The sequence below is a fragment of the Pseudonocardia sp. NPDC049635 genome (assembly GCF_040659795.1).
Lineage (GTDB): Bacteria > Actinomycetota > Actinomycetes > Mycobacteriales > Pseudonocardiaceae > Pseudonocardia.
The window spans coordinates 57672-112861 of the sequence record NZ_JBFAON010000009.1; the positions used below are offsets into that span (position 1 = coordinate 57672).

Genomic DNA, 55190 nt, shown 5'->3' on the forward strand with positions numbered 1-55190 from the left:
CCGAAGTTCGGGCACGGCGCGTCGGTGACGCTCGCGCCGTCCGACTTCCGGCGTGCTCCGCTGAGTCTGGTCGGCTGCTACCACGTCAGCCAGCAGAACACCTTCACCGGGCGGCTCACCCCGGCCATGCTGGAGACGGTGCTGGCCGACGCCGCCCGCAGCGCCGGGCTGGCCCCGTCGCGCCCCCGCGGCTGAACTCCGCATGGTCGAGACATGTCCGCGTCGCGACGACGACGGCCGTGCGCCCACCGGGCTGCCGCCCGGCGCCCCGGATGGAAGAGTGCCGGCTGTGATCGGTGCTGAGCCAACCCGTTCCACGGCGGAGAACTACCGGCGGTTCGCCGAGATCCAGGCGCGGGGCCGCTCGCCGCGCTACGAGGAGTTCGCCGCCGGGATCGCCGGGGACCCCGAGGTCCTCGCACTGATCGACTCGTTGCCGCCGGGCAAGCGGCAGCCCAATCTGGTCCTCGGAGCGGTCCGCTTCGTCACCGGTGACGCGGACGGCTACCCGGAACTGCGCCCTACCCTGCTCGACGGCTGGGCACGGATCCGGTCCGTCGTGCTGGCCCGGTCGACCCAGACCAACGAGATCGGCCGGTGCGCGGCGCTGCTCCCGGTGCTGGCCGGGTTGCCGCAACCGCTTGCGCTCCTCGAGGTGGGTGCCAGCGCCGGGTTGTGCCTGCGGATGGACCGGTACCGCTACGACTACGGCGTCGGTGAGCCCCTCGGTCCGTCCGACGCCGCGGTGACCCTGCGCTGCGAACTCCGCGGTGACACCGCCCCGCCGTCGCGGCTGCCGGGGATCGCCTGGCGGGCCGGGCTCGACCTGGCGCCGGTCGACATCTCGGACCCGGACGACGTGCGGTGGTTGGAGACCCTGGTCTGGCCGGGCCAGCCGGAGCGCCTGGCACGGTTGCGGACGGCGCTGGCCGACGCCGCGGCCGAACCGCCCCGCGTCATCGCCGGTGACCTGCGGACCGGCCTCGCCGAACACCTCGCGGACGCGCCGCCGGACGCGACACGCGTGGTCCTGCACAGTGCGGTGCTGGCGTACCTGCCGCCGGAGGACCGGGAGGATTTCGTCCGGCAGGTCGCCGAGGCCGGGGCGATCCGGATCGGCTTCGAGGGCGAACAGGTCCTGGCGGGGATCGCGCCGACCACGGGCACGCCGTCGTCGGCGTTCCTGATCTCCCGCGACGACCGGGTGGTGGCGCGGGCAGATCCGCACGGGGCCTGGCTCGAGTCGCTCTGAGGTCGGTGGGCCGTGCGTGCCGCGGAATGCAGGCGACCGCACCGGGGTTGGCTGGTTCCACCACACCCCGTGCACCGGAGGCGAGTCCGACGTGACCGAAACCGACCTGCAGCGCAACAAGGACAACGTCCGGGCGTTCTACGACCTCATGTTCAACCGGAGCCGGCCCGCCGAGGCGATCGAGCGCTACGCCGGGGCGACCTACATCCAGCACAACGTGCACGTCGCGGACGGGAAGCAGGCGTTCATCGACTACTTCGAGCGGATGGCGGCGGAGTACCCCGGCAAGTCGGTCCGGTTCGTCCGCACGATCGCGGAGGGGGATCTGGTGGTGCTGCACTGCCACCAGAGCTGGCCGGGCGGTGACGACTGCGCCGGCATCGACATCTTCCGCGTGGACGACGACGGCAAGGTCGTCGAGCACTGGGACGTGCTGCAGATCGTCTCGGCCACCTCGGCGAACGCCAACGGGATGTTCTGATCACCCGGTGACGATCGTGGGTTCGTGGCGGACCGGGACGTTGACCGGGTTCGCGATGAAACACATCCGGAGCGGAGGCGGCGACCCCGGCACGTCAGCCGCGCGCGGCGGAATGGATGACCCGGGCGGCGGCGACGGCGTCCAGCCGGTCCGTCCGCAGGGTCAGGGTGAAGTGTCTCGCCGCGGCGAGCAGACCCTTGCTCGACCGTTCCCACCGGCGCGTCCAGTCGCGGACGGGCGGTCCGGGCAGCCCGCGGCCGGCCCTGGTCCGGGCCTCGTCGGCCGGGCACCACAGCAGGACGGGCAGCCAGTGGGGGGACTCGCGCTCGAACGCGGACCGCGCGTCGGCACCCTCGACGCACACGACCGGGAGGCGGCCCTGCTCGCGGAGCGCGGCCGGCCGCGCCCGGTCGTGCAGGACTCGGCCGGGCCCACGGTGAACCCGTGCACGATCTGCGCCCAGGCGCGCAGCTCGTCGAGGTGCGCGGGGGTGGCCCGCTCGGCGTCCACCGTCGGGTCGGTCGCGGTGCTCAGCGCCGGGAGCCGGGCGTAACAGCGGCGCAGGCCGGTCAGGGCGAACGCGACGGTGCGCTTGCCGCTGCCCGGTGGCCCGGCGAGCAGGATCCCGGAGCACGGCGGTGACGCGTCCACACCCACCCCCCGGTCGTTGCGAGATGCACGCTACCGGGGCGGGTCGAGCGGGTGCCGCGCGGCGAGGACGGCGTCGAAGAGTCGCCCGGCGGTGGCGGGCTCGATCGGTTCGCGGCTGAGGGCGCGCAGGACGATCGTTCCGGCGAGGGCCTCACCGAGCTCCAGGAGGGGGACGTCGGGCGAGACCTGGTCGGCGTCGGCGGCGGAGCGGAGTCTGCGGACGAAGGAGGCCTCGGCGGCGAGCGCGTCGCGCAGCCGCCGGCCGACGTCGGGGTGTTCGGCCGCCGCGGCGATCAGGGAGCGCAACAGGTCCTGGCCGCGCTGCTGTTCGAGCACCCGGAAGATCCGCTCGACCCAGGTCATGAAGTCGGCCCGCAGGTCACCGGTGTCGGGCGGGGTGAACGTCTCGGGCAGGACGAGGCCTTCGAGCAGGCACTCGGCGATGATGGCGCCCTTCGAGGGCCACCACCGGTAGACGGTCTGCTTGCCGACCTGGGCTCTCGCCGCGATGCCCTCGATGGTCAGCTGGTCGTATCCACGCTCCTCGAACAGGGCCGCCGTCGCGGTCAGGACGGCGAGCCGCGCTGCGTCGCTGCGCACGGGCCCACTCCGGTGTTCGGCCATCTCCCGATGATAATCTCGGCCGTCGAGACGAGACGAACCGTATCGTCAATATGCACGATCCGGTTACGAAGGGTGGGGGCATGGCGGGGCTGCTGTACCGGTTGGGGAGGTTCGCGGCGAGGCGGGCACGGGCGGTGATCGCCGCCTGGATCGCCGTGCTCGCCGTGGCCGGCGGGGCGTTCCTGGCCGGTTTCACGCCGCTCGCGTCGAACTTCGACATCCCGGGCACGGCCTCGGGTGAGGTGATCGCCGAGCTGGAGCAGGCGCTGCCCGACATCAGCGGCGCGTCGGGACTGGTGGTGTTCTCGACCACCGACGGGAGCCCGCTGAGCGACACGCAGCGCGAGGCGATCAGCGCGCTGGCCCGGGACGCCGAGGGCCTGCCCGACGTGGCGTCGGTGGTGGACCCGTTCGTCACCGAACAACAGCTCGCCGACCGGCGCCAGGAGCTGGAGGCCGGCCGCCAGCAGCTGGCCGACGGGCAGGAGCAGCTCGAACGGGGCCGGGAGCAGATCGAGTCCGGCCTGGTCCAGCTCGACGCAGCCCAGGCGCAGCTCGACGCCGCACGGGCGCAGCTGGAAGCGGCCGGTCTGCCGGCCGCTGCACTCGAGGTGCAGCTGGGGCAGCTGGACGCCCAGCAGGCGCAGCTCGACGCCCAGCGTGAACAGATCCCCCGGGAACGGGCGCGGCTGGACGAGGCGCAGGTCGAGCTCGACGAGAACCGGCGGGTCCTGGAGGTCGGGACGGAGCTGTTCGAGCTGTCCGAGGGCATCAGCACGGTCTCCGCGGACGGTTCGACCGCCCTGATGAACATCGCGTTCACCGAGCCCCGGCTGGAGCTGACCGAGGAGTCGAAGCAGGCGGTCGTCGAGCACTTCGGGTCCCAGCCGGTCGACGGGGTCGAGGTCTCGTTCTCGACCGACATCGCCCAGGGCGTGCCGAGCCTGTTCGGCGTCGGCGAGGCGGTCGGCCTCGCGGTCGCGGCGGTCGTGCTGGTGGTGGTGCTCGGATCGCTGCTGGCGGCGACGTTCCCGCTGGTCACCGCGATCCTCGGGGTCGGGATCGGCGTCGCGGGTGCGCTCGCGTTCTCCGGCGTCGTCGAGATGAACTCGGTGACCCCGGTGCTGGGCGTGATGCTCGGTCTCGCGGTGGGGATCGACTACTCGCTGTTCATCATCAACCGGCACCGCAGGCAGCTCGTCGAGGGAATGGACGTCGGGGAGTCGATCGGCCTGGCGAACGGCACCGCCGGCAACGCCGTCGTCTTCGCCGGGGCCACCGTGGTGGTCGCCCTGCTGGCGCTGAACGTGGTCGGGGTCCCGTTCCTGGGCGTGATGGGCACGGTCGCCGCCGTCTGTGTCGTCGTCGCGGTGCTCCTGGCGGTCACGATGACCCCTGCTCTGCTCGGGCTGGCGGGCACCCGCCTGCTCGGCCGTGCGGCCCGGGAGCGCGCCGGGAGCACCCCGCAGGCCACCGGTGCGGCGGTCGCGCCGATGCCCACCTGGCGCGCCCTGGTCACCGCTGTGGTGAGCATCGCCGCCCTGCTGGTGATCGCGGTCCCGGCGACCTCGATGCGGGTCGGCCTGCCCGACGGGTCGACCGAGCCGGAGGGCTCGGCCTCCCACACCGCCTTCACCACGATCGAGGAGAAGTTCGGCCCCGGCGTCAACGGCATGCTCCTGGTGTCGGCGGAGCTGCCCGCCGGGCTCGACGACGACGGGGTGCTCGACGCGCAGCTCGCGGTGGCCCGGGTGATCGCCGAGCAGGACGACGTGGTGGCCGTGGCCCCGATCGCGGTGTCCGACGACCACCGGGTCACCGCGTTCCAGGTCGTTCCCGCCGAGGGCCCCAACGCCGAGTCCACCGCGCAGCTCGTGACGGCGCTGCGCGCGCTCCCGGCCGTCGACGGGGACATCACGCTCGGCGTGGCGGGTCAGGCCGCGGTCAACATGGACATCTCGCAGAACCTGCTGGACGTGCTCCCGGTCTACCTGACCGTGGTGATCGGCCTGTCGCTGATCATCATGATCGGTGTCTTCCGTTCGTTCCTGGTGCCCCTCGTCGCGACCGCAGGGTTCGTGCTGTCGCTGTTCGCGACCTACGGGGCGCTGGTGGCGGTCTTCCAGTGGGGGTGGCTCGCCGGTCTGTTCGGCATCCACGCCACCGGGCCCCTCCTGAGCTTCCTGCCGGTGATCCTGGTCGGCGTGCTCTTCGGTCTCGCGATGGACTATCAACTGTTCCTCGCCTCGGGCATGCGCGAGGCCTACGTGCACGGCGCGTCCCCGCGCGTGGCCGTGGTCCAGGGCTTCCGTGCCGGCCGCGCCGTGGTCACCGCGGCGGGGCTGATCATGGTCTCGGTGTTCGCCGGGTTCGTCTTCGCGGACTCGATGATGATCCGCTCGATCGGTTTCGGACTGGCGTTCGGCGTCCTCGTCGACGCCTTCGTCGTCCGGATGCTGCTCATGCCGGCGCTCATGCACCTGCTCGGCCGGGCCGCGTGGTGGATCCCGCGCTGGCTCGACCGGATCCTTCCCGACGTCGACGTCGAAGGTGCGGCCCTGGAGCGCCGCCAACCGGCAGCCGAGGCCGCCACGGTCCGCTCCGGGTCGGAGACCGATGTCGTCGGGGCGGAGGGCCGGTCCTGAGCGCGCTCGTGGACCCGGTCAGTGGGCCGCGGTGCGGGATTCGTCGATCCGGGGGAGAGCGAAGGCCTCGGCGAGCAGTTCGTGGGAGCGGCGGCGGACCTCGGGCTCGGCGATCAGGTTCTGGACCATGATCTCGTCGGCCCGGCTCTCGGCGGCCATCTGCTCCAGGGTGGCGCGGACGTCGTCGGGGCTGCCGGCCACGAACCGCGGCCAGCGGCCGCCGACGATCACCGTGGGTTCGTCCCGCTCGGCCGGGGTGAGCTCGCGGGCGGCCTCGGCAGGCGTCGGGACCATCACGGTGGCCGCTGCGCGTCCGGCCCGGGCGAGCCGGGCGTAGAAGCCCTTCGGTGAGCCGGCCAGGTGGTGGCCCTCGGCGGTCGTCTCACCGACCGTCACGTTGACCCCGAGGATCGCCCGCGGGGTCTCGAGGCCGAAGCCCTGCGGGCGGAAGGCCCGGCGGTACCGCAGCAGCGCCGGGGCCGCGGCGGGCGGGTTGATGAACCCGGCGAAGGTGTAGCCGATCCCCAGGCCCGCCGCCAGGTTCGCCCCGTCCGGGCTGGACCCCAGCAGCCACGTGTGCGGAGTACTGGGCACGCTGGGGACCAACCGGTGCCCGTGGAACGGGTGGTCCTCGGGGAACGTCTCGTGCAGCCAGGCCAGGGTCTCCAGGACCTGCTGCTGGTGGTCGGCCCGGTGCGGGTTCTGCCGGTTCTGCTGCAGGGCGAGGTCGATGACCGGGCCGGCGGTCGCGCGACCCATGCCGAGATCGATCCGCCCGGGCGCCATCGCCTCGAGCTGGGCGAACATCTCGGCGACCTTGAACGGGCTGTAGTGGTTCATCAGGACCCCGCCGGAACCGAGCCGGATGCGCGAGGTCACGGTCGTGGCCGCGGCGATCAGCAGTTCGGGGTGGTGGGAGGCGCCCGAGGTCGCCAGGTGGTGCTCGGCGAACCAGATGCGGTGGAACCCGTGCCGTTCGGCGTGGCGGGCCGTCCGGAGGGACTCGGCAAGCGCAACGGCCTCCGAACCGTCCGGCCCGACGGTGCCGAGGTCCACGACGGACAGTCTCACGGGCGGACCTCCTGCGTCGGGCGGGGACGGGCCGCACTGTACCCGCATAGTTGGTTTGGCCAAACTTGTTGGTTATGGCGACCGGCGACTACGGTCCGGGTATGGGACAGGGCGCGGAGCTCGACGAGCTGGAGCGTTCGCTGGCGCTCGTCCTGCGGGGCCTCACCGACCGCGCCACCGTCAGTGATCTCGCCGAACGCAGCGGGCACGACCTGCCGCCGGCGTCCTGGGCGTTGCTGGAACACCTCGCCGCCCGCGGGGCGCTGCGGGTCTCCGACATCGCGGCCTGCCACGGTGTGGACGTGTCGTCGGTGACGCCTCGACTCAAGCGGTTGGAGACGGCGGGTCTGGTGCAGCGGGAACGCGCCGCCTCCGACGGTCGCGCGTTCCTGATCACCATCACCGCGGAGGGGACGCGCGCCCTGGAGAGCGTGCACGCCGCACGGCGCGAGATCCTCCGCGACGCGTTGTCCGGGGTGGAGCCGGGGCGCCTCGCCCACACGGCCGCCGTCCTGCGCCGCGTCGCGGATCACCTCGCCCGGGAGCCGGCCGGGACCCGGCACGGCCCCTGAACCCGCGGGCACAGCGCGCTGCCCGGTCCGGGTCGGCTCAGCTCCCGAGCAGGTCGGGGACCCAGGCGGCGGCGCGCGGGGCGGAGCCGCGTCGGGCCCCCCGACGCCACCCCGGAGGGCCACGCGATTCTGCGGGTGTGCACATCACCCCCGACGGGCCCGCCGGCCACGCGGAACCCCCCCCGCCGTCAACGACTACGACAGCTTCGCCGAGGCCTACACGGCCGAGACCGAGCACAACCTGGTGAACGGCCACTACGAGCGCCCCGCGATCCTCGACCTGGCCGGTGACGTCCGCGGCAGGCGGATCCTCGACGCCGGATGCGGATCAGGGCCGTTGTCCAGGGCACTGCGCGACCGGGGCGCGACCGTGACCGGCGTCGACTCCAGCTCTGCGATGCTCGACCTGGCGCGCCGCCGTCTCGGCGACGACGCCGACCTGCGGCTCGCGGACCTGCGCGACCCGCTGCCGTTCCGCGCCGCGTCCTTCGACGACGTGATCGCGTCGCTGGTCCTGCACTACCTCGAGGACTGGTCGGCGCCGTTGGCCGAGATGAGGCGTGTCCTGGCCCCGGGCGGGAGGCTGATCGCAGCCGTCGAGCATCCGTTCCAGAGCCGGCTGCAGGCTCCACCCGGCACCGACTACCTCGCGGTGCGCCCCTGGTCGTTCCAGTGGACCGTCGGCGGGCACGCGGTCACGATGCGGTTCTGGCACCGGCCGTTGCACGCCATTACCGACGCCTTCACCGCGGCCGGCTTCCGGATCGCCGGCATCGGTGAACCGCCCCTGGCCCCCGGCGCCCGGGAGGCGTTCCCGGAGCAGGCCGCGCACATGTCGTCGAACGCCTTCCCGTGGTTCCTGTTCTTCGTGCTGGAGGCCGGGTCGTCGCCGGGACCTCCGGGCCGGTGACACCGACGATCAGGTTCGTGGGTGGAGGCGAGCGGCCACGGCACGGCCGACGAGGCCGACGAGCAGCACGACGGCACCGGTGATCACGCTGGCGGGCGGAAGGGTGACGGCCAGCACGAGACACCCTGCCAGGCCCAGGAACGCGACAGCGGAGCGCCGCCGGTCATCGGGCCGATGGAGGGTGAGGGCGGCGCTGTTGGTGATGGCGTAGTACACGAGCACGGCGAAGCTGGAGAACCCGATCACCGTGCGCAGATCGAACGTCGACACCAGTACCAGCACCACGGCGCCGATCACGAGCTCGGCGCGGTGCGGGACCCGGTAGCGGGGGTGGACGGCGGCGAGGTGGTGCGGGAGCTCACGGTCCCGGGCCATCGCCAGGGTCGTGCGGCCGATCCCGGCCAGCAACGACAGCAGCACCCCGGCGGTGGCGACGACACCGCCGGTCCGCACCACCGCGGCCAGGACGCCGCCGTCGGCGTCGGCGGCGGTCGCCAACGGGGCCGCGGAGCCGGCGAGGGCCGCGGGGCCGACCGCGGCCAGTGCCGTGGCCCCCACGACGGCGTAGACGGCCACGACGATCCCCAGCGCGAGCGGGATCGCCCGGGGGATGGTCCGGGCGGGGTCGCGGACCTCTTCACCGAGCGTCGCGATGCGGGCGTAGCCGGCGAAGGCGAAGAACAGCAACCCGGCGGCCTGGAGGATCCCGAGCGGCCCGTGGGGGAACCAGTCGACCAGCTGCGCGGTCGACGTCCCGGCCCTGGTGAGGGCCCCGGCGACGACGGCGGCGAGTGCGACCAGGGTGAGGACCACCAGCACGCGGGTGAGGCGGGCCGTCTTGGACACCCCGAGGTAGTTCACGGCGGTGAACACCACCACCGCGGCCGCGGCCACCGGACGTGCCTGGTCCGGCCACGCGTAGGCGCCCAGGGTGAGCGCCATCGCGGCGCAGGAGGCGGTCTTGCCGATCACGAATCCCCAACCGGCGACGAACCCCCAGGTGGGGCCGAGCCGACGCCGGCCGTAGACGTAGGTACCGCCGGACTCCGGATGCAGTGCGGCGAGCCGCGCCGAGGAGGTGGCGTTGGCATAGGCCACCACGGCTGCGACGACGAGGGCGATCAGCAGCCCCGACCCGGCGGCCGCCGCCGCGGGCCCGAACGCGGCGAACACCCCGGCACCCAGCATCGAGCCGAGCCCGATCATCACCGCATCACCGAGCCCGAGCCGCCGGGACAGTCCGCCGCCCGGGGACGCGCGGGACAGGCCCTCGGGGCGGGGCGTGCCGGGGTCGGGACCGGGCGTCATCGCGTCTCCGTTGCTGGGTCGGGGATCGGGACGTGTCGGCTCGGTGATTCGGGCGGGTTCCGGCCGGCCCGCGGCCACCGGGCCGAGGCGGGCAGTTCCCGGGACACGGGCCGGACCCGTGGGTCCGGCCCTATGCTGATGTCCTGCGCCATCACAGGGTGCCCCCGGTGGGATTCGAACCCACACCGGTAGCCCTTTTAAGGGGCTTGCCTCTGCCGTTGGGCCACGGGGGCGCGATGCCAGCGTAGCCAGGGGGAGGTTCGCGATGGCGGGGACCGAGAAGGTGGACCTGCGCGGCGCCGCCGCGACCCTGCTGATGACCCTCTACATGCGGCGCCACGACGCACGCAGCCGCAGGCCGATCCTCGGGGACCCGTACGCCGAGGAGGTCTACGACCGTATCGAGCACGACGTCCACGGGCTCTGGCAGCTCGCGGGTGACGCCACCATCATCGCCTGCCGGGCCGCGGTGCTGGACGGGTGGACCCGCGCGTTCCTCGGGGGAGTCGCACGGCCAGGTGCTGCACCTGGGCTGTGGCCTGGACAGCCGCCCGCTGCGGCTGGCGCCGCCGCCGTCGTGCCGCTGGCTCGACGTCGACCAGCCGGAGGTCATGGACGTCCGGCGCAGGCTCTACGACTTCCCGGCACACGTCCGGCAGGTCCCCGGCTCGGTGACGGCGGAGAGCTGGTGGCGGGAGGTGGACCCGGACCGCGCGACGCTCGTCGTCGCCGAGGGGCTGTTCATGTACATCCGGCCGGCCGCCGTGCACGCCCTCGTCGACCGGATCGTCTCCGGGACCCGGCGTGCCGAGCTGGCGTTCGACGCGGTCTCGGCGTGGTCGGCGACCGCCTCCCGCTGGGCCCCGACGTTCCGGGCCCTCGGGACGTCGTTCCACTGGGCGTGGCACCCGGCCGACTTCGCGCGCCGGCACCGCACGCTGCGCGAGCTCGACGACATCGCGGTGATCGACGAGATGACCGTCCGGGATCCCAGGGTCTGGCTGCGTCCGTTCCTGTCCGCCGCCGGGCACCTCCCCGTGGTGCAGGACGCGCTCCGCGTCCACCGGTTCACCACCCGCTGAACGGTCGCACCGACGACACCGCGCCGACCGGCCGGCCCACCGACGGCGGCCGTTGCCTCCGCCCCCGGTCCCGGCCGCGGTGACCGGTCAGGGGCCCACCCGGCAGCGGTCGTCCAGCGCCTTCGTCAGCCGCGCCACCCGGCTGCGGCCCGCTCCGATCGGCGGGTACCTGCGGACGATCCCGGCGATCTGCGGCGAGGCCCGGCGGAACGACTCCGCGAGGTGCGCCGCAGCCACCTCCGCGTCCTCACCCGCAGCCACCTCCGCGTCCTCACCCGCCGCCAGCTCGGCCACCCGGGCGGCGCAGGCCGCCGCCCGCAGGACGTGCCCGACCTGGGACGTCCTGGCGACCTCGGAACCCCAGCCCCACACCTGGGCCGGGGGGTGCAGGTACGCGGCGGCCGCCGCGTCGCCGGCGGCCCGGGCCGCGAGCGCCGCGGGCTCCGTCGCCGCGGCGGCGCCGGCCCGGTGTGCCGCGAGCGAGGTGACCCGTTGCCGACGGGACCGCGGTGCGCCGTCGACGAACGCGCGCGCCGCCTCGACCGCCGCCCGGGGCCGGTCGTCACCGGGGTGCGCCGCCTCGAACACGCCGAGGAGCTCGTCGGCGCTGTGCAGCACGAACCGGGTCACGGCCCGCAGCTCGTCGGTCGTGACGCCCGGGGCGTCATCGTCGTGCGCCATGGCCCCGATCCTCGCAGCGGCCTGCGGCCCGGCGCCCGCCCGCTGGCGGGATCCTCGCGACACAGATCACCGCAGGTCGGCGGTATACCGCTCGCCGTGCGCCGGTCCGGTGTGCTCTGCTCACCGGAGTCCGTCGGCCGAAGGGGCACCGTGTCGTGATCGAGCTGTCCGCTGTTCTCGGTGTCGTCGTGGTCGCGCTCGGGATGGTGCTCACCCCCGGGCCGAACATGGTCTACCTGACCTCCCGGGCGATCTCCCAGGGGCGCCGCGCCGGGTTGGTCTCGCTGGCCGGTACCGCGGTCGGGTTCCTCTGCTACCTGGTGGCCGCGGCGGCCGGTCTGTCGGTGCTGTTCGTCGCGGTCCCCGCGGCGTACACCACGGTGAAGATCGCCGGTGCGGTCTATCTGGCCTGGCTGGCCTGGACGATGCTCCGTCCGGGCGGCCGCTCCCCGTTCGAGGCCCGCACCCTCGAACCCGAGTCGGATGCTCGGCTGTTCGGGATGGGACTGCTCACCAACCTGCTGAACCCGAAGATCGCGCTGATGTACGCGGCGCTGCTCCCGCAGTTCGTGAACCCGGCCGACGGGGCCGCCTGGAGCCAGCTGCTGCAGCTCGGCGGCACCCAGATCGTCGTCGCCGTCACGGTGAACGCGCTGATCGTGCTGACCGCCGCGTCGGTGTCGGGGTTCCTGGCGTCGCGGCCCCGCGCCATGACGGTCCAGCGCTGGATCGCCGGGACGGTCCTGGGCGGGTTCGCGGTGCGGACCGCGATCAGCCCGTCGCCGTCCGCTCCCTGACCGCGCCGCCGTCGAGCAGCAGCTCGGCCAGGTGCACCGCGGTGCGTCCGCGCAGGTCGGAGATCTGGGTGCGGCAGGAGAACCCGTCGGCCAGCACGACGGCGCCGGGATCGGCGTCGAGGGCGGGCAGCAGGTTCTGCTCGGCGACGGCCACCGAGACCTCGTAGTGCCCGGCCTCGACGCCGAAGTTCCCGGCCAGGCCGCAGCACCCGGCGAGGGCCCGGACCGACGCGCCGGCCCGCGAGAGCAGCTCCCGGTCCGCGGCCCAGCCCATGACGGCGTGGTGGTGGCAGTGCGGCTGGGCCACCACGGTCACCCCGGACAGGTCCGGCGGGGTCCATCCGTCCTGACGGGTGAGGAACTCGGCGAGGGTGAACGTGTTCGCGGCGACGGCGCGGGACTCGTCGGTACCGAGCAGCTCCACGGCGTCGCTGCGCAGCACCGCCGTGCAGGACGGCTCCAGCCCGACGATCGGGATCCCGGCCGCGGTGGCCGCGGCCAGCTCGGCCGTGGTGCGCCGCAGGATCCGGCGGGCCGCGTCGAGCTGACCGGTGGAGATCCAGGTCAGCCCGCAGCAGAGCTGCCGCCGCGGGACCCGCGGTTCGACACCGGCGCGGCGCAGCAGCGCCACGGCAGCCCGCGCGGCGGCGGGGGAGAAGCCGTCGGTGAAGCTGTCGGTGAACAGCAGCACCGGGGTGCCGCCGGTCGCCGCGGAGCGTCCGCTGCGCCGCCACCAGCGGCGGAACGGGGTCGTCGCGAACGGGGGCACCGACCGCCGGGTGTCGACCCCGGCCACCCGGAGCATCAGCGGCCCGATCCCGGGCAGCGTCGCGGCCCGGTTCGCCAGCCGCGGTGCGAGCCCGGCCAGGCGGGCCCAGCGGGGCAGCCATCCCAGCGAGTAGTGCGAGCGCGGCCGGATCCGTCCGGCGTAGGCGTTGTGCAGGACCTCGGCCTTGTAGGCCGGCATGTCGATCCCGGTCGGGCAGTCCGAGGTGCAGCCCTTGCAGGACAGGCACAGGTCCAGCGCCTCGTGCACCTCCGGGGCCCGCCAGTCCGGGCGCTCGCCGCGGATCAGCTCCTGCAGCACCCGGGCGCGGCCGCGGGTGGAGTCCTTCTCCTCGCGGGTCGCCAGGTACGACGGGCACATCAGGCCGCCGTGCCCGGAGTTGTCGGCGCGGCACTTCCCGACCCCGGTGCAGCGGTGCACCGCGTTCGTGAGGCTGCCGCCGTCGTGCTCGAAGCGGAACCCGCGGGAGGGCAGCAGCGGCAGGTCGGCGGTCACCCGCACCGCACCGTCGACCGGGTCCGGGTCGACGAGCACGCCCGGGTTGAGCAGGCCGTCCGGGTCGAAGACCGCCTTCAGCCCGCCGAACAGGCGCAGCGCCTCCGGGGAGTACATGGTCGGGAGCAGCGCGCTGCGGGCGCGGCCGTCGCCGTGCTCACCGGAGAGCGTCCCGCCGAACTTCGCGACCAGCGTCGCGGCGGCGGTCAGGAACTCACGGAACGCCGTCGTGCCGTCGTGCCGGTCGAACGGGAAGTCCAGCCGGACGTGGATGCAGCCCTCGCCGAAGTGCCCGAACGGCGCCGAGGTCAGCCCGTGGCTGTCCAGCAGCTCGTCGAACTCGGCCAGGTAGGCGCCCAGCGACGCGGGCGGGACGGCGGCGTCCTCCCAGCCCGCCCAGGCGCGGCGGCCGGACGGGGCGACGCCGGCGAGACCCGCACCGTCCTCCCGGATCCGCCACAGCGGCGCGGCGACGGCCGGGTCGTCGATGATCCGGGTGCGGGCGGAGATGCCGGACGAGGCCAGCGCCGACGCCCGGTCCATCGTCTCGTCCCGGTCGTCACCGGCGAGCTCGACGAACAGCCACGCCCGGCCCTCCGGCAGCTCCGGCACCCGGTCCGCGCCGCGCCGGGTGCGGACCACGTCCACCAGCCGGGAGTCGAGCCCTTCGCAGGCTGTGGGCCGGAAGGCGACCACCTGCGGCGCGGCCTCACCGGCGGCGACGATGTCGTCGAAACCCAGCGCCACCATGACCCGGTGCAGCGGGTCGCGCACCAGCCGGACGGTGGCCCCGGTGAGCACGCCGAGGGTGCCCTCGGAGCCGACCAGTGCCTGTCCGAGGTCGAACCGCTCGGGGAGCAGGTGCTGCACGGCGTAGCCGGACACCTGCCTGCCGAACCGGTCGAACTCGGTGCGCCCGACGGCGAGGAAGCCCGCCATCAGGTCCTGCAGCCGGGTGACCAGCTCGGCGCCACCGGTGACGGTGGGCCGGCCGGCGGCGTCGTAGGCGGTCCCGATCCGCTCGCCGGACGCGGTGAGGAGCTCCAGCCCGGCGACGTTGTCCGAGGTCCGGCCGTAGCCGAGGCTGCGGGCCCCGCAGGCGTTGTTGCCGATCATCCCGCCGATCGTGCAGCGGGTGTGTGTCGACGGGTCCGGCCCGAACCGCAGACCGTGGGCGGCGGCCCCGGCCTGCAGCGTGGCGTGCACGGTGCCCGGCTCGACGAGGGCGGTGCGGGTGTCCGGGTCGATCGAGAGCACCCGGTTCATGTGCCGGCTGAAGTCGAGGACGACGCCGGGGCCGATCGCGTTCCCGGCGACCGAGGTGCCCGCACCCCGGGAGGTCAGCGGAACGCCGAGCTCCCGGCAGACGGCGAGTGCGGCGAGCACGTCGTCGGCCGAGCGCGGGCGCACCACCGCCTGCGGCGGGATCCGGTAGAGCGACGCGTCCGTGGCGTAGCGGGCCCGGGTGCCGGGGTCGTCGTGGAACTCGACACCGGTCCGGCGCAGTGCGTCCGCCAGTGCGGGGTGGGCCCCGGTGGTGGCCCGTCGGCGGGGCGCGACGTCGAGCATGGGTCTCTCCCTGGAGATGACGAACAGGTCGCATGTTACATGCTACTTGTAGTAACCAGCATCGTCGGGGCCCGCAGCCCCGAGCGCACAACGGGCCGCACGCCGCTGTGAGACGTGGGCAACACTCCGCAACCTCACCGTTACCATTCAAATACGCATCTGAAATGCGTGTTCAGGACTCTGTCCGTCGACCGCGGACCGGCCGACCGCGGTCACCCCACCCGCGGCCGGCCCGCGCCGGCCCCCATTCCCGGAGCTGCAGATGGTCTGGGCCTCATGCCGATCGCCTGGTACGGGACCGACGAGCAGAAGCAGCGCTTCCTCGGGGCCGCCACGTCCGACCCGACGGGCGAGTACCTGGGTGGCTGGACCGCGAGCGAACCGCCCGGCAACCCGGCGGGCACCGCGAACTTCGACATCCCGTTGCCCCGGCCCGCCGGTGTCGGGCTGACCGCCGTGCGCGACGGCGACGACTTCGTGGTCAACGGACGCAAGTACTGGCCGTCGTCGGCCGGGTGGGACGAGCGCGGCGTCAACGCCGGGACGCTGATCGTCCGCACCGACCCCGGGGCTGGTGGCACCTCCGGCCTGTCGGCACTGGTCCTGGAGCGGGACACCCCCGGTGTGACCTACCGGCACCTCGACAAGATCGGGCACCGGCTCGCGTCCAACGCCGAGATCGTCTTCGACAACGCCCGGATCCCGGCGGCGAACCTACTGCCGGGCGCGCAGGGCAACGGGGACCTCGTCATCAACCGCAACTTCGCCTGGTCGGGTCCGGTCGCGGCGATCGCCGCGGTCGGCATGGCCCGTGCCGCCTACGAGATGGCCCTGGAGTTCGCGAAGGGCCACACCGCCGGTGCCCTCAAGCCGATCATCAACTTCCAGAACGTGGGTTACGTGCTCGGTGACGTGGCGTCCCAGATCGAGATGGCGCGCTACTTCTCCTGGCGCGCGGCGGACTACCTGGACAAGCACGACCAGCACGCCGAGCTGGTCGGTGCGATGAACAAGATCCAGGTGACCGAGCTGATGTTCCAGTGCGTCTACAAGTGCATGCAGATCGTCGGGGTGAACAGCCTGGAGCTGCAGAACGGCTTCGGCAAGATCCTCCGCGAGGCGGCCGTCCTGCCGATCTACGACGGCGGCAACATGGGCATGCAGCGCCGTCGGGTGCACGGCATCCTCGCCGACCCCGACTTCAACCCGCGGGCGATCATGGACGACGATTACGTCGAGTTCGGCAAGCACCATGAATCGATCGGCACGCTCGTCGGCTGAGCACCGTCGGTGACGGCTGCCGGCCCGGCGTCCACCGGCCGGCAGCCGTCGCGTCGAGCGAGGACGGCCCGCCTGCCGGGCGGGTACCGTCCGAGCAGACAGCCGATCGAGACGGGCCCGCATGAAGCACACCACGCACGCCGACTTCGCCATCCGCGTCCTGCTCTACCTGCGGGTCGCCCCCGGGCGGCGCGGCTCGGTCGGCGAGATCGCCACGGCGCACCGTGTCTCGCGCAACCACCTCGACAAGGTCGTGCACCGGTTGGCCGGTGGTGGGCTGGTGGAGACGACCCGCGGCCGTGGTGGCGGTGTCACGCTGGTGCGCGACCCGGCGACGATCACGGTCGGCGAGATCATGCGGCTGATGGAGAACGACTTCGCCGTCGTCGAGTGCCTCGGTCCCGCGCGGTTCTGCCGCGTCGCGGGCGTCTGCGGCGCCCGGTCCGTGTTCTCCGACGCGCTCGATGCCTACTTCGCGGTGCTCGACCGGAGCACTCTGGAGGACATCGCGGCGAACGACCAGGGTCTGCGCGGCGCCCTGGGGCTGTCCCGGCTCGCAGCCGGGGAGTGACCGGCCGGGCGCCCGCTCCGCACCGAGCTCGTACGAAGGGATCCGGGTGGCCGTCGACTTCGATCTGAGCTCCCGTCAGAAACGGCTCAAGTCCAGGGCGCGTGACTTCGCGGAGTCCGTACTGCGCCCGGCGGCGGAGGCCGCCGACACCCTCCCCGATCCGCAGGCCGCCTTCCTGGCGATGCGGCCGGTCTACGCGCGCGCCGCCGAGGCCGGCTTCACCGCTATGTTCCTGCCCCGGGAGTACGGCGGCGGCGGAGCGTCCATGGTCGACTTCCTGATCGCGATCGAGGAGCTCTGCGCGGTCGACCCGGGATTCCCGACGATCCTGCTGGTCAACGGGCTGGCCCTGATGCCGGTGCTCTGGCACGGCACGGACGAGCAGAAGCAGCGGTGGATCGGCCGGGCGGCCGCCGACACCCGGGGCGAGTTCCTCGCCGGCTGGGTGGTCAGCGAACGCGGTGGCACCGCGAACTTCGACCACCCGAACCCCCGGGCGGGGATCCAGCTGCTCGCGGAGGTCGACCGGCGTACCGGCGACCGCGTGCTGAACGGGGAGAAGCACTGGCCGTGCAACGCCGGCGGATGGGACCTGCGCGGCGCGGACCTCAACGTGTGCGTCGCCCGGACCGACCGCACGGCGGGCGGGACGTCGGCGCTCAGCGTCGTCCTGGTCGAGCGGGGCACCCCGGGGGTCACCTACGAGGTCATCGACAAGCTGGCACACCGGACCTGTCAGAACGTGACGATGACCTTCCACGGGGCCCGGGTCGGCCCGGACGACGTGCTCGCCCACGGCGACGGGGACCTGCTGATCCACCGCAACTTCACCTGGTCCAGCCCGATCGCCGGGATCGCCGCGGTCGCCGTGGCCCGCGGCGCCTACGAGTACGCGCTCAAGTGGTCGCGCACCTACACCGGCGGCGGGGCGGTCCCGATCATCCGGCACCAGGCCGTCGGGAACCTCCTGGTCGACATCGCGGCCCGGATCGAGGCCGGGCGCTACCTGTGCTGGAAGGCCGCGCACTACCTCGACGGCCACCCCGGGCAGGGCCACGCGCTCGGCGGGATGAGCAAGGTCTTCTGCGGCGACCTGATGCAGAGCGTGGTCTTCGACTGCATGCGGATCGTCGGCGTGAACGCGCTGGACACCCGCTTCCCGATGGCCAAGTTCTACCGCGAGGCCGCCGTCTTCCCGCTCTACGACGCCGGCAACCTCGCCATGCAGCGGCGCCGCGCCTGGGGTCTGATGGCCGACCCGGCCTTCGGCCCCGACACCTTCGTCGACGGTGATCCGCTGGAGTTCACCCGCTCGATGGAGGGATACGGGCTCGAGCGCCCACCCGGGGGGTGATTCCGGCGCGCGGGATCAGCCCCAGCGCTCCCACTCCCGACGCCAGGCGGCCGGGTCGCCGACGAGCACGTCGGCGGTGCTGAGCAGGTGCTCGCGCATCGCCGCGCTCGCCCGCTCGCGGTCGCCGCTCGCGAGCGCGTCGGCGACCGCCCGGTGCTCGGCGACGATCTGCGCCGCCCCCCGCACGCCCGGCATGCTCCGCCTGCCCTGCACCGTGATCGCGTCCCGCAGGGACAGCACGATCTCGGCCAGGCGCCCGTTCCCGCCGGCCCGCAGGATCACGTCGTGGAAGTCGCAGTCGGCCCGGAAGAACGCATCGGGATCGTCCTCGTGCGCGCTCATCCGCTCCAGCGCCGCTCTCAGCTCACCGATCGGGAAGTCCGGGTCCACCGCAGCCCGGCCGGTGGCGGCCGGTTCCAGCAGCAGGCGCAGCGTGAAAACCTCGGTGATGTCGGCCTCGGTGCTGTGCAGCACGCGGGCGCCCCGGTTCCGCTCGATCCGGACCAGCCCCGCGTTCGCCAGCTTCAACAGCGCCTCGCGCACCGGGGTCCGGGAGACGCCGAACATCTCACCGAGCTCCTGGGCCGAGTACAACCGGTCCGGGGTCAGGTCGCCGCTGCGGATCGCGTCACGCACGGCGACCGCGAGCCGGTCGGCCTTGCTGGGCTGGTCGGTGAGCCGCTCCATGACACTCCTCCGCTCACCGGCGCGGGCGAGGTACGGACCGTGGTGCCCGGTCCGGTCAGGACGAACACCGAATGCTACATGCCACTCGTGTGCCCCACACTGTGCCGGTGACCTGCGTGTTCTGTGACATCGTGGCGGGGCCATCCGGTCAGGGCACCAGCACGACCCGGCCGTCCACCTGCCCGTCCCGCTGGCGCTGCCAGGCCGCGGCGGCGTCGTCGAGCGACCACCGCTCGTACGGCAGGTCGAGCGTCCCGTCGGCGACGGCCTTCGCGACCGCGCCCAGGATCGTCGCCCGCTCGGCTCGCGACAGCTCGTTGTTCGTGTAGCCGATCAACCGCAGCGACCCGCTGCGCAGCGTCGCCGAGTCGATCGGGCTGATGTCCCCCGCCGAGCTGCCCAGGTGCACCATCCGCCCACCCGGCCGCAGCGCGCGCAGCGCGGCCGCCGCCGGTACCCCGAACAGCGGGTCGACCACCAGGTCGGCGCCACCGTCGCAGGCCTCGGCGAACCGGGCGGCCAGCACCGGGAGATCGGTGGGATCGAGCTCCACCACGACGTCGGCACCGGCGCGCGCGGCCCGCTCCCGGGCGGCGGGGGAGCGGGCCCCTGCGACAACCCGGGCCCCGGCCGCCCGCGCGAACTGCACCGCCGACAACCCGACGATCCCGCCCGCGCCGAGCACGATCACCGTCTCCCCGGCGGTCAACCCGCCGCGCGCGTGCAGGCAGGCGTGAGCGGCGACCGCGGACAGCCCGGCGGCGGCGACGGCGACCGGGTCGGCCCCCTCCGGGAGACCCACCAGGTCCTCGGTCGCCGCGACGGCGACCACCGCCATGCTGCCATCCCCGGGGCGCATCCCGGCCGTCGTCGGGAACCAGACGGTCCGCCCGTCCACCCGGCCGACGCCCTGCACTCCCGGCACGTACGGGGTCACCGGCGCGCCGAAGTACGACGTCCCCGATGCGCACAGCAGGTCCAGCGGGGTGACCGGGGCGGCCAGCAGCTCGACCGCGACCTCACCCGGGCCCGGCTCGGGCGCCGGGCCGTCGCGGACCACCGGTGGCGCCCCGGGGTGCTCGATCACGACGCGTCGCATCGGCGTCAGGCGGGTTGCAGGACGAAGTCGAAGCGGGCCTCCAGCCACGGTCCGTCGGAGTGTCCGCCGTCCGGGGTCGGGCCCGGCCCGTGCTGTTCGAAGCCGACGATCAGCTCGCGCTTCACGCCGAACACCACGTCGGAGTCCAGGAACTCGGTGTGCTCCCGGAACAGGTGGGTGATCAGCGGCTCGAAACCGGGCACCGCGATCAGGAAGTGGATGTGCGCGGGCCGGTAGTAGCTGATGTCGGTGCGCGAGATGAGCGCGCCGACCGGGCCGTCCATCGGGATCGCGTAACCCCGCGGGGCGATCGTCCGCACGCAGTAGGTGCCGTCCGGACGGCTGGTGTACTTGGCCCGCAGCCGGGCCTCGTCGACGTCGAGCTGGGCCTCGTAGGCGCCGTCGGCGTCGGACTGCCAGACGTCGAGCATGGCACCGGGCACCGGTGTGCCGTCCAGCGAGCGGACGGTGCCGTGCACGTAGAGGAGCTCGCCGGGCAGCCCGTCGGACATGTCCTCGCCGAACTCCCGCTCCGGCGAACCGTCGATGTGGAACGGACCGAGGACGGTGGCGGGGGTGGCCGCGGGGTCGAACCGGTGGTTCTGCGCCACGACGAGCATGGACAGGCCGAGCACGTCGGAGGCGAGGATGAACTCCTCGCGCTTCTCGTCGCTGATCTGCCCGGTCGCGGTGAGCCACTGCACGGCGGCCATCCACTCGGCCTCGGTCAGCCGGGTCTCCCGGGCGAACGCGTGCAGGTGCCGCACCAGTGCGGTCATCAGCTCGGCGGTGCGCGGGTCGTGCGCGGTCGCCCAGCGTGCGACGGCGACGTCGGTGATCGTGTCCTCGGTGACGGTGGTGGGCTGCGTGGCCTGGTGCGTCGTGGTTTCCTGCGTCATCGCATTCTCCTACGGGTGGTACGGGCTCGGCGGGACGGACCGGTTGTTCAGGTCGACCGAGAGGAAGATGTCGTTCGCCACCGGGTTGCGCAGCTCCTCGGCGAGCTGGCCGACCAGTCCCGCGGTGCGGGCCAGCAGCGCGAACCCGCGCAGCAGCTCCAGTGGCAGGCCCAGATCGGCCAGCGCAGCGCCGCAGACCCCGGCACCGTTCAGCGGCAACGTGCGCCCCAGCACCTCGGGATGGGTCCGGCCGATCGCGGCGAACAGCCGCAGGTGCGGGCCGGTCAGGCCCTCCTCGTCGGCGATCGCGAACAGTCGCGGCGTGCGCGGGTCGCCGTCCTTGTGCACGTGGTGGCCCAGGCCGGGAACGAAGCGCTTCGCGGCCCGCTGCGCCCGGACGATCTCCAGCGCGACGGCGTCCCAACCGGCGTCGTCGGTGGGATGCTCGGCGGGCAGGTGCTCGTGCAGGAACCGGCCGCAGTCCTCGGTGACACCGAGGAACCGTGACCCGCCGCCCAGCAGCCCGGCGGCCAGCGCGCCCTGCACCGAGTCCGGTGCGGACAGGTGGGTCAACCGGGTGACGATGGCGGTCGGGGTGAACCCGTGGTCGGCCAGCGCCGCGAGGACGGCCTCGAACACCCGGGTCTCACCGGGCTCCGGGCGGCGCTGGGTGGCCAGCCAGAACGCCAGCTCGCCGAACCCGACCTCGCCCATGACGTCGTTTGCGAGATCGTGTCCGAGCAGCGTGATGCTGTCCTTCGTCGAGGCGCCCAGCGCGGTCTCGTAGGTCCGGTCGCTCATGTCTCGCTCAGCCACTTCCGCAGGTCGGCGCCGTGCTCGTCGAGCTGCGGCGGCGGGAGCCGGTACACCGCAGGGGTGGTCGAGAAGCGGATGGGGTGGCGGGTCGTCGGGATCGCCCGGTCGCCGTCGCCGACCTCGACGACCGGGTCCAGGCCGAACCGCTCCGCCATCGCGAACCCGCCGTCGATGGTCTGGATCGGGCCGCACGGCACGCCGGCCTCGGTGAGCAGCTCGAACCATTCGACGGCGCCCCGCCGGGCGAGCCGCTCGGTGAGGATCGGGCGCAGCGCCTCACGGTTCGCGGTGCGGTCGGCGTTGCGGGCGAACCGCGGGTCGTCGGCGACACCGGGGATGCCCAGGACCTCGCAGAGCTTGCCGAACTGCCGGTCGTTCCCGGCCGCGACGATCATGTCGTCGTCGGCGGTGGGCAGCGGTTCGTACGGGAAGACGCTCGGGTGGGCGTTGCCCATCCGGTACGGCACGGTGCCCGATGCGACCCACGCCGAGCTGTGGTTGACCAGCCCGGTCAGCGCCGAGGACAGCAGGTTGACCTCGACGTGCTGCCCCTCGCCGGTGCGGTCGCGGTGCCGCAGCGCGGCCAGGATGCCGATCGTCGCGTGGTTGCCCGCCATCACGTCGAACACCGAGATGCCCGCCCGGTACGGCGGCCCGTCCGGGTCCCCGGTGAGGCTCATCAGGCCGGACATCGCCTGCACCATCAGGTCGTAACCGGGTACGTGCGCACCGGCCCCCGACCCGAAACCGGAGATCGAGGCGTAGACGACGCCGGGGTTGGTCGCGGCGACGCTGTCGTGGTCCAGCCCGAACCGGGCCATCCCGCCGGGCCGCAGGTTCTCGATGAGGACGTCGGCGCGGCGGGCGAGCTCCTGGGCGGCGGCGCGGTCGTCGGCGTCGCGCAGGTCGAGCGCGATCGACCGCTTCCCGCGGTTGATGCCCAGGTAGTAGGTGGACTCGCCGTCGCGCTCGGGGGGCATCCAGGTCCGGGTGTCGTCACCGGCCGGGCCCTCGACCTTGATCACGTCGGCCCCCATGTCGGCCAGCAGCATGGTCGCGTACGGCCCGGCCAGGATCCGGGAGAAGTCCGCCACCAGGATGCCCGACAGCGGCCCGCCGCCAGGGTCCGGTGCTCCGGGGTCGGCCATGAGATCCTCCGTACTGATCGCGATGCGGACAAGTGTCCGCTACCGCCGATCGTGGCTCCGGAGCGGGCCGCGGTCAAGCCGGGGCGGGCACCGTCACGTGCGGCACGGTCGCCAGCCGGGCGAAGTCGGCGCTGATCTCCCCCGCGGCCTGCAACAGCAGTGGCAGGTGGTGTTCGAGCAGCGTCTCCAGCGAGGTCTCGGCCGCGTGGCAGTTGACGTTGACGCCGGCGATCACCCGGCCGTCGCCGTCGCGCAGCGGGGCGGCGACCGACCGGATGCCGGGTGCGAGCTGCTCGTCGGTGAGGGCCCAGCCGCGGGCCCGCACCTGGCGGAGCTCGGCGTCGCGCTCCGCCCGGTCCGGACGCCAGCGCGGGGTCAGCCCGGACCGCGTGGGTTCGGCGAGCACTCGGTCGAGCTCCTCCGGCGACAGCGCGGCGAGCTGCACCTTTCCCAACGACGTCGGCAGCGCCGGGAACCGGGTGCCGATCTGGACCGCCAGGGTGACGATCTTGGGGACGGCGACCCGGGCGACGTAGACGATGTCCGAGCCGTCGAGCTGGCCGATCGAGCAGGACTCGTTGGTCCGCTCGACCAGGCGTTCCAGGTGTGGGCGGGCGATGTCCCACAATCCGGTCGAGCGGACGTAGGCGACGCCGAGCTCCAGCACCCGCGGGGTGAGCAGGTAGCCGCGCTCCGAGCTGCGGACGTACCCCAGCTCGGCCAGCGTGATCAGGATGCGGCGCGCGGTCGGCCGGGCGAGTCCGGTGGCGGCCGCGACGTCGGCCAGCGTCATCTCCGGCCGGCCCGGCCGGAAGGCGGCGATCACCTCCAGACCGCGGGCGAGGGCCTCGATGAAATCCGGCCCGGTTCCCTCACGTGGCATGGGCTCTCCCCCGTTCGCAGTCCGGCTGCCCACGGTAGCGGGTCGTGTCCGCTGTGCGGACGGGTGTGACCGTAGCTCGCGTGGATGGCGTCGAAGGTCCGTTGACAGTGCGCGCGGGCTGCGCCAGAGTGGCCCGGACCGGGGGTTGTCCGTATGCCGGACGCCCGTCCGAGTAGTGCTGACAGCGAAGGAGCACTCCCGATGAGCGAGTCGATCGTCCTCCGAGGCGGAACCGTGCTGACGGTGGACGCGCAGCGGACCGTGCTGGCCGGGCACGACGTCCTGGTGACCGGCGACCGGATCTCCGCGATCGGGCCGGACCTGCCGGTGCCCGACGGCACCGAGGAGATCGACGCGACCGGCGGCATCGTCATGCCGGGCATGATCGACACGCACCGGCACATGTGGCAGACCTCGCTGCGCGGTTACGGCGCGGACTGGACGCTCACCCAGTACTTCGTCTGGAACTACCTGGAGTGGGGCAAGATCTTCCGCCCCGAGGACGTGTACGCCGGGAACCTGCTCGCCGCCCTGGAGGCCCTCGACGCCGGGGTCACCACCACCGTCGACTGGTCGCACGGCCTGCAGACCCCGCAGCACGCCGACGCCGCCGTCGACGGCCTGCAGGCCACCGCCGGCCGGTTCGTCCTCGCCTACGGCAACATCCAGGACGCGCCCGCGAACTGGACCGCCGACGCGGGCTTCCGCGAGTTCGTCGGGCGCCGGATCACCCCCGGTGACGACATGCTCGGCTTCCAGCTGGCCTTCGACGTGACCGGCGACCCGGCGTTCCCGGAGAAGCCCGCCTTCGAGGTCGCCCGCGAGCTCGGGGTGCCGGTCACCACGCACGCCGGGGTGTGGGGCGCCACCAACGACGACGGCATCCGCCTCATGCACGAGCACGGCTTCATGACGCCGGAGACGGTCTACGTGCACGCGGCCACCCTGAGCGCCGACTCCTACCAGCGGATCGCCGCGACCGGCGGCTCGGTGTCGGTGTCCACCGAGAGCGAGCAGAGCGCCGGGCAGGGCTATCCGCCCACCTGGGCGCTGCGCGAGCACGGCATCGACGTGTCGCTGTCGATGGACACCTCGATGTGGTGGAGCGCCGACCTGTTCTCCGCGATGCGCGCGACGCTGGGGGCCGACCGTTCCCGCGAGCACCTGGAGGCGCACTCCCGCGGCGACACGGTCACCCACTCCGCGCTGCGTGCCGAGCAGGTCGTCGAGTGGGCGACCCGCGGCGGCGCCCGCGCGATCGGGCGCGAGTCCGACCTGGGCAGTGTCGAGACCGGCAAGAAGGCCGACCTGGTGCTGATCCGCAACGAACACTCGCCGGTCTCGTTCCCGCTGCTGCACCCGCACGGGCATGTCGCGTTCCAGGCGCAGCGCGCGGACGTGCACACGGTGCTGGTGAACGGCCGGATCGTGAAGCGCGACGGCCGGCTGGTCGACGTCGACCTCGCCGCCGCGCGGGCGGCTGTCGGGTCCACCGTGGAGCACCTGCGCGCGACCATGGGCGAGGAGGCCTGGCAGCAGGGCATGAACCCGGAGATCCCGGAGACCAAGATCCTCGACAACCCGTACACCTACACCGACTACCGGAGCGCGGCGACGCACCACGCCTGATCCCGTCGACACCGAGATGCGGCTCAGCGGGCGCCGAAGATCGTCAACTCCCGCTGAGCTGCATCTCGGTGTGCGAGGCTGGGCGGCCCGGTACGGAAGGGGAGTGCGATGGGACGCCTGCGCTACTCGGCGATCATGTCCGCGGACGGCTACCTGACCGATCCCGACGGCCGCTACGACTGGGCGGTCCCGGACGACGAGGTGGTCGCGTTCGTCACCGAACGCGAGCGAACCGCCGACACCCACCTCTACGGCCGTCGCATGTACGAGGAGATGCAGGACTGGGAGCACGTCGACCGGGCCTCCGGGCGCAGCGCGACCGATCTGGAGTTCGCCGCCACGTGGCGCGCTGCGACCAAGGTGGTGTTCTCCCGCAGCCTGACCGCGGTGAGCACCGCGCGGACCACCCTGGAGCGTGAACTCGACCCCGCCCGGGTCCGGGAGATCGTGTCCGCGGCGCCGGGCGACGTCTCGATCTCCGGTCCGACCCTCGCCGCGGAGGCGCTCCGGACCGGACTCGTCGACGATCTCGACCTCTACCTGGTCCCGGCACTGGTCGGTGGGGGCCTACGGGCCCTGCCCGACGGCGTCCGGACCGGGCTGGAGCTCGTGGAGCAGCAGCGTCTCGCGGGCGGGTTCACCTTCCTGCACTACCGGACCCGCGCAACCCCCTGACCCGCGCTCCACCGCCGTCCGCGCCGCTCCACCCGCGCCGAACCGCGCCGCTCCACCCGCACTGCGCCGAGATGCAGCTCAGCGGGCCGGAAAGATCAACAATTCCCGCTGATCTGCATCTCGGCGCGTGCGGGCCGTGCGGGCCGGGCGGGCCGGGCGGGCGGTGTGGGCGGTGCGGGCGGTGCGGCGTTCACACCGCCGGGCGGTAGCGGTGCCGGGTCTGCCACACGCACCACACGACGAGCCCCACCACCAGCACCGCGACGGCGAGCCAGGTCGCTCCGGCCGGTAGCCGCACCGGGTCGGCCCGCGTCGCGTACACGGTGGCCACCGGGACCAGCGCGAGGAAGGCGACGATGACGCCGAACAGCCGGCCCATGTCCTCGGCGAGCATGCGGCGCAGCCGAGCGGACCGCGACGGGTGCGTCCAGTACTCCTTGTGCGGAACGCTGATCGCGTTCAGCGGGGCCCGCATGACCAGCGCGTACACCCCGACCCCGGTTCCGATCATGACCAGGCCGACCACGGTGCCGAACCCGAGGAACTCGGCCCGGGTGCCGAACCGGGTCGGTGCGCCGGCGGCGTCGAAGTGCAGCGGTACCCCGTCGGGCGGCAGTTCGGTGGCGGCCCAGAGCAGCGCGGCCAGGTAGAACACCGAGCCGACGAGAAGGGGGAACCACGGACGCATCGGACGATCGTCGCAAAGCACAACCGCGTGCGGGTCCACCCCCTCCGGTCACAACCGTCGGTGAGTGTGCGGCGTTCAGGGCTCGGGTGCGAGCCGGTCCAGCATCGCCGCCAGCACCCGGCGGGCACGGTCGACCGGTGCACCGTGCAGGGCGACGTCGTGTCCCAGACCGCCGGCGAGCGCGAGCAGTGCGTAACCGTCGTCCTCCGGGGTGGGGGAGCCGGCGTCGGCGACGACCTTCACCGCGAGGGCCAGGATCTCGGCGTCACCGTCGGTGAGGATCGCCCGGGCGCGCTCGTCGACCTCGCGCGCGGCGAACGCGGCGTGGATGCGGATCGCGTCGCGGGACTCGGGATGCGATCCGAGCAGCTCGTCGAGGATCGTGGCCAGCGCCGCGCGCTCGGTGTCGGGACCGGAGCGGGCCCGATCTTCGATCCGCTGTTCCATCCGGCGGTGCGACCGGTCGAGTGCGTGCAGCAGCAGCGCGTCCTTGCTCGGGAAGTAGTGCTGCACCCGGCCCATGGAGATGCCGGCCTCGGCTGCGACCGAACGCAGCGACACGGCCTCGGTGCCTGCGCGGGCGACGAGGGCGAGCACGGCGTCGGCGATCTCGGAGCGGCGGGCGTCGTGGTCCACGGAGCGGGGCACGGTGCCAGCGTAACAATGCGATCGCATTGACAACGACCACCCTGCACTGTTGCAATGCGATCGCACTGTTACGAGAGGGGCGCAATGAAGGCAGCACAGAACGTCGTGGGTATGGTCGGACTCGGCCTCGGGCTGGTCCCGCTGGTCATGTTCCTGTTCACCGGGCGGGCCGGGCTGTGGGGACCGCTGGGCGTCACCGGATCGATGTCCTGGATCCCCCCGCTGCTCGTCGTCGTGGCAGCGGGGATCACGATCGTCGCTCTCGACCGCCGGGGCGCCGGCTGACTCAGCACGTGAGCGGCGAGCCGTAGCGGAGCAGGTTGCCGTCCGGGTCGATCTGGGCGCCCTCGCGCAGCCCGTAGGCGGTGTCCACCGGGGTCACCGCACGGCCGCCGGCCACCTTCGACCACCGGGCGTGCAGCTCGTCGGCGTCCTCGACGTGCAGGTAGGCGCAGCCCGCGGTGCGCCGCGGATCGTGGTCGGGGTTCACCGCGACGTGCAGCTCCACGCCGTCGAGCACCGCGAACCCGTACTCGTCGCCGTCACGCTCGACGGCGAAGCCGAGCTCGCGGTAGTGGCCGAGCCACCGGCCGAGATCGGATGTGGAGAGGACCGGTGCGACCGACCGCAGCGTGGACATGGCCGACAGCTTGCCGGATCCGACCCGAGCACCGGCGGGTGGCGAGGACGTTGCGAACAGGCCCGGACACTCTCCGGGATCGGCAGGCGGGTGAGCACCGTCCCGGGGTGCCGCGACTCAACCGCCCGCGCCCCGTACCACCCGTACCCGTCCCAGCTCGGCGTTCGCCCAGGTGCCAGGCGATCCAGGCGCCGGTCGGCGCGGGCGGCGGGTCCGGCTCCGCACCGTCGGCGGGGAAGTCGGGGGTCCAGATCCCGTCCGTCCCGCGGTGCACGGTCCAGTGCAGCGGTGCCGGGATCCGGGTGAGGTCGTCGTCGACCAGCCGGTCGAGATGGTATTCGCACAGCGACCAGGTCAGGTCGAACTGCCAGCGCAGGAGATCGGCCACCGCGTGATCGTGACCCGGGCCGGTCGCGAGGGCGACCGGGTTGCGGCCCGCTCAGCCTCCGGGCCGGCGGGAACGGCCGGCGAGCATCACCTCGGTCGCGGCCCGCACCTCGCGCTCCTCCACCTCGGCGGCGCCCTCTGCGGTCACCGTGATCAGGTTCGGGAACAGCGAGCGGATCAGGTCGGGGCCCGCGGTGGCGGTGTCGTCGTCGGCGGCGTCCCACAGTGCTTCGACGGCCAGCGTGATCGCACCGGCGCGGTCGAGATCGGGCCGGTGCAGCTTCTTGAGCGACGCCTGGGCGAAGTCCGAACCGGATCCGATGCTCGCGTAGCCGATGCGGTTGCGGGCGATGCTGCCGGAGGCGTCGAACGTGACGATCCGCGCCGGATCCGGATCGGCCGGGTCGTAGCCGACGTAGAGCGGCAGCGCGACGAAACCCTGCATCGCCGCGGGCAGGTTCTCCCGCACGATCGTGGACAACCTGCGGATCTTGCCGTCCTGGCTGATCGGGGCGCCCTCGACCTTTTCGTACTGCTCGACCTCCACGGCGAACAGCGAGAGGAGCAGCAATGCGTGCCCGACCGAACCGGCGAACCCGGCTGCCGACGTGCCGTCCACGACGACGACCTTGACCAGGTCCTTCTGCGCGATCAGGTTGCCGGAGGTGGCCCGCCGGTCCCCGGCGAGCAGGACACCCTCGGCCCAGGTGAAGGCGATGATCGTGGTGCCGTGCGGGGCCCGCAGGTCGGCCGGGACCCGGTGCGCGGGATCGCGGGGGAGATGGGCGGGCAGCGCCTCGGGGGCGTGTGCACGCAGCTGTTCCAGGAACGACGGGCCGGTCATGCGGGGAGCTGGTTCCGTTCTGCTCGGGCCAGGGGCGGACCCGGCTGATCCTTCCCCGGGGGACCCGGAAGGTCCAGCGGGAAGGGGGCAGACTCACCGGGGTGAGCGTGCGTGAACGGACCGGTTCCTTCTGCGACCGGTACGGGTTGACGGTGCCCGTACTGGAGGCGCCGATGGCGGGCGCCTGTCCGCCCGGACTGGCGGCCGCCGTGGCCGCGGCGGGAGGCATGGGAGCCGCCGCGGTCGTCAACGACTCCCCGGCGGCGATCGCGGACTGGGCCCGCCGCTACCGCGAGGCCGCCGGTGACGCGCCCTTCCAGCTCAACGTGTGGATCCCGGACCCGCCCGCCGATCCGGGGACCGAGGCCCAGGCGTCGTTCCTCGACCGGCTCGGTGGCACCGCGGGGCCGGCCCCCGGCCCGGCACCGGACTTCGACGAGCAGGTCGGTGCCGTCATCGACGCCCGCCCCACCGCCATCTCGACGATCATGGGGTTGCTCCCCGCCGACCACGTCGCCGCCGCGCACGCGGCCGGGATCGCCTGGTTCGCGACGGCCACCACCCTGGACGAGGCGCTCGCCGCCGAACGGGCCGGCGCCGACGTCGTCGTCGCGCAGGGCATGGAGGCGGGCGGCCACCGGGGCAGCACCCGCCCCGAGGACGCCGAACGCACGGCCGTCGGGCTGTTCGCGCTCGTCCCGTGGCTGGCCGGTGCGCTGTCGGTGCCGGTCGTGGCCGCCGGCGCGGTCGCCGACGGCCGGTCGGTGGCCGCGGCGCTGACTCTCGGCGCGAGTGCGGTGCAGGTCGGGACGGCGCTGCTGCGCACCCCCGAGGCGGCGATCGACGCCGGTTGGGCAGCCGAACTCGACCGTCTCGCGCCGGAGGACACCGTGACCACCCGCGCGTACACCGGCCGCCTGGCGCGGGCCGTGCCGACCCGCTACGTCCGGGCCTGGGACGGCCCGGAGGCGCCGGATCCCGCCCCGTACCCGCACCAGCGACGCCTGGTCGCCCAGTACCGGGCGGGGGAGCCCGGGATGCTGGACCGGGTCAACCACTGGGCCGGGCAGGCCGCGGCGCGGGCGACGACCCGGCCGGCGGCCGAGGTGGTCGCCGGCATGTGGCGGGAGGCGGAGGCGATGTTGCCGTGAGTGCTCAACCGAGCATGTCGTCGAACTCACCCTTCTTGGCGCCGTCGACGAACGCGGAGATCTCGGCGGCGGTGTAGAGCAGGACCGGGCCGTCCGGGTCGCCCGCGTCGCGGACGGCGACCCGGCCGTCGTCGAGCACGGCGAACTCGACGCCGTCGCTCCGGTGGCGGCCACCGGCGGGGCGGCGCCAGTTCACCGGCCCGAGATCGGCCGCACGGGTTCCGTTCGGACGGGACATGGTGCCTCCGGGGCGGGTCGCGGCGGGTCGGTAGTTGCGGAGGGTGTCGAACGTGTATGCATTCGATCTTGCATCCGCAACCGGCATCGCCGACGATAGGAGCAAGCCTGCCTGGAAGGGGCGTGAGAATGCGCCGGTCGACGTACGGACATCCGGTACGGAGGTCGACGTCGTGAGCGCCGGGCCGGATCGCGCGGCGGATGAACCCGAGGTCCTCACGCTGACCTCCGTCATCGACCGCCGTGCACACAAAGTGACCGACACAGAACTCTGCGCTCCACACGCCGTCCGGACCGGGCGTTACGAGGCACTCTGCGGGCATCTCGTGTCACCGGCGCCGCTCGTCGCGGCGGACGGGACGCCGTGCCGGCGGTGCGCGGAACTCGATCCGACGCCGACCGTCGCCACCCCGCGTCGCCGCGGGGGATGGCTCGGCAGGCTGCTCCCGGCCTGATCGGTCCGCCTCAGCGGGCCAGCCGGTCCGCGTCGGCACGCTCCCGCCTGCGCAGTGGCCCGCGGGCGCGCCGCTCCAGGAAACGCCGCCCCTGGTGAGTGATCTTGCTCACGACGTTCGGTCCGCGCCGACGCTCGATCGCGTCTCCGATCCTGCCGAGCAGCCAGGCCAGGATCGGCGCCCCGACGGCCAGCAGCAGCCACACCCGCAGATGGCGGGAGAACAACGCCCACATGGTGAAGACCACCTTCCCCGAACTCGACGACCCCGGTCGCCGGATACGGTAGTACGACCCCCCGACGACCGCTGGACGCGTGACTGCGCGGCCACCCGTTCGTTGGGCGGGGCAAGGGCGGGCTCCGGCGGCCCCCGGCCGGGCGCCCGGGTTCGAGGAGGTGTCCCGTGATCGGTCCGGGTCCCGACGGTCTGGTGTTCCTGGCCGTCGTGCTGGTGCTGCTCGTCGTCGTCCTGATGGTCCCGGCCGGTCGCCGGGCGGCCTCGGCCGCGCTGCGGTCGGTGCGCCGGCTGCCGGGCCTGATCCGGGCCGAGCTGCGCGGGAGCCCACCGCTGCGCCCCGACACGGGGCGCGACGACACCACTCCGGAGATCCCCGTCGTGGACGGCGACCGGCCCGCACCGACACGCACGTTCCCGCAGGTGGGGCGGCCGGAGCGCTGATCTTCACGGAAGGTCGCCGGGCGGCCTGTCGCCGGCTGGGCGGCAAGCGGTAAATTTTCTTTTACCGGTGGGAACCACCGGCGCTCCCTCGGCGTTGCCATGATGCGAGGGCCCGCCGCTGGTGGGTCTCGCACACGTCCGTCGAGGAGGATCCAGGTGCGCTCCACGAGCAACCCGGCGTTCCGCAACCTGCCCACCCAGCAGGGCGGCTACGCCACGTTCGACCGCTCGGGCGGCGGCATGATGGGTGGTGCATCCGCTTATGCCGGCGCCCAGACGTCACACGTCGACCCGAGCCGGGCCACCCAGGAGACCGGCCGTCCGATCACGATCGACGACATCGTCCAGAAGACCGCGATCAGCGGTGGTCTCGCGCTGATCGCAGGCTTCCTGACCGTGTGGTCGGGGTTCACGATCCTGGCGCTCCCGGCGTTCATCGTCGGCCTCGTGGTGGCGCTGATCGTCATCTTCAGGCAGAAGCCCAGCGCCCCGCTCACGCTGACGTACTCCGGTGCGATGGGTGTCGCGCTCGGGGGCATCTCCGCGATGTTCCCGGGTGTCGCGCTGCAGGCCGTCATCGGCACCGCAGGCGTGTTCTTCGGGATGCTGGTCGTCTACAAGACCGGTGCCGTGCGGGTCACCCCCCGGTTCACCAAGTGGATGATGGGCGCCCTGATCGGCGTCGTCGTCCTGATGCTGGCGAACCTGGTGATGAGCTTCTTCGTCGGCGGCGGGCTCGGCCTGCGCGACGGCAGCCCGCTGGCGATCCTGTTCAGCCTGGTGGTCATCGGGGTGGCGGCGTTCAGCCTGCTGCTCGACTTCGACGCCGCCGACAACGCGGTGAAGTCCGGTGTGCCGGAGAAGTACTCTTGGTACATCGCGTTCGGCCTGATGACCACGCTGGTCTGGCTCTACATCGAGATCTTCCGTCTGCTGACCTACTTCCAGGGCGACTGACCCGCGGTACGACCCGGCCCCTGCGCGGGCCGGGGAGCGGGCCGGACTCGCCCCCTCCGGTCCGACGCGCCGCGGACACCTCCGGGTGTCCGCGGCGTCGTCGTGCCGGGGCTCGCTCCGGTCCCGCCCGCGGGCGCCGGCGCATGCGCTGCGCCTACGTCCGCGCCGGGCCGTGCGAGCGGCTCGTCACCGACCCGCCCGGCCCGGCCACCGGTGCGCGACTCAGGAGAGCCGCTCGAGCACCATCGCCATGCCCTGGCCCCCACCGACGCACATCGTCTCCAGGCCGTAGCGACCGTCGCGGGTGCGCAGCCCGTTGATCAGCGTCGTGGTGATCCGGGCGCCGGTCATGCCGAACGGGTGGCCGAGCGCGATCGCGCCGCCGTGCACGTTGAGCTTCTCCTCGGGGATGCCGAGGTCACGGGCGCTGGGCAGGACCTGCGCGGCGAACGCCTCGTTGATCTCGACGAGGTCGATGTCGTCCATGGTCAGCCCGGCCCGGTGCAGCGCCTGCTTCGACGCCTCCACCGGCCCGTAACCCATGATCTCCGGGGAGAGGCCGGTGACGCCGGTCGAGACGACCCGGGCCAGCGGGGTGACGCCGAGCTGCTCCGCCCGGGTGTCGGACATGATCACCAGTGCCGCGGCACCGTCGTTGAGCGGGCAGGCGTTGCCCGCGGTGATCCGCCCGTCCGGCCGGAACACCGGCTTGAGCTCCGAGATCTTGTCGTAGGTGGTGCCCGGCCGCGGGCCGTCGTCGGTCCGGACGACGGTGCCGTCGGGCAGCGTGACCGGGGTGATCTCGCGTTCGAAGAACCCGTCCGCGATCGCCTGCTCGGCGAGGTTCTGCGAGCGCACCGCGAACCGGTCCATGTCCTCCCGGGACACGTTCTTGTGCAGCGCCAGGTTCTCCGCGGTCTGTCCCATCGCGATGTAGGCGTCCGGGAGCAGGTTCTGCTCGCGCGGGTCGGTCCAGCTCGTGGAGCCCTTCTCCGCGGCCTCCGCGGTCCGGGCCTCGGCCTCGGCGAACAGCGGGTTGTGCGTGTCCGGCCACGAGTCGGAGGTGCCGCGGGAGAACCGGGAGACCGTCTCCACGCCCGCGGAGACGAACACCTCGCCCTCGCCGGCCCTGATCGCGTGCAGCGCCATCCGGGTGGTCTGCAGCGACGACGAGCAGTAGCGGGTGATCGTGGTGCCCGGCAGCGAGTCGTAGCCGAGCGCGATCGCGACGATCCGGGCGAGGTTGTTGCCCTGCTCACCACCGGGGAGCCCGCAGCCCAGCATCAGGTCGTCGATCTCGGCCGGGTCCAGCGACGGGACCTGGTCCAGCGCCGCGCGCACCATCTGGACGGTGAGGTCGTCCGGGCGCATCCCGGCGAGGGACCCCTTGTTGGCACGGCCGATCGGGGACCGGGCTGCGGCGACGATGACGGCTTCGGGCATGGGACGTCCTCCTCCGGTGCAGGGTCGGCCGCGACTCTACTTGCGGGTAACCGGGTCCCGGCCCGCGACGTGACGAAGTTGTCAGGGGTGCCCGGCATGCTGGCGCCATGACCTCCTGGAGAGCTTTCCGGTCCGCCGAGCCCGAGTTCGCCGAACTGGCGCAGCGGATCCTGCAGCGCGGCGTCGCACTGGTGATCGCGACCCTGCGGGCGGACGGGGCGCCCCGGGTGTCGGGCATCGAGGTCGTGTTCGACGACTCGGGCCCGGTCACCGAGCTGGCGTTCGGCTCGATGCCGGGCGCCCGCAAGGGTGCCGACCTGCGGCGGGACCCGCGGTTCGCGCTGCACGCCGCGCCCGCCGACCAGAGCGGGGGCGACCTGGGCGACGGTGATCTCAAGGTGGCGGGGCGCGCCGTCTGGCAGGGGCCGATGTCCGGCCCGGTCGCCGGTGACGCGTTCCGCGTCGACCTCGGCGAGGTCGTCTGGACCGGCCTGGACGAGGCTCGCGAGCGGCTCGTCGTCCGCTGGTGGACGCCGTCGTCGGGACTGCGCTCGGTCGTGCGGGAGTGAGCGGTGCGAGGATGCCCCCATGCGCTACGTCGAGCACGTCGTCGACCTGGTCGGGAACACCCCGCTCGTCCGGCTGGGTGCGGTCGCCGAGGGGGTCGCGCCGCCGGTCCTCGCCAAGGTCGAGTACCTGAATCCGGGTGGTTCGGTGAAGGACCGGATCGCCCTGCGGATGGTGGAGGCCGCCGAGGCGTCCGGCGAGCTGCGTCCCGGTGGCACCATCGTCGAACCCACCTCGGGCAACACCGGGGTCGGGCTGGCCATGGTCGCGCAGCGCAAGGGCTACCAGTGCGTCTTCGTCTGCCCGGACAAGGTCGGCGAGGACAAGCGCAACGTGCTGAAGGCCTACGGCGCCGAGGTCGTGGTCTGCCCGACCGCCGTCGAGCCGGACCATCCCGACTCGTACTACCGCACGTCGGACCGGCTCGTCAGCGAGATCGAGGGCGCCTGGAAGCCGAACCAGTACGCCAACCCGGCCAACCCGGAGTCGCACTACCGCACCACCGGCCCCGAGATCTGGGAGCAGACCGACGGGAAGATCACCCACTTCGTCGCGGGGATCGGCACCGGCGGCACGATCTCCGGGATCGGCCGCTACCTCAAGGAGGTCTCCGGCGGCGCGGTGCGCGTCATCGGGGCCGACCCGGAGGGCTCGGTCTACTCCGGTGGCACCGGCCGGCCGTACCTGGTCGAGGGCGTCGGCGAGGACTTCTGGCCGGACACCTACGACCGGACGGTGTGCGACGAGATCATCGCGGTCTCCGACGCCGACTCGTTCGACATGACGCGGCGGCTCGCCCGGGAGGAGGCGCTGCTCGTCGGCGGGTCCTGCGGGATGGCGGCGGTCGCCGCGCTCCGGGCCGCCGCCACGCTGCCTGCCGACGCCGTGGTCGTCGTCCTGCTGCCCGACGGCGGCCGCGGGTACCTCGGCAAGGTGTTCAACGACGCCTGGATGGCCAGCTACGGGTTCCTGCCGCCGACCGGGGCCGCCACCATCGGCGATGTCCTGCGCCGCAAGGACGGGTCGATCCCGGACCTGGTGCACGCCCACCCGAACGAGACCGTCGCCGACGCCGCGCTCTACCTGCGCGAGTTCGGTGTCTCGCAGATGCCGGTGGTCCGGGCCGAGCCGCCGGTGATGGCCGCCGAGGTGGCCGGGGCGGTCGTCGAGCGGGACCTGCTCGACGCACTGTTCACCGGCCGGGCGCAGCTCGCCGACCGGCTGGAGGACCACATGTCCCCGCCGCTGCCGACGCTGGGCGCCGGCGAGTCGCTGCAGGACGCGATGACCGCGTTCGCCAAGGCCGACGCCGCTCTCGTGCTGATGGACGGCAAGCCGGCCGGCGTCGTCACCCGGTCCGACGTGATCGCCTTCCTCGGGAACGGCTGACCGGGCGGGGGGTCCGCTCGGCGGCGCGCGTACCCTCCGGGCGCATGCAGGGTTTCTCCACACGGGCGATCCACGCCGGTCAGGACCCCGACCCGACCACGGGCGCGGTCACCACCTCGATCCACACGAGTTCGACCTACGCGCAGGACGGCGTCGGTGCGACCCGCGGCGGGTACGAGTACTCGCGTAGCGCCAACCCGACCCGGACGGCCCTGCAGGAGTGCCTGGCGGCCCTGGAGGGCGGCCGGCACGCGCACGCGTTCGGATCGGGCATGGGCGCCACCGACACCCTGCTGCGGATCCTGCTCCGTCCCGGTGACCACCTGGTCATCCCGCACGACGCCTACGGCGGCACGTTCCGGCTCGTCGACAAGGTGCTCAGCGGTTTCGGCGTCGAGCACACCCCGGTCGACCTCGCCGATCACGACGCCCTGCGCGCCGCGCTGCGCCCCACCACCCGCGTGGTGTGGTCGGAGACGCCGACGAACCCGTTGCTCGGGATCGCCGACATCGCCGGTCTGGCCGGGATCGCGCACGAGGCGGGGGCGCGGCTCGTCGTGGACAACACCTTCGCCTCGCCGTACCTGCAGACGCCGCTCGCGCTCGGCGCCGACGTCGTCGTCCACTCGACCACCAAGTACATCGGCGGGCACTCCGATGTCGTCGGTGGCGCGTTGGTCACCGACGACGACGAGCTCGCCGAACGGATCTCCTTCACCCAGAACTCGGTCGGTTCGGTCCCCGGTCCGTTCGACGCCTGGCTGACCCTGCGCGGGGTGAAGACCCTCGCGGTCCGGATGGAGCGGCACTGCGACAACGCGGAGCGGATCGCGGAACTGCTCGGAGCGCATCCCGCCGTGTCGCAGGTCCTCTACCCGGGCCTGCCCGGGCACCCGGGCCACGAGGTCGCTGCGAAGCAGATGCGCAGGTTCGGCGGGATGGTGTCCTTCCTGGCGGCCGGTGGCCGCGAGGCAGCGCTGCGGATCTGCGCGGGGACGAGGCTGTTCACCCTCGCCGAGTCGCTCGGCGGTATCGAGTCGTTGATCGAGCACCCCGGCCAGATGACCCACGCGTCGACCGCCGGGTCGATGCTGGAGGTCCCGGACAGCCTGGTGCGGCTGTCGGTGGGGATCGAGGACGTCGACGACCTGGCCGACGACCTGCGCAGCGCGCTCGACTCGGTCCGCTGAGCGGGCCGGTCTCAGCTGCGGGACCGTTCCGGGGCCGATGAGGGGTCGGTGACGGCCGGCGGCGGCGCGAGGACGAGGTCCCCCGGCTCGACGCACCCGCCGACCAGCACCCAGGTCCCGTCCGGCCCCGGCTCGTAGTGGCCGGGATCGTCGCAGCCCGCACCGTGCACCGTGGTCACGGCGAGCGCGGTCAGCGCGGCCGCCAGCAACAGCGGCGCGGTGGTGCGCAACCGGGTCATTCGCGAGTTCCTCCCCGACTACCGGGCGCCGAACGGAGCGGACCCCGCAGGGTTCGCGGCCGCGCGGCGTGCCCCGACCCCGAGTGGCTCGGCGATCACGCCCGGTGGACACCGGCGAGGTTACCGGCGGTGGTGCGAGACTGCCCGGATGGTCACCCCGCCGGTCACCTCCGCCGACGTGTACGCCGCCCGTGATCTGCTCGACGGGGTGGTGCGCACCACCCCTGTCGCGGGCGCCAGGGCGCTCTCCGATCTCGTCGGCGCCCCGGTCCGTCTCAAGTGCGAGAACCTGCAGCGCACCGGCTCGTTCAAGATCCGGGGCGCCTACACCCGCATCGCCCGGCTCACCGCGCAGGAGCGGGCGCGCGGTGTCCTCGCGGCCTCCGCGGGCAACCATGCGCAGGGGGTGGCGCTGGCGGCCCGGTTGCTCGGGGTCCGTGCCACGGTGTTCATGCCCGAGCGCGCCGCGCTGCCGAAGGTGGACGCCACCCGCGGCTACGGGGCCGAGGTCGTCCTGACCGGCCGTTCGGTGGACGAGGCGGTCGGCGCGGCGGCGGAGGCGGCCGAGCGTTCGGGTTCGGTGCTGGTGCACCCGTTCGACCACCCGGACATCATCGCGGGCCAGGGAACGGTGGGCTGCGAGATACTCGAGCAGGTGCCGGACGTGGCCACCGTGCTGGTCTCGGCGGGCGGCGGCGGGCTGCTCGGCGGCATCGCCGCCGTGCTGCGCGAGCACCGGCCCGAGGTCCGGATCGTGGGGGTGCAGGCCGCCGGCGCGGCGGCCTGGCCGCCCTCGCTCGCGGCCGGGCGCCCGGTCGCGCTGGACGGGATGCGCACCATGGCCGACGGGATCGCCGTCGGTCGGCCGGGCGACGTCACGTACCCGCAGGTGGCGGGTCTGATCGACGAACTCGTCACGGTGGGGGAGGACGCGCTGGCCGGAGCGCTGGTGCACTGCCTGGAGCGGGCGAAGCTGGTCGTCGAACCGGCTGGTGCTGCCCCGGTCGCGGCCCTGCTGGAACATCCGGACCGGTTCACCGGACCGGTCGTGGCGGTGCTGTCCGGGGGGAACGTGGACCCGTTGGTGCTGCTGCAGGTCATTCGCAACGGGTTGGTGGCGTCGTCGCGGTACCTGACGCTGCGGGTGCAGGTGCCGGACCGGCCCGGCGCGCTGGCGGAGCTGCTGGCCCGGGTCGGGAGCCTCGGTGCGAACGTCACCGACGTGGCGCACTCGAGGATCAGCGGCGCGCTGCCGGTCGGCGAGGTCGACGTGGAGCTGAGCCTGGAGACCCGCGGGCCCGAGCACCGGGACACGATCGTCGCCGGGCTGCGGGCGGCCGGGTACGCCGTCACCGCGCCGTCCTGACCGCTCACGACGACGGGCCCGGCCGTGGTGGCCGGGCCCGCGTCGACGCGTCCGGAGTCAACCGGTGAAGGCCTCGATCCCGACCAGGGTGACCTTCATGTTGCCGCCGTCGGGCAGCTGGTACTCGCGGGACTCACCGGGCTTCGCGCCGAGCAGTGCCGCGCCGAGCGGGGAGTTCGGCGAGATCACCTGCAGGTCGCCGTGGCTGCCCTCCTCGCGGGAGCCGAGCAGCACCTTCTCGGTGTCCTCGTCGTCCTCGTACTTGATGGTGAGCACGGTGCCGGGGGCGGCCCGGTCGGAGCTCGACGGGGTGGTGCCCACCTGGGCGGTGCGCAGCAGCTCCTGCAGCTGACGGATCCGGGCCTCCTGCTGGCCCTGCTCCTCGCGGGCCGCGTGGTAGCCGCCGTTCTCCTTCAGGTCGCCCTCCTCGCGGCGGGCGTTGATCTCGGCGGCGATGACGGGCCGGTTCGCGATCAACCCGTCCAGCTCGGACTTCAGCCGGTCGAAGGCCTCCTGGGTCAACCAGGTCGCCTGGGTATCCGTCACCGTCATCAACTCCTTCAGGGAAACAGGGCGTGTCGCCGCCAGGCGCCGTGCGCCGACGGGGCAGCGGGGGCAGCGGCACCGGGCGGCACGCCCCGAGTAAGGAAAAACACGACCCGCTGGCGGGCCGTGTACGAGACACCCTAGCACGATGCGCGCCGCTCGTCGCAGCTCCTCGGTGAACGGCGGAGTGCTCGATCTGGTTCCCCGCGGTCGGATCCTCGCAGGTGAGAGCGATGGTAGCGGCGTGGCCGGATTCGCTTCCGAACTGAGCGGAACCGCCCGTCGCGATGCTCCGGTACGGGCGTGCAGCTCTGGGAACAGCGGAAACCCGGTCCGCGTTGCGGATGCTGAACACCTCGTGGAGCGGTCGCTGTCGGTCCGCTCTGCCAGGATCGCGACCAACACACGAACTCGCCGCCCGCGCCGGCCCCGGTCGCGCAGCGGGCCCCGAGCCAGGTGACCGTGGAGGAACCCACCCGATGACCCCACCGCCCACGCCGCAGCCCGTCGCCCAGCCGTCGGTCGCACACCAGTCGGTCGCACAGAAGCTGTCGCTGCCCGCCCCCGGTGAGCGTCCCCGGTTGCTGACCGTGCACGCGCACCCCGACGACGAGTCGTCCAAGGGGGCCGCCACCACCGCCCGGTACGCCGACGAGGGACACGAGGTGCTCGTCGTGACCTGCACCGGTGGTGAGCGCGGCAGCATCCTCAATCCGGCGATGGACCGCCCGGAGGTGCTGGAGAACATGACGGCCGTCCGGCGCGAGGAGATGGCCCGGGCCGCCGAGATCCTCGGCGTCCGGCACGCCTGGCTCGGCTTCGTCGACTCCGGGCTCCCCGAGGGCGACCCGGCGCCCCCGTTGCCGGACGGGTGTTTCGCCCTCGGCGACGTCGAGGAGCAGACCGCCGCCCTGGTCCGGCTGGTTCGCGAGTTCCGTCCGCACGTGATCGTCACCTACGACGAGAACGGCGGCTACCCGCATCCCGACCACATCCGCACCCACGTCATCTCGATGGCCGCGTGGGAGGCCGCCGGCGATCCGGCGCGATTTCCCGAGGCGGGGCCGCCGTGGCAGCCGCTCAAGCTCTACTACGGGCACGGCTTCTCCCGGGCCCGGCTCGAGGCGTTCCATCAGGCGTTCCTGGATGCGGGGGAGGAGTCGCCGTACACCGAGTGGCTGGAGAACTGGCGCGACCGGCCGGACCCGGGTACCAGGGTCACCACCCGGGTCCCCTGTTCGGACTGGTTCGGCCGCCGCGACGACGCGCTGCGCGCGCACGCCACCCAGATCGACCCGACCAGCCGGTTCTTCTTCACCCCGCTCGAGGTGCAGGCCAGGGTCTGGCCGACCGAGGACTACGAGCTGGTCCACTCGCTCGTCGACACCGCCGTCCCGGAGGACGACCTGTTCGCCGGCATCCCGTTCGAGCGCGGGGAGCAGCGGAGGGCCGGCTGAGGCGCGGGTAGCCTCACCGTCGGACGCGCGGCGCCGAGTCGCGGTCCGGCCCTGAATCTTCGGCGAGTGCGGAGGCGGTCGGCGGTGCTGATCGACAGCGCGACGGTGGTGGCGCGCGAGGTCGCGGCGGGCTTCCTGGTGCCGATGCAGGAGCGTCCACCGCCCCCGGGGCAGCTCCCCGAGTGGGGCAGCGCGGCGCCGGTGGGGCTGGCGGTCGTCCTGGTGCTGCTGTTGGCGACGGCGTTCCTGATCCGGAACATGAGCACGCGGATCACCCGGTTGCCCGAGTCGTTCGACATCGACAGCGCAGACACCGGCAGGGCGGACACCGACGGCGCAGACACCGCCAGGGCAGACACCGCCAGGGCAGACACCGGCAGGGCGCGAGCCGACAGCGGTGGCGTCGGCGGCAGGAGCGGTGGCGAGCCGGCGGAGCGGGACACCGGCGCGGGACCCCGCAGCACCTGAGAGTCTGGGTGGCATGCCGAACCGGCTCGCCACGGCCACCAGCCCGTACCTGCTCCAGCACGCCGACAACCCGATCGACTGGCATCCCTGGTCGGCCGACGCGTTCGCCGAGGCCCGGCGCCGGGACGTCCCGGTGCTGCTCTCGGTCGGCTACGCGGCCTGTCACTGGTGCCACGTGATGGCCCACGAGTCGTTCGAGGACCCCGAGATCGCCGCGGTCGTGAACCGTGGCTTCGTCGCGATCAAGGTGGACCGGGAGGAACGCCCGGACATCGACGCCGTCTACATGGCGGCCACCCAGGCGATGACCGGCCAGGGCGGCTGGCCGATGACCTGCTTCCTCACCCCGGACGGCGAACCGTTCCACTGCGCCACCTACCTGCCCCCACGACCCCGGCACGGGCTCCCGTCGTTCCGGCAGCTGCTCGACGCCGTGTCCGGTGCCTGGACCGGGGACGGCGAGCGGGTCCGGGTCGCCGCCGGCCGGATCGCCGAGCAGCTGGCCGAGCAGGCCGCCACCGATCCGGAGCCGGTGACGGTCGGCGAGCAGACTCTCGACGACGTGGTCGAGGCGCTGGCCGGCCAGTACGACCCGGAGCACGGCGGGTTCGGTCGCGCCCCGAAGTTCCCGCCGTCGATGGTGCTGGAGTTCCTGCTCCGTCACCACGAGCGGACCGGCTCCGAGCAGGCGCTGCGGTTGGTCGAGGGCACCGCCGCGGCGATGGCCCGGGGCGGGTTGCACGATCAGCTGGCCGGTGGCTTCGCCCGGTACTCGGTCGACGAGGGCTGGGTGGTCCCGCACTTCGAGAAGATGCTCTACGACAACGCCTTGTTGTTGCGCGCCTACGGGCACCTCGGCCGCCGTGGCTCGGCGCTCGCCACGCGGGTCGCGGAGGGGATCGCCCGGTTCCTGCTCGACGACCTCCGCACCCCCGAGGGCGGACTGGCCTCGGCACTGGACGCCGACACCGACGGGATCGAGGGCCTCACCTACGTGTGGACGCCCGCACAGCTGCACGAGGTGCTCGGGCTCGACGACGGCGCCCGGGCCGCCGAGCTGCTGGGCGTCACCGCGGACGGGACGTTCTCCGACGGCGCCTCGACCCTGCAGCTGCTCCGTGACCCGGACGATCCGGCCTGGTGGGAGCGGACCCGGGCCACGCTGCTCGCCGCGCGTTCGACCCGACCGCAGCCGGCCCGTGACGACAAGGTGGTGACGGCCTGGAACGCGCTCGCCGTCGTCGCGCTGGCCGAGGCAGGGGCCGCGACGGACCGGCCGGAGTGGGTGCGGGCGGCGGGCGCGATCGCCGATCTGCTGCTCGAGGTGCACGTCGTCGACGGCCGGCTGCGGCGGTCCTCACGACACGGGCGGCCGGGCGAGGCCGACGCCGTGCTGGAGGACCACGCGCTGCTCGCGGCCGGGCTGCTCGCGCTGCACCAGGCGACGGGTGACCCGGCCCGGCTGGCCGCTGCGCTGGAGCTGCTCGACACCACCCTGGACCGGTTCGCCGCGCCCGGCCGGCCGGGCACCTACCTGGACACCGCCGCCGACTCCGCCGACGCCGAGCTGCTGCTGCACCGGCCCCGTGAGTTGACCGACAACGCGTCGCCCTGCGGGTCGTCGGCGCTCGCCGAGGCGCTGGTGACGGCGTCGGCGCTGGCCGGCCCCGCGCACTCGGCCCGCTACCGCGACGCGGCCGAACAGGCGGTGCGTTCGATCGGGACGCTGGCCGGGCGGGCCCCGCGTTTCCTCGGGCACTGGCTCACCGCGGCCGAGGCCCTGGTCGGTGGCCCGGTGCAGGTGGCCGTCGTGGGGGAGCCCGGATCGGGTCCGTTGACCGCCCGGGCCCGGTGGGATGCGCCCGGTGGCGCGGTCGTCGTCGCCGGGGAACCGGATGCGGACGGGATTCCGCTGCTCGCCGGCCGCGGCACGGTCGGCGGTCGCGCCGCGGCGTACGTGTGCCGGGGGTTCGTGTGCGACATGCCGGTGACCGGCCCCGACGAGCTGTCGGCGCTGCTGACCCGGTGATCCTCATCGCGCATCTCCGTAATCAGTGCAATGCTGTAATCACTCAAGGGGGTGCCCGATGAAGGCAGCACGAGGACGGGGACGCGGCGGCTGGCAACAGGCCGATCTGCCGTCCGCCGAGGACGCGCAGGCGTGGTTCAGCGGGCGGTTGCCCGACGGTTGGTTCACCGGCTCGCCGGAGGTCACCTGCGACCGGGACGAGATCGTGGTCGTCGGGGAGCTGCCCGCGCTGGAGACCGAGCACCCCGACACCGACGCGGGGCGGGCCGACGCGGCCGCCGCGGAGGCCGGCCGGATCGCCCGGTTCCGCGAGGAGACCCGGGACCGGCGGATCGAGATCGCCCGCCAGGCGGAGGCACGCTACCGGCGCAAGGTCGCCTGGGGTGCCCGGCTCGGCGGCACCACCGAGCTGTTCACCACGCTCTCGGTGCCGGTCATGACCAGGCTGCGCCAACCGGAGCGGCTGGTCCTCGACACGCTGGTCGACGCCGGTGTGGCCCGATCCCGCTCGGACGCGCTGAGCTGGTCGGTCCGGCTCGTCGGCCGGCACGCCGACGACTGGCTGGCCGAGCTGCGCTCGGCGATGGCACGGGTGGACGACCTGCGGGCCCAGGGCCCGTCCTGACCGGGCCCGGTCACCCGCACGGTCAGCGCAGCAGCACCAACCAGATCGCGATGTGGTGGCAGGCCCACGCCAGCACGGTCGCCGCGTGGAAGATCTCGTGGTAGCCGAAGGTCGTGGGCCACGGGTCGGGCCTGCGCAGCGCGTAGACGACCGCACCCGCGGTGTAGAGCGCACCGCCGGCCAGGAGCAGGACGAGCGCGGTGACCCCGCCGCCGTCGAGCAGGGCGGGAAGCACGAAGACGGCCACCCAGCCGAGTGCCACGTAGATCGGCACCCCCACCCAGGACGGTGCCGACGGCCAGGCCAGCTTCAGCGCGACCCCGGCGAGCGCACCGCCCCAGACCACCGCCAGCACCCAGGTCGCGGTGCCCGGGGGCAGCGCGAGCACCGACACCGGTGTGTAGGTACCCGCGATGAACAGGAAGATCATGGAGTGGTCGAGGCGCTTCATCAGCCGGCGCCGGCCCGGATCGGTCCAGGTGTGCCGGTGGTACAGCGCGCTGATGCCGAACAGGCCGAACGTGGTCAGTGCGTAGACCGCGGTCGACACGGCGGCCGGCACGCCGACCAGCGCACCGGCCACGCTGATCAGTGCGGCGCAGGCGAAGACGGATGCGACCAGGCTCCACAGGTGCAGCCAACCGCGCATCCGCGGTCTCGACGGTGCGGGAGGGATGCTCACCGAGGACACGACCCGACGTTACGTGCCGTACCCGGCCACGTCCCGGTGGGTGGAGCTACGCCACACCGGGCGGGGTGCCCGGCGAGCAGCGCCCGCATCGGCTCCCGGGGGTCGGACTAGGGTCCGTGTTCGTGGCCGTTCGAGACCTGCTCTACACGGTGTACGAGCGCAGGATCCTGCGCCAGATCGCCGGATCCGACAGTCCGAAGCACGTGGCGCTGATCCTCGACGGCAACCGTCGGTGGGCCCGCGAGGCCGGGCTCGACGACCCGGCCGAGGGTCACCGCGCAGGCGCCGCGAAGATCGCCGAGATGCTCGGCTGGTGCTCCGAGGCCGGGGTCGAGGTGGTGACGGTCTTCCTGCTCTCGACGGACAACCTCGACACCCGCTCGCCGGAGGAGCTGAAGGATCTGCTCGAGATCATCGGCGGGGTGGTGGACGACCTCTCCGGCCCGGACACCCCCTGGCGGTTGCGGGTGGTCGGGGCGATGGAGCTGCTGCCGAAGTCTCTGGCGGACCGGCTGGCCGCGGCGGTGGCGCGGACCGGTGACCGCGGCGGACTACAGCTGAACGTCGCCGTCGGTTACGGCGGACGCCAGGAGATCGCGGACGCCGTGCGCAAGATGCTGCTCACCCAGGCGGAGTCCGGCCGCACCCTCGAGGAGATCGCGGAGAGCCTCGACGTCGACCACATCGCGGAGCATCTCTACACGTCCGGTCAGCCGGATCCGGACCTGGTCATCCGGACCAGTGGCGAGCAGCGCTTGTCAGGCTTCCTGCTCTGGCAGTCGGCCCATTCGGAGTTCTGGTTCTGCGAGGCCTACTGGCCGGAGTTCCGCCGGGTCGATTTTCTCCGCGCGCTGCGTGACTTCGCAGCCCGGCACCGCCGTTTCGGCGGCTGATTCACATTCGTGCGTAACCTTCGGCGTGCTCGCTCGTTATAGGAATTTCGGATCGGCCGGCGGGTGCGCCGGAACTGCAGAAGGGCCCCGGGGTGAACCCCGGGGCCCTTCTGATGCGCAGTGCGCGCGAACGACTTACTTGTAGCCCTTGTCGCTCTTGTCGCCACCGTGCTGCTGGTCGGCGTTGTCCTGGTCGAACTCGTCACCGGCCTCGGAGGCGTTGGTGCAGCTGACGCCGTTGTCCGAGTTGACGCTGGTGGCGTTCTCGGCCTCGGAGAACAGGCCGCCGAGGGCGCCCGAGATCAGGCTGTTGCCGTTGAGCGCGGTCCCGCAGAGCTGCGGAGACACGTTCAGGTTGTTGCCCGACACGTTGACCAGGCCGTGCGCGGACTTGTCGGCGACGTTGCCGCCGTTGTGTCCGAACTGGACATCGGTCTTGTCGATGTCCTTCACGTCGGTGTAGGTCTTGTTGAAGCTGTCCTTGGTCTTGTTGAAGCTGTCGGCCGCCTCGTGGCTGTCGCTTGCGAACGCCAGCGGGCTCAGCGCGACGAGCGACGCGGCGCCGGCCGCGACGACGATTCCAGCCTTCTTCAGCACAGTCCGTCTCCTGTTTGAGTCGAAGAGTGCAGACCCGGGGGATCCGGGTGCACTCTCAGTACTTGTCGACGCTCGAACCGGGGAGCCCGCATCGACTGGGCGTCAATCTAACGGAGGCTTCCGGCGCCGACAATCTGACCCTCCGTGTTTTTTTTCCGCGGAGCGGCGGTCCGTTCGGGTACCAGGGGATTCGTCGGCCGCGCAGGCTGTCCGCCGGCGTGGCGAACGGGCGAGTCTCAGCTGGTTGATACGGGTTACTAGACGACCCTGAACAGTCGGCAGTGCCGTAGGCCGTGTGCCGGCACTCGTTGTCCCCGTCCGGGCGGGGGTGAGTGGGGGTGCGGTCCACCGGCCGGACGCGGGGCGTGCGCCCGGCCGCGCGGTGCTCGTCCGGGGTCCGGCCCCTGTTGCACGGACCGGATCCGGCCGGAACCGGCCGTGGTCGGACCGGAACCGCGCGGAGTCGAGTGGAGGTCGGACCGGACCGGAACCGGGTGGACCGCCGGGCGGAACCAAGCGGACGGCCGGAACCGCACGGGTCGGCCGGAACCGGGCGGGCTGCGCGGAACCGAACGGGCCGGCACAGGGCCGGGCGGAACCAGGCGGACGGCCGGAACCGGGGGGCCGGGCGGGCTGGGCGGGTTGGGCGGAACCGAGCGGGCTGGGCGGAACCGGGCGAGCTGGCGGAACCGAGCGGGCCGGGCGGGATCGCACCGGGACGACACGGCAGGGCCGAGGCGGGACCGAGACCGGCGAGGTCACGGCGGGGAGTTACGGCGGGGCGGAGCAGCTACCGCGACCGGGAGGCGGCGGGCGGGGCCCCGTCCATTGATCACTGAAAGTGATGACGACCCGGTGCATCGGAACTCGTCCGGACGCGCAGCCCGCTGCTGGCGAATACCTCGGGCGGAAACGCACGGGCCGCTCCGCGGAGCGGCCGGGGACCGGCCGGCCGGGGAGCCCGGGAAGGACACGACAAACGCCCCGGAGCCGAAGCTCCGGGGCGTTTTCGGTGATCTGTTCGAGATCAGCCGATCGAGTCGCCGGCGCCCGCCTCCTGCGCGCAGGCGTCGGACTGGTCGGTGACCGAGTCGCCGGACTTGGCCTTGGCGTCGCCCAGGATGCCGAGGGCACCGGTCAGGCCGTTGAGGGCCGACGCGTCCTCGACTGGGACCTGCACGCCCAGCACGTTGACCGGGATGTTGTTGTTGCAGGCCTGGATCGGCACGTTGACGTTGTTGCCGTTCAGGCCGGCGATGAGGCCCTTGGCGTCCTTGTCGATGACGTTGTCGGCGCCGTGGTGGTGGCCGCCCTTGTGGCCGTGGTCGTCGCCCTTGTCACCGGCGAAGGCGATCGGGCTCACCGCGAGCAGGGAGGCGGTGGTGGCCGCAACCAGGATTCCAGCCTTCTTCAGCACAGTTTTCTCCAGTTGAGTCTCGAGTCCGCCCGAAGCCGGTCTCACGCTTGTCGACACGTTGACAAAGTGGGGGAGCCCATGTCGACTGCGTGACAATCTATAGGCCCGATCAGTGTCGAACAAATCGCACAACACTATCGGGTAACGTCATCACTTTACGTTCGGATACTCCCTGGATCGGGCATTCCCGACCCGGTTCCCGGTGGCCGAGCTCCCTCTGGGGTGATCACGTTAGGTGATGAGATGCGGCCGATCGGATGCGTATCCGCCGGGGCCGGCCGTCGTTCGGTGCCACCCGCCTACGCTCCGGGGGTGTCACCCGGCGACCTGCTACGCGCGATCACGCGGTTAGCACTGCGTGTGCAGCGGCTCCGCCCCGGCGTGCTGGACGGGCCCTGCCACGCCCCGGAACTGGTCAGCGAGGTCGCCGCGGAGGCGCCGCCGTCGCCGTCCGAGCTCGTCGCCACGGCAGTGGCGCTCCGGCGCGAGGTCGCCGTCGCGGGCCTGGCGCCACCTGCGGCGGCGTACTGGGACGCCCTGCTGGTGGCCCTGCACTGCCACGCCCGGACGCTGGACGGGGACCGCCCGGGCTACCTCGACGAGGTCCGGGCCCTGTTCGGGGTGCGCCCGCGCCGCACCGATCCCGACCGTCACCGCGAGGCCCACCGGGTGCTCGGCGAGCTGCTGCCCGGGCGCGGGCCGGTCGGCCCGCGGATGCAGGCCTACCGGGAGGCCGACCTCGTGCCGCCCGGCCTGCTCGGTGCGGCGGCCGCCGCACTGACCGCCGAGCTGCGCCGCCGGACCGGTGACCGGCTCGGTCTGCCCCCGGGGGAGCGCGTGGACCTCGAGCTGGTCGGCGGACGGCCCTGGACGGCGTTCACCCGGTACCGGGGCGGGCTGCGCAGCCGGGTGTCGATCAGCACGGACGCCCGGGTCCGGGCCGGGGCGCTGCTGCCGCTGCTCGCGCACGAGACCTATCCCGGGCACCACACCCAGTACTGCCGGGCCGAGCTCGCGGCGACCCGGCACCCCGAGCTGGCGCTGCGGTTGGTGCACAGCCCGCAGGGCCTGATCGCGGAGGGCGCGGCCGAGGTGGCGGCGACGGTGCTGCCCGGGCCCGGCTGGGGCGCACTGGCCCAGCGGGTGCTCGCCGAGGTCGGAGTGCGGATCGACGGCCCCCTCGCCGAGCGGATCGAAGCGGGCCTGGAGCTGCTCGGCCGGGTCCGGCAGGACGCGGCGCTGCTGCGGCACGTCGACGGTGCCGGGCCGGACGAGGTCGTCGGGTACCTGATGCGGTGGCTGCTGCTGTCCGAGGCCCGCGCGCGCCGGGTGCTGGCGTTCCTCGATCATCCGCAGTGGCGCAGCTATCCGGTCACCTACGCCGAGGGCGCGCCGCTGGTGCGCGGGTGGCTCAGCAGGGCGCCCGACGGGCCGGTGGCCGGCCTGCGCATGCTCCTCGACACCCCGGTCCTCCCGGCCGATCTCGCCGCCGGGGGTGGCGCGACGATCGACAACGCTTCCGGTGTGGCAGTACCGGCGGGAGCGGGGCCCGCGCAGCTCTGATCGGCCGTGCTCCACCGGACGGCGGGCGACCGATCGTGTTCACGCAGGTCGAGAGACGTCGGACGGTGTCGATCACGCGATGAACGGCAGGTTACAACTCTGCCATCGGGGTTCTTTGTGGCTCACCGTCCCGCAGTTGCTATTGACCGCACGAGGGTGACCACTAGTAGCGTCCGTGTTGACGCGCCGTATCCGATGCGGCTCGTCCGGGAGGCCCTGGACGTGGTGTCGAACGCACCCGAGAGGGCCGGCACCCGGCCCTTGCGGGCGTGCCGGCCGGAGGACCGCCATGGTCCGCCGACGCCGACGCGTCCCGCGTCAGGACCGGCCGGCCCGACGCAGAGCAGGCGTGGTGCCGCGCCTGCGAGGGAGCACCCGTGACCGATCGTCGTCCCGCCCTCACCGACCAGGCTCCGCACGCGGAGATCGTCGGGGACGCGCCGAGAGGTTCCACCCGCTGCTACGTGCTCGACACGTCCGTCCTGCTGTCCGACCCGTGGTCGTTGCTCCGCTTCGACGAACACCAGGTCGTCCTGCCGCTGGTCGTGATCTCCGAGCTCGAAGCCAAGCGTCACCACCCCGAACTCGGCTGGTTCGCCCGCACCGCACTCCGTCAGCTCGACGAGATGCGGGTCAGGTACGGCCGCCTGGACGCGCCGATCCCGATCGGCGACAAGGGCGGAACCCTGCACGTCGAGCTCAACCACACCGATCCCGCGGTGTTGCCGGCCGGGTTCCGCACCGACTCGAACGACTCGCGGATCCTGGCGTGCGCGCTGAACCTGCGGGCCGACCCCACCTCGACTGCCGAGGTGACCCTGGTCACCAAGGACATGCCGTTGCGGGTCAAGGCCGCCGCCGTCGGCCTGGACGCCGACGAGTACCACGGCCAGGACGTCCTGTTCTCCGGCTGGACCGGGATGACGGAGCTGGAGGTCGGTGCCGAGGATGTCGACGCGCTGTTCCGGGACGGTGTCATCGACCACGACGTGGCCCGTGACCTCCCGTGCAACACCGGCCTTCGGCTGGTGGGTGTGTCCAACGCGCTCGGCCGGGTCACGGCGGACAAGCGGGTGAAGCTCGTCCGTGGCGACCGGGAGGCGTTCGGTCTGCACGGGCGGTCCGCCGAGCAGCGGATCGCGCTCGATCTGCTGCTCGACAACGAGGTGGGGATCGTCTCGCTCGGCGGGCGGGCCGGCACCGGGAAGTCCGCGCTCGCGCTCTGCGCCGGGTTGGAAGCCGTACTGGAGCGCCAGGCGCACCGCAAGATCGTGGTGTTCCGGCCGCTCTACGCCGTCGGCGGCCAGGAGCTGGGCTACCTGCCGGGCAGCGAGAGCGAGAAGATGCAGCCCTGGGCGCAGGCCGTCTTCGACACGCTCGGTGCGCTGGTCAGCCAGGACGTCATCGACGAGGTGATCGCGCGCGGGATGCTGGAGGTGCTCCCGCTCACCCACATCCGTGGCCGGTCGCTGCACGACACCTTCGTGATCGTCGACGAGGCGCAGTCGCTGGAGCGCAACGTCCTGCTCACGGTCCTGTCCCGGCTCGGGACCGCGTCGCGGGTGGTGCTCACGCACGACGTCGCGCAGCGGGACAACCTGCGCGTGGGCCGGCACGACGGCGTCAACGCGGTCATCGAGAAGCTCAAGGGGCATCCGTTGTTCGCGCACGTCACGCTCACCCGCAGCGAGCGCTCGCCGATCGCCGCGCTGGTCACCGAGATGCTGGAGGGCCCGAACTCCTGACGCCCGGCCCGTGGCCCCGCGCACCGTCGGTGTGCGGGGCCGCCACCGTCAGAGTCCGTGCGGCGTGCCCTCGGTGAACCCGGCGGTGGTCTGCACTCCGATCACCGAGCGCTCGTGCAGCTCGTCGACGGTGCGCGCACCGGCGTAGGTACACGCCGAGCGGACCCCGGAGCAGATCTCGTCCAGCACGTCCTCGACGCCGGGGCGCTCGGGGTCCAGCCGCTGCCGGGAGGCCGAGATGCCCTCCTCGAACAGCGACTTGCGGGCCCGGTCGAACGCGTTGTCGCCGCGGGTCCGGGCGCTGACGGCGCGTTTGGACGCCATCCCGAACGACTCCTTGTACGCCCGGCCGCGTTCGTCCCACAGCAGGTCGCCGGGGGACTCGTAGGTCCCGGCCAGCCAGGAGCCGATCATCACCGACGCGGCACCGGCGGCCAGGGCCAGCGCGACGTCACGTGGGTGCCGCACGCCGCCGTCGGCCCAGATCACCGCACCGTGGTCCCGGGCGGCCGCGGCGCACTCGGCGACCGCGGAGAACTGCGGACGACCGACGCCGGTCATCATCCGGGTGGTGCACATCGCGCCCGGGCCGACCCCGACCTTGACGATGTCCGCGCCGGCCTCCGCCAGGTCCGCGACGCCCTCGGCGGTCACCACGTTGCCGGCCGCCACCGGGACCGCGAGGCCGGCGTCGTCGACGACCCGGCGGACCGCGGCCAGCGCGTCGAGCATCTTCTCCTGGTGCCCGTGCGCGGTGTCCACCACGAGGACGTCGATCCCGGCGTCCAGCAGCGCCTTCGCCTTCACCGCGACGTCGCCGTTGATCCCCAGCGCGGCGGCGGTGCGCAACCGGCCGGCGGCGTCGAGGGCAGGCGTGTAGATCCCGGCCCGGATCGCGCCGAGCGGGGTGAGCAGACCGGCGAGCCCACCGCCCGCGTCCAGGCCGAGCGCGACCGAGGCCCGGCGTGCGTCGATGCGCTCGAAGACCTCGCGCGGCGCGGTGTCGACCGGCAGCACCAGCGGATCGGGCACCAGGACGTCCGCGAGCCGGGTGAAGCGGTCGACACCGGCGCACCCCGCCTCGCTGACGGTGCCCACCGGGCGGCCGCCGTCGTCGACCACGACGACGGTGTCGTGGGCGCGCTTGGGCAACAGGTTCAGCGCGTCCGCGACCGCATCGCCGGTCCGCAGCACCAACGGCGTGTCCCACACCGGGTGCCGCGACTTCAGCCACGAGACGATGCCCGCGACGGCGTCGGTGGCGACGTCCTGGGGCAGCACGGTCAGCGCGCCGCGGCGAGCCAGCGTCTCGGCCATCCGGCGGCCCGCGACGGCGGTCATGTTGGCCGCGACCACCGGGACGGTGGCACCGGTGCGGTCGGGGGTCGTGAGATCGACGTCGAACCGGGAGGCGACCGACGACCTGCGCGGGACGAGGAAGACGTCGTCGTAGGTGAGGTCGTGCTCCGGCCGGCGGTCGTCGAGGAAGCGCACGGTATCGGGATGCTACCCGCCGGCGGACCCGGCGGTGCGTCACGAACCTGTCATTCGCGGGGAACCACCGGGCAACCCGGCACGCCTAGCGTCGACTCCATGCCGGTGCCGTCACCGATCCCGCAGGTGCGCGCCTCCGACGCGCGCCGGATCCGTGACCTGCTGCGGATCGCGATCGCCGGGCGCCGCATCCGCGGGCTGCTGCCGCGCGAGGACGAGCTGATGGTTCGCTACGGCGCGCCGCGCTCGTCGGTGCGGGCGGCGCTCGCGCTGCTGGCCGAGGAAGGACTGCTGCGGCCCGGTCCGGGGGCGCACCGGATCGCGGGGAGACCCGATTACCCGGGCCGGACGTCGGTCGTCGCCGATCCGGCAGGGCGACCGCGACCGCTCGGACGCTCCGGGGTGGCCGCTCCCGACGTGCTCGCGGACTGGCTCGGCATCCCCACGGGGAGCCCCTGTCTGCGGGTCGAGTGCGTCGCGCACACCGCGGGCGGCGGGGCGGTGCTCGAGACCCACTACGTCGCCGGGCCCGCCGCTGCGGACCTGCTCACCGTGCCCGACACCGGGCCGTTCGACCGGTTGCTGGCCGACGCGCACCTGCGGCCAGGCCGGATCCGCGCCCGGTCCGGACCGGTACCCGCCGACCCGGACGCGGCGAGCCTGCTCGGCGTCCCGGCCGGGACGGCGCTGCTCGGCGTCGAGCGGACGCTCACCGGTGTGGACGGACGCGTGCTCGCCGTCGGCGTGCTGCGAGCGCGCCCCGGTGCCTCGCCCGCCACCGGGGTTCAGCCGGAGAGCAGCGCACGCACCGCGTCCAGCGAGTCGGCGTCGGCCGGGGTCCTGTCCGGCCGGTAGCGCACCACCCTGGCGAAGCGCAGCGCGACACCACCCCGGTAGCGGGTGCTGCGCTGTGCCCCGTCCACCGCGACCTCCACCACCAGCTCGGGTCTCAGATACACCACGCCCGGCGCCTCCGCCCGTGCGTACCGCGGGAACGTCTCCGTCTGCCAGGCGAGCAGCTCGTCGGTCATGCCCTTGAAGGTCTTGCCGACCATCACCGGCTCACCACCGTCGGGGTCGCGGGCGCCGAGATGGATGTTCGACAGCGACCCGGTGCGCCGCCCGTACCCCCACTCGGCGCCCAGCACCACCAGGTCGAGGGTGTGCACCGGCTTCACCTTCTGCCAGGACCGCCCCCGCCGGCCCGCCGCGTACGGCGCCGCCAGATCCTTCACGACCACGCCCTCGTGTCCGGCTGCGAGCGCCTCCTCCAGCACCCCGGCCGCCTCCTCCGGCGAGGGACGCCGCACCCCGGGCATCCGCAGCGGCGCCTCCCGGTCGCCGCCGAGCAACCCGGCGAGCAGGTCGAGCCGGGTCTCCAACGGCTCGTCGACCAGATCCCGCCCGTCGAGGTGCAACAGGTCGAAGAAGAACGGGGTGAGCAGCACGCCGCGCTCCGTGCCGAGAGCGGTGTCGGTGAGATCGGCGGGACCGGTGACGTGGCCCTCCCCGGCCCCCGTGCCGCCGCTCGGCGCGGTGCCGAAGCGGCTCATCGTGTCCTGGAACGCACGGGGGCGGCCGTCGTCGTCGAGGGCGAGCGTCTCACCGTCGAGCACCACCGCCGAGCAGGGCAGCGCCCGGGTCAGCTCGACCAGCTCCGGCACCGTGGCCGTGATCTCGCGCAGCGTGCGGGTCCACACCCGGACCTCGTCACCGCGGCGGTGCACCTGGATGCGCGCGCCGTCCAGTTTGTGCTCGACGACCACCCCGGTGCCGAGCGCGGCGAGTGCGGCATCCAGCGAGTCACCCGGCGAGGCGAGCATCGGACGGACCGGGCGGCCGACCTGCAGACCGATCCGAGCGAGGGCCTCGGCCCCGCCGCCGAGCGCCGTCGCTGCGGTCTCCGGGAGCTGCCCGGAGAGCATGAACGCGCGCCGGACCGCGGCCTGCCCGGCACCCGAGGCGACGGCGACCGCGTCGACCATCAGCCCCTCCAACGCGCCCTGCCGCAGCTCCCCGGTGAGCAACCGGTGCAGGAACTGCTGCTCGTCGGCGGTGGCGGCACCGTAGAGCCGGGCCAGCAGGTCGCGCCTGCGCCCCGTGGAACCCGGCCCCGAGGTGCCCGCCAGCTCGTCGAGCAGCGCATCGACCTGCTGCACCGTCCACGACGGGACGGCCGAGGGCGCCACCTCGAGCGCAGCGAGGGTGCGCCAACCGGTGCCGATCCGGCCCTGCCGGGGCGTGCCGGACAGCCACGCCACCACCGGTACGACCTCGGCGGGCGCGGCCGCCCGCAGCAGATCGGCGAGCGCGGTGGTCTTCTCCCGGCGCCCCCGGGTCGCCCCGACCGCGGCCGAGGTGGTGACGACGTCGCTGAACAGCACCCGATCAGTGAAGCAGCGACCCCCGACAGAAGCGCGCCGCCGTCACACCGCGGTGCGCGACGGCGGCCCCATCGGTGGCCGTTCGACGACGGGGCCGGGAGCGGCCCGGGGGGCCTCACCGGCACCGGTCTGCGGCCGGGGCGTCGCGGGGCCGGCCGGCCGGATCGTCCGGCGCCACAGCTCCGCGACGGTGACCACGCCCCGGCACACCCCGTCCGGGGTGACGACGACCAGGTCGTCGTAGGCCCGTGCCGGCTCCCCGGCCAGACTCAGCTCCAGCGCGTGCGGGAGCGGTGCCCGCTCGTCCACGGTGCGCGGCGGGTCGGCGAGCGAGTTCGCGGGCTTGTTCGCCCACAGCGCGTGCCCGAACCGGCCCGTCATGGCGAGCAGGAACCGGCTGCGGTCCAGGTAGCCGACCGGCCGGTGGGCGGCGTC

57 protein-coding genes and 1 tRNA gene (2 of these 58 cut by a window edge) are annotated in these 55190 nt (G+C 73.2%); 30 read left to right on the plus strand and 28 right to left on the minus strand.

Going from position 1 to position 55190, the window contains the following annotated elements:
* The 3 genes from AB0J24_RS13425 to AB0J24_RS13435 all read left to right on the plus strand — a co-directional run.
* On the plus strand, window positions 1–195 hold the 3' portion of the coding sequence (locus AB0J24_RS13425) for a uracil-DNA glycosylase (RefSeq protein WP_358680153.1). The gene continues 534 nt to the left of window position 1, outside the view; only the last 195 of its 729 coding nucleotides appear in the window; its start codon lies off the left edge, out of view; it ends in the stop codon at window positions 193–195.
* A gap of 94 nt (window positions 196–289) precedes the next feature.
* On the plus strand, window positions 290–1252 hold the full coding sequence (locus AB0J24_RS13430) for a DUF2332 domain-containing protein (protein ID WP_358680156.1): 963 nt from the start codon (window positions 290–292) through the stop codon (window positions 1250–1252).
* Window positions 1253–1343: 91 nt separating this feature from the next.
* On the plus strand, window positions 1344–1733 hold the full coding sequence (locus AB0J24_RS13435) for a nuclear transport factor 2 family protein (RefSeq protein WP_358680159.1): 390 nt from the start codon (window positions 1344–1346) through the stop codon (window positions 1731–1733).
* A gap of 94 nt (window positions 1734–1827) precedes the next feature.
* Here the strand turns inward: AB0J24_RS13435 and AB0J24_RS13440 are convergent, their stop codons facing one another.
* Entirely contained in the window at window positions 1828–2097 is a 270-nt protein-coding gene (locus AB0J24_RS13440) for a hypothetical protein (RefSeq protein ID WP_358680162.1), read from the minus strand.
* A 317-nt stretch (window positions 2098–2414) separates the two neighbouring features.
* A complete protein-coding gene (locus AB0J24_RS13445) occupies window positions 2415–3008 on the minus strand; it encodes a TetR/AcrR family transcriptional regulator (protein WP_358680165.1) in 594 nt (197 codons plus the stop codon).
* An 80-nt stretch (window positions 3009–3088) separates the two neighbouring features.
* On the opposite strand from AB0J24_RS13445, the gene AB0J24_RS13450 reads away from it, so the two are divergent.
* Window positions 3089–5653 (plus strand): MMPL family transporter, encoded by a 2565-nt coding sequence (locus AB0J24_RS13450; RefSeq protein ID WP_358680168.1) that lies wholly within the window; start codon window positions 3089–3091, stop codon window positions 5651–5653.
* A gap of 18 nt (window positions 5654–5671) precedes the next feature.
* Here the strand turns inward: AB0J24_RS13450 and AB0J24_RS13455 are convergent, their stop codons facing one another.
* Window positions 5672–6724, minus strand: a complete 1053-nt coding sequence (locus AB0J24_RS13455) for an MsnO8 family LLM class oxidoreductase (protein ID WP_358680171.1) — start codon at window positions 6722–6724, stop codon at window positions 5672–5674.
* A gap of 101 nt (window positions 6725–6825) precedes the next feature.
* Here AB0J24_RS13455 and AB0J24_RS13460 point away from each other — a divergent pair, with 101 nt between their 5' ends.
* Together AB0J24_RS13460 and AB0J24_RS13465 are read left to right on the plus strand one after the other, a co-directional pair.
* Entirely contained in the window at window positions 6826–7296 is a 471-nt protein-coding gene (locus AB0J24_RS13460) for a MarR family transcriptional regulator (RefSeq protein WP_358680174.1), read from the plus strand.
* 241 nt (window positions 7297–7537) lie between these two features.
* Complete coding sequence (locus AB0J24_RS13465; RefSeq protein ID WP_358680554.1) at window positions 7538–8206, plus strand: class I SAM-dependent methyltransferase; 669 nt, start codon at window positions 7538–7540, stop codon at window positions 8204–8206.
* A 9-nt stretch (window positions 8207–8215) separates the two neighbouring features.
* Here AB0J24_RS13465 and AB0J24_RS13470 read toward each other — a convergent pair whose 3' ends face one another.
* Window positions 8216–9514 (minus strand): APC family permease, encoded by a 1299-nt coding sequence (locus AB0J24_RS13470; protein WP_358680177.1) that lies wholly within the window; start codon window positions 9512–9514, stop codon window positions 8216–8218.
* Between the two features lie 159 nt (window positions 9515–9673).
* A tRNA-Leu gene (locus AB0J24_RS13475) sits at window positions 9674–9747 on the minus strand.
* A 285-nt stretch (window positions 9748–10032) separates the two neighbouring features.
* On the opposite strand from AB0J24_RS13475, the gene AB0J24_RS13480 reads away from it, so the two are divergent.
* Window positions 10033–10596, plus strand: a complete 564-nt coding sequence (locus AB0J24_RS13480; protein WP_358680179.1) for a class I SAM-dependent methyltransferase — start codon at window positions 10033–10035, stop codon at window positions 10594–10596.
* A gap of 87 nt (window positions 10597–10683) precedes the next feature.
* Here AB0J24_RS13480 and AB0J24_RS13485 read toward each other — a convergent pair whose 3' ends face one another.
* Window positions 10684–11277 carry a putative immunity protein gene (locus AB0J24_RS13485; protein WP_358680182.1) on the minus strand — a complete coding sequence of 198 codons (594 nt, stop codon included), beginning with the start codon at window positions 11275–11277 and terminating at the stop codon, window positions 10684–10686.
* A 155-nt stretch (window positions 11278–11432) separates the two neighbouring features.
* On the opposite strand from AB0J24_RS13485, the gene AB0J24_RS13490 reads away from it, so the two are divergent.
* On the plus strand, window positions 11433–12074 hold the full coding sequence (locus tag AB0J24_RS13490; RefSeq protein WP_358680185.1) for a LysE family translocator: 642 nt from the start codon (window positions 11433–11435) through the stop codon (window positions 12072–12074).
* Here the strand turns inward: AB0J24_RS13490 and AB0J24_RS13495 are convergent.
* Window positions 12049–14925: an FAD-binding and (Fe-S)-binding domain-containing protein gene (locus AB0J24_RS13495; protein WP_358680188.1), complete on the minus strand. Its 2877-nt coding sequence runs from the start codon at window positions 14923–14925 to the stop codon at window positions 12049–12051. The genes AB0J24_RS13490 and AB0J24_RS13495 overlap by 26 nt on opposite strands.
* 276 nt (window positions 14926–15201) lie before the next feature.
* Between AB0J24_RS13495 and AB0J24_RS13500 the strand changes: the two genes are divergently transcribed.
* From AB0J24_RS13500 to AB0J24_RS13510, 3 genes are all read left to right on the plus strand, one after another.
* On the plus strand, window positions 15202–16206 hold the full coding sequence (locus AB0J24_RS13500) for an acyl-CoA dehydrogenase (protein ID WP_358680190.1): 1005 nt from the start codon (window positions 15202–15204) through the stop codon (window positions 16204–16206).
* A gap of 121 nt (window positions 16207–16327) precedes the next feature.
* Window positions 16328–16777, plus strand: a complete 450-nt coding sequence (locus AB0J24_RS13505) for an Rrf2 family transcriptional regulator (RefSeq protein WP_358680193.1) — start codon at window positions 16328–16330, stop codon at window positions 16775–16777.
* Window positions 16778–16823: 46 nt separating this feature from the next.
* On the plus strand, window positions 16824–18131 hold the full coding sequence (locus AB0J24_RS13510; RefSeq protein ID WP_358680196.1) for an acyl-CoA dehydrogenase family protein: 1308 nt from the start codon (window positions 16824–16826) through the stop codon (window positions 18129–18131).
* A 15-nt stretch (window positions 18132–18146) separates the two neighbouring features.
* On the opposite strand, the gene AB0J24_RS13515 is transcribed toward AB0J24_RS13510, so the two are convergent.
* The 6 genes from AB0J24_RS13515 to AB0J24_RS13540 form a co-directional block, all read right to left on the minus strand.
* The gene (locus AB0J24_RS13515; protein WP_358680199.1) at window positions 18147–18818 is read right to left on the minus strand and encodes a GntR family transcriptional regulator; all 672 of its coding nucleotides are present in this window, start codon (window positions 18816–18818) and stop codon (window positions 18147–18149) included.
* A gap of 148 nt (window positions 18819–18966) precedes the next feature.
* Window positions 18967–19917 carry a zinc-binding alcohol dehydrogenase family protein gene (locus AB0J24_RS13520; protein WP_358680202.1) on the minus strand — a complete coding sequence of 317 codons (951 nt, stop codon included), beginning with the start codon at window positions 19915–19917 and terminating at the stop codon, window positions 18967–18969.
* A gap of 5 nt (window positions 19918–19922) precedes the next feature.
* Complete coding sequence (locus tag AB0J24_RS13525) at window positions 19923–20816, minus strand: dioxygenase (RefSeq protein WP_358680204.1); 894 nt, start codon at window positions 20814–20816, stop codon at window positions 19923–19925.
* 9 nt (window positions 20817–20825) lie between these two features.
* Entirely contained in the window at window positions 20826–21617 is a 792-nt protein-coding gene (locus AB0J24_RS13530) for a citryl-CoA lyase (protein WP_358680207.1), read from the minus strand.
* Complete coding sequence (locus tag AB0J24_RS13535; RefSeq protein WP_358680209.1) at window positions 21614–22780, minus strand: CoA transferase; 1167 nt, start codon at window positions 22778–22780, stop codon at window positions 21614–21616. Before AB0J24_RS13535 ends, AB0J24_RS13530 begins: the two co-directional genes overlap by 4 nt.
* 73 nt (window positions 22781–22853) lie before the next feature.
* A complete protein-coding gene (locus AB0J24_RS13540; RefSeq protein WP_358680211.1) occupies window positions 22854–23663 on the minus strand; it encodes an IclR family transcriptional regulator C-terminal domain-containing protein in 810 nt (269 codons plus the stop codon).
* Between the two features lie 201 nt (window positions 23664–23864).
* Here AB0J24_RS13540 and AB0J24_RS13545 point away from each other — a divergent pair, with 201 nt between their 5' ends.
* Together AB0J24_RS13545 and AB0J24_RS13550 are read left to right on the plus strand one after the other, a co-directional pair.
* Window positions 23865–25292: an amidohydrolase family protein gene (locus AB0J24_RS13545; RefSeq protein ID WP_358680213.1), complete on the plus strand. Its 1428-nt coding sequence runs from the start codon at window positions 23865–23867 to the stop codon at window positions 25290–25292.
* A 108-nt stretch (window positions 25293–25400) separates the two neighbouring features.
* The gene (locus AB0J24_RS13550) at window positions 25401–25967 is read left to right on the plus strand and encodes a dihydrofolate reductase family protein (RefSeq protein ID WP_358680216.1); all 567 of its coding nucleotides are present in this window, start codon (window positions 25401–25403) and stop codon (window positions 25965–25967) included.
* A 190-nt stretch (window positions 25968–26157) separates the two neighbouring features.
* On the opposite strand, the gene AB0J24_RS13555 is transcribed toward AB0J24_RS13550, so the two are convergent.
* Both AB0J24_RS13555 and AB0J24_RS13560 read right to left on the minus strand, forming a co-directional pair.
* Window positions 26158–26655, minus strand: coding sequence for a hypothetical protein (locus tag AB0J24_RS13555; protein WP_358680218.1), 498 nt, complete (start codon window positions 26653–26655; stop codon window positions 26158–26160).
* Window positions 26656–26730: 75 nt separating this feature from the next.
* Window positions 26731–27303: a TetR family transcriptional regulator gene (locus AB0J24_RS13560; RefSeq protein ID WP_358680221.1), complete on the minus strand. Its 573-nt coding sequence runs from the start codon at window positions 27301–27303 to the stop codon at window positions 26731–26733.
* An 84-nt stretch (window positions 27304–27387) separates the two neighbouring features.
* Between AB0J24_RS13560 and AB0J24_RS13565 the strand changes: the two genes are divergently transcribed.
* Entirely contained in the window at window positions 27388–27588 is a 201-nt protein-coding gene (locus AB0J24_RS13565; RefSeq protein ID WP_358680224.1) for a hypothetical protein, read from the plus strand.
* A 1-nt stretch (window position 27589) separates the two neighbouring features.
* Here AB0J24_RS13565 and AB0J24_RS13570 read toward each other — a convergent pair whose 3' ends face one another.
* Together AB0J24_RS13570 and prcB are read right to left on the minus strand one after the other, a co-directional pair.
* Entirely contained in the window at window positions 27590–27943 is a 354-nt protein-coding gene (locus AB0J24_RS13570; RefSeq protein ID WP_358680227.1) for a VOC family protein, read from the minus strand.
* A gap of 439 nt (window positions 27944–28382) precedes the next feature.
* The gene (gene prcB / locus AB0J24_RS13575) at window positions 28383–29174 is read right to left on the minus strand and encodes a proteasome subunit beta (protein ID WP_358680230.1); all 792 of its coding nucleotides are present in this window, start codon (window positions 29172–29174) and stop codon (window positions 28383–28385) included.
* Window positions 29175–29275: 101 nt separating this feature from the next.
* Between prcB and AB0J24_RS13580 the strand changes: the two genes are divergently transcribed.
* Complete coding sequence (locus tag AB0J24_RS13580; protein ID WP_358680233.1) at window positions 29276–30325, plus strand: nitronate monooxygenase; 1050 nt, start codon at window positions 29276–29278, stop codon at window positions 30323–30325.
* Window positions 30326–30329: 4 nt separating this feature from the next.
* Here AB0J24_RS13580 and AB0J24_RS13585 read toward each other — a convergent pair whose 3' ends face one another.
* Window positions 30330–30563: a DUF397 domain-containing protein gene (locus AB0J24_RS13585; RefSeq protein ID WP_358680236.1), complete on the minus strand. Its 234-nt coding sequence runs from the start codon at window positions 30561–30563 to the stop codon at window positions 30330–30332.
* A 52-nt stretch (window positions 30564–30615) separates the two neighbouring features.
* Between AB0J24_RS13585 and AB0J24_RS13590 the strand changes: the two genes are divergently transcribed.
* Complete coding sequence (locus tag AB0J24_RS13590) at window positions 30616–31017, plus strand: hypothetical protein (protein WP_358680239.1); 402 nt, start codon at window positions 30616–30618, stop codon at window positions 31015–31017.
* 10 nt (window positions 31018–31027) lie between these two features.
* Here the strand turns inward: AB0J24_RS13590 and AB0J24_RS13595 are convergent, their stop codons facing one another.
* Entirely contained in the window at window positions 31028–31252 is a 225-nt protein-coding gene (locus AB0J24_RS13595) for a hypothetical protein (RefSeq protein WP_358680242.1), read from the minus strand.
* 167 nt (window positions 31253–31419) lie between these two features.
* Here AB0J24_RS13595 and AB0J24_RS13600 point away from each other — a divergent pair, with 167 nt between their 5' ends.
* Both AB0J24_RS13600 and AB0J24_RS13605 read left to right on the plus strand, forming a co-directional pair.
* Entirely contained in the window at window positions 31420–31695 is a 276-nt protein-coding gene (locus AB0J24_RS13600; protein WP_358680244.1) for a hypothetical protein, read from the plus strand.
* Between the two features lie 156 nt (window positions 31696–31851).
* Complete coding sequence (locus AB0J24_RS13605) at window positions 31852–32652, plus strand: Bax inhibitor-1/YccA family protein (protein ID WP_358680247.1); 801 nt, start codon at window positions 31852–31854, stop codon at window positions 32650–32652.
* 222 nt (window positions 32653–32874) lie between these two features.
* Here AB0J24_RS13605 and AB0J24_RS13610 read toward each other — a convergent pair whose 3' ends face one another.
* Window positions 32875–34095, minus strand: coding sequence for an acetyl-CoA C-acetyltransferase (locus AB0J24_RS13610; RefSeq protein WP_358680250.1), 1221 nt, complete (start codon window positions 34093–34095; stop codon window positions 32875–32877).
* 107 nt (window positions 34096–34202) lie between these two features.
* Between AB0J24_RS13610 and AB0J24_RS13615 the strand changes: the two genes are divergently transcribed.
* The 3 genes from AB0J24_RS13615 to AB0J24_RS13625 are packed head-to-tail and all read left to right on the plus strand — an operon-like array spanning window position 34203 to window position 37241.
* Window positions 34203–34664 carry a pyridoxamine 5'-phosphate oxidase family protein gene (locus AB0J24_RS13615; protein ID WP_358680253.1) on the plus strand — a complete coding sequence of 154 codons (462 nt, stop codon included), beginning with the start codon at window positions 34203–34205 and terminating at the stop codon, window positions 34662–34664.
* 19 nt (window positions 34665–34683) lie between these two features.
* A complete protein-coding gene (locus tag AB0J24_RS13620) occupies window positions 34684–36051 on the plus strand; it encodes a cystathionine beta-synthase (RefSeq protein ID WP_358680256.1) in 1368 nt (455 codons plus the stop codon).
* A 44-nt stretch (window positions 36052–36095) separates the two neighbouring features.
* A complete protein-coding gene (locus tag AB0J24_RS13625) occupies window positions 36096–37241 on the plus strand; it encodes a cystathionine gamma-synthase (RefSeq protein WP_358680258.1) in 1146 nt (381 codons plus the stop codon).
* A gap of 11 nt (window positions 37242–37252) precedes the next feature.
* Here the strand turns inward: AB0J24_RS13625 and AB0J24_RS13630 are convergent, their stop codons facing one another.
* Window positions 37253–37480: a hypothetical protein gene (locus AB0J24_RS13630; protein ID WP_358680261.1), complete on the minus strand. Its 228-nt coding sequence runs from the start codon at window positions 37478–37480 to the stop codon at window positions 37253–37255.
* A 148-nt stretch (window positions 37481–37628) separates the two neighbouring features.
* Between AB0J24_RS13630 and ilvA the strand changes: the two genes are divergently transcribed.
* Window positions 37629–38846: a threonine ammonia-lyase gene (gene ilvA, locus AB0J24_RS13635; protein WP_358680264.1), complete on the plus strand. Its 1218-nt coding sequence runs from the start codon at window positions 37629–37631 to the stop codon at window positions 38844–38846.
* Between the two features lie 57 nt (window positions 38847–38903).
* On the opposite strand, the gene greA is transcribed toward ilvA, so the two are convergent.
* On the minus strand, window positions 38904–39392 hold the full coding sequence (gene greA, locus AB0J24_RS13640; protein WP_358680557.1) for a transcription elongation factor GreA: 489 nt from the start codon (window positions 39390–39392) through the stop codon (window positions 38904–38906).
* 479 nt (window positions 39393–39871) lie between these two features.
* On the opposite strand from greA, the gene mca reads away from it, so the two are divergent.
* From mca to AB0J24_RS13660, 4 genes are all read left to right on the plus strand, one after another.
* The gene (mca, locus tag AB0J24_RS13645) at window positions 39872–40849 is read left to right on the plus strand and encodes a mycothiol conjugate amidase Mca (RefSeq protein WP_358680266.1); all 978 of its coding nucleotides are present in this window, start codon (window positions 39872–39874) and stop codon (window positions 40847–40849) included.
* 84 nt (window positions 40850–40933) lie between these two features.
* The gene (locus tag AB0J24_RS13650) at window positions 40934–41317 is read left to right on the plus strand and encodes a hypothetical protein (protein ID WP_358680269.1); all 384 of its coding nucleotides are present in this window, start codon (window positions 40934–40936) and stop codon (window positions 41315–41317) included.
* A 13-nt stretch (window positions 41318–41330) separates the two neighbouring features.
* Window positions 41331–43346: a thioredoxin domain-containing protein gene (locus AB0J24_RS13655; protein ID WP_358680271.1), complete on the plus strand. Its 2016-nt coding sequence runs from the start codon at window positions 41331–41333 to the stop codon at window positions 43344–43346.
* A 58-nt stretch (window positions 43347–43404) separates the two neighbouring features.
* Window positions 43405–43971, plus strand: a complete 567-nt coding sequence (locus AB0J24_RS13660) for a hypothetical protein (protein ID WP_358680274.1) — start codon at window positions 43405–43407, stop codon at window positions 43969–43971.
* Between the two features lie 22 nt (window positions 43972–43993).
* On the opposite strand, the gene AB0J24_RS13665 is transcribed toward AB0J24_RS13660, so the two are convergent.
* The gene (locus tag AB0J24_RS13665) at window positions 43994–44620 is read right to left on the minus strand and encodes a hemolysin III family protein (protein WP_358680560.1); all 627 of its coding nucleotides are present in this window, start codon (window positions 44618–44620) and stop codon (window positions 43994–43996) included.
* 164 nt (window positions 44621–44784) lie between these two features.
* On the opposite strand from AB0J24_RS13665, the gene AB0J24_RS13670 reads away from it, so the two are divergent.
* Window positions 44785–45555 carry an isoprenyl transferase gene (locus AB0J24_RS13670; protein WP_358680277.1) on the plus strand — a complete coding sequence of 257 codons (771 nt, stop codon included), beginning with the start codon at window positions 44785–44787 and terminating at the stop codon, window positions 45553–45555.
* A gap of 135 nt (window positions 45556–45690) precedes the next feature.
* Here AB0J24_RS13670 and AB0J24_RS13675 read toward each other — a convergent pair whose 3' ends face one another.
* A complete protein-coding gene (locus tag AB0J24_RS13675; protein WP_358680279.1) occupies window positions 45691–46152 on the minus strand; it encodes a hypothetical protein in 462 nt (153 codons plus the stop codon).
* A 1027-nt stretch (window positions 46153–47179) separates the two neighbouring features.
* Window positions 47180–47569: a hypothetical protein gene (locus AB0J24_RS13680; protein ID WP_358680282.1), complete on the minus strand. Its 390-nt coding sequence runs from the start codon at window positions 47567–47569 to the stop codon at window positions 47180–47182.
* Between the two features lie 312 nt (window positions 47570–47881).
* Here AB0J24_RS13680 and AB0J24_RS13685 point away from each other — a divergent pair, with 312 nt between their 5' ends.
* Together AB0J24_RS13685 and AB0J24_RS13690 are read left to right on the plus strand one after the other, a co-directional pair.
* Window positions 47882–49132 (plus strand): DUF885 domain-containing protein, encoded by a 1251-nt coding sequence (locus AB0J24_RS13685; RefSeq protein ID WP_358680284.1) that lies wholly within the window; start codon window positions 47882–47884, stop codon window positions 49130–49132.
* A 425-nt stretch (window positions 49133–49557) separates the two neighbouring features.
* Window positions 49558–50877, plus strand: coding sequence for a PhoH family protein (locus tag AB0J24_RS13690; protein WP_358680563.1), 1320 nt, complete (start codon window positions 49558–49560; stop codon window positions 50875–50877).
* Window positions 50878–50925: 48 nt separating this feature from the next.
* Here the strand turns inward: AB0J24_RS13690 and AB0J24_RS13695 are convergent, their stop codons facing one another.
* The gene (locus tag AB0J24_RS13695) at window positions 50926–52371 is read right to left on the minus strand and encodes a GuaB1 family IMP dehydrogenase-related protein (RefSeq protein ID WP_358680287.1); all 1446 of its coding nucleotides are present in this window, start codon (window positions 52369–52371) and stop codon (window positions 50926–50928) included.
* 99 nt (window positions 52372–52470) lie between these two features.
* On the opposite strand from AB0J24_RS13695, the gene AB0J24_RS13700 reads away from it, so the two are divergent.
* The gene (locus AB0J24_RS13700; protein WP_358680290.1) at window positions 52471–53226 is read left to right on the plus strand and encodes a UTRA domain-containing protein; all 756 of its coding nucleotides are present in this window, start codon (window positions 52471–52473) and stop codon (window positions 53224–53226) included.
* Here AB0J24_RS13700 and AB0J24_RS13705 read toward each other — a convergent pair.
* The gene (locus tag AB0J24_RS13705; protein WP_358680293.1) at window positions 53157–54755 is read right to left on the minus strand and encodes an ATP-dependent DNA ligase; all 1599 of its coding nucleotides are present in this window, start codon (window positions 54753–54755) and stop codon (window positions 53157–53159) included. The genes AB0J24_RS13700 and AB0J24_RS13705 overlap by 70 nt on opposite strands.
* A gap of 42 nt (window positions 54756–54797) precedes the next feature.
* On the minus strand, window positions 54798–55190 hold the final stretch of the coding sequence (locus tag AB0J24_RS13710) for an EAL domain-containing protein (RefSeq protein WP_358680296.1). It continues 843 nt past the right edge of the window; only the last 393 of its 1236 coding nucleotides appear in the window; the start codon falls outside the window, past its right edge; it ends in the stop codon at window positions 54798–54800.

Bases quoted from the DNA above. Each gene is read 5' to 3' on its own strand.
- AB0J24_RS13555 (WP_358680218.1), bottom strand. From the start codon at position 26,655: ATGCGTCCGTGGTTCCCCCTTCTCGTCGGCTCGGTGTTCTACCTGGCC.
- AB0J24_RS13505 (WP_358680193.1), top strand. From the start codon at position 16,328: ATGAAGCACACCACGCACGCCGACTTCGCCATCCGCGTCCTGCTCTAC.
- AB0J24_RS13630 (WP_358680261.1), bottom strand. From the start codon at position 37,480: ATGACCCGGTTGCGCACCACCGCGCCGCTGTTGCTGGCGGCCGCGCTG.
- AB0J24_RS13540 (WP_358680211.1), bottom strand. From the start codon at position 23,663: ATGCCACGTGAGGGAACCGGGCCGGATTTCATCGAGGCCCTCGCCCGC.
- prcB (WP_358680230.1), bottom strand. From the start codon at position 29,174: ATGACCGGCCCGTCGTTCCTGGAACAGCTGCGTGCACACGCCCCCGAG.
- AB0J24_RS13585 (WP_358680236.1), bottom strand. From the start codon at position 30,563: ATGTCCCGTCCGAACGGAACCCGTGCGGCCGATCTCGGGCCGGTGAAC.
- AB0J24_RS13550 (WP_358680216.1), top strand. From the start codon at position 25,401: ATGGGACGCCTGCGCTACTCGGCGATCATGTCCGCGGACGGCTACCTG.
- AB0J24_RS13655 (WP_358680271.1), top strand. From the start codon at position 41,331: ATGCCGAACCGGCTCGCCACGGCCACCAGCCCGTACCTGCTCCAGCAC.
- AB0J24_RS13500 (WP_358680190.1), top strand. From the start codon at position 15,202: ATGCCGATCGCCTGGTACGGGACCGACGAGCAGAAGCAGCGCTTCCTC.
- AB0J24_RS13460 (WP_358680174.1), top strand. From the start codon at position 6,826: ATGGGACAGGGCGCGGAGCTCGACGAGCTGGAGCGTTCGCTGGCGCTC.
- AB0J24_RS13615 (WP_358680253.1), top strand. From the start codon at position 34,203: ATGACCTCCTGGAGAGCTTTCCGGTCCGCCGAGCCCGAGTTCGCCGAA.
- AB0J24_RS13610 (WP_358680250.1), bottom strand. From the start codon at position 34,095: ATGCCCGAAGCCGTCATCGTCGCCGCAGCCCGGTCCCCGATCGGCCGT.
- AB0J24_RS13450 (WP_358680168.1), top strand. From the start codon at position 3,089: ATGGCGGGGCTGCTGTACCGGTTGGGGAGGTTCGCGGCGAGGCGGGCA.
- AB0J24_RS13565 (WP_358680224.1), top strand. From the start codon at position 27,388: ATGAAGGCAGCACAGAACGTCGTGGGTATGGTCGGACTCGGCCTCGGG.
- AB0J24_RS13530 (WP_358680207.1), bottom strand. From the start codon at position 21,617: ATGAGCGACCGGACCTACGAGACCGCGCTGGGCGCCTCGACGAAGGAC.
- AB0J24_RS13570 (WP_358680227.1), bottom strand. From the start codon at position 27,943: ATGTCCACGCTGCGGTCGGTCGCACCGGTCCTCTCCACATCCGATCTC.
- AB0J24_RS13525 (WP_358680204.1), bottom strand. From the start codon at position 20,816: ATGACGCAGGAAACCACGACGCACCAGGCCACGCAGCCCACCACCGTC.
- ilvA (WP_358680264.1), top strand. From the start codon at position 37,629: ATGGTCACCCCGCCGGTCACCTCCGCCGACGTGTACGCCGCCCGTGAT.
- AB0J24_RS13545 (WP_358680213.1), top strand. From the start codon at position 23,865: ATGAGCGAGTCGATCGTCCTCCGAGGCGGAACCGTGCTGACGGTGGAC.
- AB0J24_RS13625 (WP_358680258.1), top strand. From the start codon at position 36,096: ATGCAGGGTTTCTCCACACGGGCGATCCACGCCGGTCAGGACCCCGAC.
- AB0J24_RS13665 (WP_358680560.1), bottom strand. From the start codon at position 44,620: ATGCGCGGTTGGCTGCACCTGTGGAGCCTGGTCGCATCCGTCTTCGCC.
- AB0J24_RS13660 (WP_358680274.1), top strand. From the start codon at position 43,405: ATGAAGGCAGCACGAGGACGGGGACGCGGCGGCTGGCAACAGGCCGAT.
- AB0J24_RS13520 (WP_358680202.1), bottom strand. From the start codon at position 19,917: ATGCGACGCGTCGTGATCGAGCACCCCGGGGCGCCACCGGTGGTCCGC.
- AB0J24_RS13495 (WP_358680188.1), bottom strand. From the start codon at position 14,925: ATGCTCGACGTCGCGCCCCGCCGACGGGCCACCACCGGGGCCCACCCC.
- AB0J24_RS13470 (WP_358680177.1), bottom strand. From the start codon at position 9,514: ATGACGCCCGGTCCCGACCCCGGCACGCCCCGCCCCGAGGGCCTGTCC.
- AB0J24_RS13620 (WP_358680256.1), top strand. From the start codon at position 34,684: ATGCGCTACGTCGAGCACGTCGTCGACCTGGTCGGGAACACCCCGCTC.
- AB0J24_RS13595 (WP_358680242.1), bottom strand. From the start codon at position 31,252: ATGTGGGCGTTGTTCTCCCGCCATCTGCGGGTGTGGCTGCTGCTGGCC.
- AB0J24_RS13485 (WP_358680182.1), bottom strand. From the start codon at position 11,277: ATGGCGCACGACGATGACGCCCCGGGCGTCACGACCGACGAGCTGCGG.
- mca (WP_358680266.1), top strand. From the start codon at position 39,872: ATGACCCCACCGCCCACGCCGCAGCCCGTCGCCCAGCCGTCGGTCGCA.
- AB0J24_RS13445 (WP_358680165.1), bottom strand. From the start codon at position 3,008: ATGGCCGAACACCGGAGTGGGCCCGTGCGCAGCGACGCAGCGCGGCTC.
- AB0J24_RS13700 (WP_358680290.1), top strand. From the start codon at position 52,471: ATGCCGGTGCCGTCACCGATCCCGCAGGTGCGCGCCTCCGACGCGCGC.
- AB0J24_RS13535 (WP_358680209.1), bottom strand. From the start codon at position 22,780: ATGGCCGACCCCGGAGCACCGGACCCTGGCGGCGGGCCGCTGTCGGGC.
- AB0J24_RS13515 (WP_358680199.1), bottom strand. From the start codon at position 18,818: ATGGAGCGGCTCACCGACCAGCCCAGCAAGGCCGACCGGCTCGCGGTC.